This is a genomic window from Bacillus sp. FSL K6-1284 (genome assembly GCF_038002625.1).
Lineage (GTDB): Bacteria > Bacillota > Bacilli > Bacillales > Bacillaceae > Bacillus > Bacillus paralicheniformis.
On record NZ_JBBOCW010000001.1, the window covers coordinates 3,672,934 to 3,730,604 of the forward strand.

The 57,671-nt window shown below is 47.8% G+C and carries 60 protein-coding genes, 1 tRNA gene and 1 pseudogene (1 of these 62 running past the window's edge); 15 read left to right on the forward strand and 47 right to left on the reverse strand.

Annotated features, from left to right (window positions below; all coding sequences use genetic code 11):
- Positions 1-12 precede the first annotated feature (12 nt).
- Both MHB72_RS18855 and MHB72_RS18860 read right to left on the reverse strand, forming a co-directional pair.
- Positions 13-729 (reverse strand): (Fe-S)-binding protein, encoded by a 717-nt coding sequence (locus MHB72_RS18855; protein WP_020453014.1) that lies wholly within the window; start codon positions 727-729, stop codon positions 13-15.
- Positions 730-859: 130 nt separating this feature from the next.
- Positions 860-1,600, reverse strand: coding sequence for a FadR/GntR family transcriptional regulator (locus MHB72_RS18860; RefSeq protein WP_254121905.1), 741 nt, complete (start codon positions 1,598-1,600; stop codon positions 860-862).
- Positions 1,601-1,801: 201 nt separating this feature from the next.
- Here MHB72_RS18860 and MHB72_RS18865 point away from each other — a divergent pair.
- Positions 1,802-3,446 (forward strand): annotated as a pseudogene (locus MHB72_RS18865) (L-lactate permease).
- 33 nt (positions 3,447-3,479) lie between these two features.
- Here the strand turns inward: MHB72_RS18865 and rpoN are convergent.
- Positions 3,480-4,790, reverse strand: coding sequence for an RNA polymerase factor sigma-54 (rpoN, locus tag MHB72_RS18870; protein ID WP_026580131.1), 1,311 nt, complete (start codon positions 4,788-4,790; stop codon positions 3,480-3,482).
- A 73-nt stretch (positions 4,791-4,863) separates the two neighbouring features.
- Here rpoN and yvfG point away from each other — a divergent pair, with 73 nt between their 5' ends.
- Entirely contained in the window at positions 4,864-5,079 is a 216-nt protein-coding gene (gene yvfG, locus MHB72_RS18875; protein WP_003185491.1) for a protein YvfG, read from the forward strand.
- A gap of 15 nt (positions 5,080-5,094) precedes the next feature.
- Here the strand turns inward: yvfG and MHB72_RS18880 are convergent, their stop codons facing one another.
- The 15 genes from MHB72_RS18880 to MHB72_RS18950 form a co-directional block, all read right to left on the reverse strand.
- Complete coding sequence (locus MHB72_RS18880; RefSeq protein ID WP_216919474.1) at positions 5,095-6,072, reverse strand: polysaccharide pyruvyl transferase family protein; 978 nt, start codon at positions 6,070-6,072, stop codon at positions 5,095-5,097.
- A gap of 10 nt (positions 6,073-6,082) precedes the next feature.
- Positions 6,083-7,228, reverse strand: a complete 1,146-nt coding sequence (locus MHB72_RS18885) for a DegT/DnrJ/EryC1/StrS family aminotransferase (RefSeq protein WP_216919472.1) — start codon at positions 7,226-7,228, stop codon at positions 6,083-6,085.
- Positions 7,215-7,880, reverse strand: a complete 666-nt coding sequence (locus tag MHB72_RS18890; protein ID WP_039073028.1) for an acetyltransferase — start codon at positions 7,878-7,880, stop codon at positions 7,215-7,217. The genes MHB72_RS18885 and MHB72_RS18890 overlap by 14 nt, the downstream gene beginning before the upstream one ends.
- Positions 7,880-8,482 carry a sugar transferase gene (locus tag MHB72_RS18895; protein ID WP_025810736.1) on the reverse strand — a complete coding sequence of 201 codons (603 nt, stop codon included), beginning with the start codon at positions 8,480-8,482 and terminating at the stop codon, positions 7,880-7,882. Before MHB72_RS18895 ends, MHB72_RS18890 begins: the two co-directional genes overlap by 1 nt.
- Positions 8,483-8,502: 20 nt before the next feature.
- Positions 8,503-10,059, reverse strand: coding sequence for an MATE family efflux transporter (locus MHB72_RS18900; RefSeq protein WP_254121903.1), 1,557 nt, complete (start codon positions 10,057-10,059; stop codon positions 8,503-8,505).
- Positions 10,056-11,075, reverse strand: coding sequence for a glycosyltransferase (locus MHB72_RS18905; protein WP_020453023.1), 1,020 nt, complete (start codon positions 11,073-11,075; stop codon positions 10,056-10,058). Before MHB72_RS18905 ends, MHB72_RS18900 begins: the two co-directional genes overlap by 4 nt.
- Positions 11,072-12,151, reverse strand: coding sequence for a polysaccharide pyruvyl transferase family protein (locus MHB72_RS18910; protein ID WP_020453024.1), 1,080 nt, complete (start codon positions 12,149-12,151; stop codon positions 11,072-11,074). The genes MHB72_RS18905 and MHB72_RS18910 overlap by 4 nt, the downstream gene beginning before the upstream one ends.
- An 11-nt stretch (positions 12,152-12,162) precedes the next feature.
- On the reverse strand, positions 12,163-13,194 hold the full coding sequence (locus MHB72_RS18915; protein ID WP_020453025.1) for a glycosyltransferase family 2 protein: 1,032 nt from the start codon (positions 13,192-13,194) through the stop codon (positions 12,163-12,165).
- A gap of 44 nt (positions 13,195-13,238) precedes the next feature.
- On the reverse strand, positions 13,239-14,342 hold the full coding sequence (locus MHB72_RS18920) for an EpsG family protein (RefSeq protein ID WP_216919468.1): 1,104 nt from the start codon (positions 14,340-14,342) through the stop codon (positions 13,239-13,241).
- Between the two features lie 4 nt (positions 14,343-14,346).
- Positions 14,347-15,507: a glycosyltransferase family 1 protein gene (locus MHB72_RS18925; RefSeq protein ID WP_026580135.1), complete on the reverse strand. Its 1,161-nt coding sequence runs from the start codon at positions 15,505-15,507 to the stop codon at positions 14,347-14,349.
- A complete protein-coding gene (locus MHB72_RS18930) occupies positions 15,500-16,342 on the reverse strand; it encodes a glycosyltransferase family 2 protein (RefSeq protein WP_023856332.1) in 843 nt (280 codons plus the stop codon). The genes MHB72_RS18925 and MHB72_RS18930 overlap by 8 nt, the downstream gene beginning before the upstream one ends.
- Entirely contained in the window at positions 16,339-17,487 is a 1,149-nt protein-coding gene (locus tag MHB72_RS18935) for a glycosyltransferase family 4 protein (RefSeq protein WP_025810732.1), read from the reverse strand. The genes MHB72_RS18930 and MHB72_RS18935 overlap by 4 nt, the downstream gene beginning before the upstream one ends.
- A gap of 10 nt (positions 17,488-17,497) precedes the next feature.
- A complete protein-coding gene (locus tag MHB72_RS18940; protein WP_020453030.1) occupies positions 17,498-19,315 on the reverse strand; it encodes a polysaccharide biosynthesis protein in 1,818 nt (605 codons plus the stop codon).
- A gap of 259 nt (positions 19,316-19,574) precedes the next feature.
- Positions 19,575-20,267, reverse strand: coding sequence for a CpsD/CapB family tyrosine-protein kinase (locus tag MHB72_RS18945; RefSeq protein WP_020453031.1), 693 nt, complete (start codon positions 20,265-20,267; stop codon positions 19,575-19,577).
- Positions 20,257-21,009: a YveK family protein gene (locus MHB72_RS18950; protein WP_025810730.1), complete on the reverse strand. Its 753-nt coding sequence runs from the start codon at positions 21,007-21,009 to the stop codon at positions 20,257-20,259. Before MHB72_RS18950 ends, MHB72_RS18945 begins: the two co-directional genes overlap by 11 nt.
- A gap of 236 nt (positions 21,010-21,245) precedes the next feature.
- Between MHB72_RS18950 and slrR the strand changes: the two genes are divergently transcribed.
- Positions 21,246-21,704 (forward strand): HTH-type transcriptional regulator SlrR, encoded by a 459-nt coding sequence (slrR, locus tag MHB72_RS18955; RefSeq protein WP_023856335.1) that lies wholly within the window; start codon positions 21,246-21,248, stop codon positions 21,702-21,704.
- 412 nt (positions 21,705-22,116) lie between these two features.
- Positions 22,117-22,641: an NAD(P)H-dependent oxidoreductase gene (locus tag MHB72_RS18960; protein WP_026580139.1), complete on the forward strand. Its 525-nt coding sequence runs from the start codon at positions 22,117-22,119 to the stop codon at positions 22,639-22,641.
- Positions 22,642-22,677: 36 nt separating this feature from the next.
- Here the strand turns inward: MHB72_RS18960 and MHB72_RS18965 are convergent, their stop codons facing one another.
- From MHB72_RS18965 to MHB72_RS19000, 8 genes are all read right to left on the reverse strand, one after another.
- On the reverse strand, positions 22,678-23,961 hold the full coding sequence (locus tag MHB72_RS18965) for an MFS transporter (RefSeq protein ID WP_216919466.1): 1,284 nt from the start codon (positions 23,959-23,961) through the stop codon (positions 22,678-22,680).
- Positions 23,962-24,030: 69 nt separating this feature from the next.
- Positions 24,031-24,981, reverse strand: coding sequence for a phosphoglycerate dehydrogenase (locus tag MHB72_RS18970; protein ID WP_216919464.1), 951 nt, complete (start codon positions 24,979-24,981; stop codon positions 24,031-24,033).
- Between the two features lie 27 nt (positions 24,982-25,008).
- Complete coding sequence (pdxA, locus tag MHB72_RS18975) at positions 25,009-26,007, reverse strand: 4-hydroxythreonine-4-phosphate dehydrogenase PdxA (protein WP_216919462.1); 999 nt, start codon at positions 26,005-26,007, stop codon at positions 25,009-25,011.
- Positions 26,008-26,010: 3 nt separating this feature from the next.
- Positions 26,011-27,282 (reverse strand): four-carbon acid sugar kinase family protein, encoded by a 1,272-nt coding sequence (locus tag MHB72_RS18980; protein WP_023856342.1) that lies wholly within the window; start codon positions 27,280-27,282, stop codon positions 26,011-26,013.
- A gap of 13 nt (positions 27,283-27,295) precedes the next feature.
- The gene (locus MHB72_RS18985) at positions 27,296-28,462 is read right to left on the reverse strand and encodes an iron-containing alcohol dehydrogenase (protein WP_216919460.1); all 1,167 of its coding nucleotides are present in this window, start codon (positions 28,460-28,462) and stop codon (positions 27,296-27,298) included.
- 13 nt (positions 28,463-28,475) lie between these two features.
- A complete protein-coding gene (gene dapA, locus MHB72_RS18990) occupies positions 28,476-29,363 on the reverse strand; it encodes a 4-hydroxy-tetrahydrodipicolinate synthase (protein WP_214485299.1) in 888 nt (295 codons plus the stop codon).
- 144 nt (positions 29,364-29,507) lie between these two features.
- Positions 29,508-31,226 carry a PrpR N-terminal domain-containing protein gene (locus MHB72_RS18995; protein WP_216919457.1) on the reverse strand — a complete coding sequence of 573 codons (1,719 nt, stop codon included), beginning with the start codon at positions 31,224-31,226 and terminating at the stop codon, positions 29,508-29,510.
- A 99-nt stretch (positions 31,227-31,325) separates the two neighbouring features.
- A complete protein-coding gene (locus MHB72_RS19000) occupies positions 31,326-31,649 on the reverse strand; it encodes a winged helix-turn-helix transcriptional regulator (RefSeq protein ID WP_020453042.1) in 324 nt (107 codons plus the stop codon).
- A gap of 172 nt (positions 31,650-31,821) precedes the next feature.
- Here MHB72_RS19000 and MHB72_RS19005 point away from each other — a divergent pair, with 172 nt between their 5' ends.
- The 3 genes from MHB72_RS19005 (at position 31,822) to MHB72_RS19015 (ending at position 36,337) form a co-directional block, all read left to right on the forward strand.
- A complete protein-coding gene (locus tag MHB72_RS19005) occupies positions 31,822-32,916 on the forward strand; it encodes an NADH-dependent flavin oxidoreductase (protein ID WP_025810725.1) in 1,095 nt (364 codons plus the stop codon).
- Between the two features lie 348 nt (positions 32,917-33,264).
- Complete coding sequence (locus MHB72_RS19010) at positions 33,265-34,710, forward strand: glycoside hydrolase family 68 protein (protein ID WP_216919455.1); 1,446 nt, start codon at positions 33,265-33,267, stop codon at positions 34,708-34,710.
- 79 nt (positions 34,711-34,789) lie between these two features.
- The gene (locus MHB72_RS19015; protein WP_216919453.1) at positions 34,790-36,337 is read left to right on the forward strand and encodes a glycoside hydrolase family 32 protein; all 1,548 of its coding nucleotides are present in this window, start codon (positions 34,790-34,792) and stop codon (positions 36,335-36,337) included.
- 64 nt (positions 36,338-36,401) lie between these two features.
- Here the strand turns inward: MHB72_RS19015 and MHB72_RS19020 are convergent, their stop codons facing one another.
- From MHB72_RS19020 to MHB72_RS19030, 3 genes are all read right to left on the reverse strand, one after another.
- Positions 36,402-36,554 (reverse strand): hypothetical protein, encoded by a 153-nt coding sequence (locus MHB72_RS19020; protein WP_023856347.1) that lies wholly within the window; start codon positions 36,552-36,554, stop codon positions 36,402-36,404.
- 127 nt (positions 36,555-36,681) lie between these two features.
- A tRNA-Arg gene (locus MHB72_RS19025) sits at positions 36,682-36,757 on the reverse strand.
- A gap of 144 nt (positions 36,758-36,901) precedes the next feature.
- Positions 36,902-37,057, reverse strand: a complete 156-nt coding sequence (locus tag MHB72_RS19030) for an NINE protein (RefSeq protein ID WP_340904169.1) — start codon at positions 37,055-37,057, stop codon at positions 36,902-36,904.
- Between the two features lie 247 nt (positions 37,058-37,304).
- Here MHB72_RS19030 and clpP point away from each other — a divergent pair, with 247 nt between their 5' ends.
- Entirely contained in the window at positions 37,305-37,901 is a 597-nt protein-coding gene (gene clpP, locus MHB72_RS19035; protein ID WP_003185550.1) for an ATP-dependent Clp endopeptidase proteolytic subunit ClpP, read from the forward strand.
- Between the two features lie 74 nt (positions 37,902-37,975).
- Here the strand turns inward: clpP and MHB72_RS19040 are convergent, their stop codons facing one another.
- On the reverse strand, positions 37,976-38,551 hold the full coding sequence (locus MHB72_RS19040; RefSeq protein ID WP_023856348.1) for an LOG family protein: 576 nt from the start codon (positions 38,549-38,551) through the stop codon (positions 37,976-37,978).
- A 110-nt stretch (positions 38,552-38,661) separates the two neighbouring features.
- Between MHB72_RS19040 and MHB72_RS19045 the strand changes: the two genes are divergently transcribed.
- Both MHB72_RS19045 and MHB72_RS19050 read left to right on the forward strand, forming a co-directional pair.
- Entirely contained in the window at positions 38,662-38,997 is a 336-nt protein-coding gene (locus MHB72_RS19045) for a MazG nucleotide pyrophosphohydrolase domain-containing protein (protein ID WP_020453047.1), read from the forward strand.
- Positions 38,984-39,961 (forward strand): HD domain-containing protein, encoded by a 978-nt coding sequence (locus tag MHB72_RS19050; RefSeq protein ID WP_216919451.1) that lies wholly within the window; start codon positions 38,984-38,986, stop codon positions 39,959-39,961. Before MHB72_RS19045 ends, MHB72_RS19050 begins: the two co-directional genes overlap by 14 nt.
- A gap of 47 nt (positions 39,962-40,008) precedes the next feature.
- Here the strand turns inward: MHB72_RS19050 and MHB72_RS19055 are convergent, their stop codons facing one another.
- Together MHB72_RS19055 and MHB72_RS19060 are read right to left on the reverse strand one after the other, a co-directional pair.
- Complete coding sequence (locus tag MHB72_RS19055) at positions 40,009-41,628, reverse strand: SulP family inorganic anion transporter (RefSeq protein WP_020453049.1); 1,620 nt, start codon at positions 41,626-41,628, stop codon at positions 40,009-40,011.
- Positions 41,629-42,228 (reverse strand): beta-class carbonic anhydrase, encoded by a 600-nt coding sequence (locus MHB72_RS19060; RefSeq protein ID WP_020453050.1) that lies wholly within the window; start codon positions 42,226-42,228, stop codon positions 41,629-41,631.
- Between the two features lie 397 nt (positions 42,229-42,625).
- On the opposite strand from MHB72_RS19060, the gene MHB72_RS19065 reads away from it, so the two are divergent.
- Entirely contained in the window at positions 42,626-43,597 is a 972-nt protein-coding gene (locus MHB72_RS19065) for a 2-hydroxyacid dehydrogenase (RefSeq protein WP_216919449.1), read from the forward strand.
- A 15-nt stretch (positions 43,598-43,612) separates the two neighbouring features.
- On the opposite strand, the gene MHB72_RS19070 is transcribed toward MHB72_RS19065, so the two are convergent.
- The gene (locus MHB72_RS19070) at positions 43,613-44,212 is read right to left on the reverse strand and encodes a flavin reductase family protein (RefSeq protein WP_020453052.1); all 600 of its coding nucleotides are present in this window, start codon (positions 44,210-44,212) and stop codon (positions 43,613-43,615) included.
- 88 nt (positions 44,213-44,300) lie between these two features.
- Between MHB72_RS19070 and MHB72_RS19075 the strand changes: the two genes are divergently transcribed.
- From MHB72_RS19075 to MHB72_RS19085, 3 genes are all read left to right on the forward strand, one after another.
- Entirely contained in the window at positions 44,301-44,996 is a 696-nt protein-coding gene (locus MHB72_RS19075) for an ArsR/SmtB family transcription factor (RefSeq protein WP_048350579.1), read from the forward strand.
- Between the two features lie 254 nt (positions 44,997-45,250).
- Entirely contained in the window at positions 45,251-45,706 is a 456-nt protein-coding gene (locus MHB72_RS19080) for a ribonuclease (RefSeq protein WP_026580150.1), read from the forward strand.
- A 4-nt stretch (positions 45,707-45,710) separates the two neighbouring features.
- On the forward strand, positions 45,711-45,986 hold the full coding sequence (locus MHB72_RS19085; RefSeq protein WP_020453055.1) for a barstar family protein: 276 nt from the start codon (positions 45,711-45,713) through the stop codon (positions 45,984-45,986).
- Positions 45,987-46,050: 64 nt separating this feature from the next.
- On the opposite strand, the gene MHB72_RS19090 is transcribed toward MHB72_RS19085, so the two are convergent.
- From MHB72_RS19090 to MHB72_RS19125, 8 genes are all read right to left on the reverse strand, one after another.
- Positions 46,051-46,809, reverse strand: a complete 759-nt coding sequence (locus MHB72_RS19090) for an arylamine N-acetyltransferase family protein (protein ID WP_340903643.1) — start codon at positions 46,807-46,809, stop codon at positions 46,051-46,053.
- A 45-nt stretch (positions 46,810-46,854) separates the two neighbouring features.
- Positions 46,855-47,124: an HPr family phosphocarrier protein gene (locus MHB72_RS19095; RefSeq protein ID WP_020453057.1), complete on the reverse strand. Its 270-nt coding sequence runs from the start codon at positions 47,122-47,124 to the stop codon at positions 46,855-46,857.
- A 17-nt stretch (positions 47,125-47,141) separates the two neighbouring features.
- Positions 47,142-48,092, reverse strand: a complete 951-nt coding sequence (whiA, locus tag MHB72_RS19100; RefSeq protein WP_020453058.1) for a DNA-binding protein WhiA — start codon at positions 48,090-48,092, stop codon at positions 47,142-47,144.
- Positions 48,093-48,120: 28 nt separating this feature from the next.
- Positions 48,121-49,074 carry a gluconeogenesis factor YvcK family protein gene (locus tag MHB72_RS19105; RefSeq protein WP_023856351.1) on the reverse strand — a complete coding sequence of 318 codons (954 nt, stop codon included), beginning with the start codon at positions 49,072-49,074 and terminating at the stop codon, positions 48,121-48,123.
- Position 49,075: 1 nt separating this feature from the next.
- On the reverse strand, positions 49,076-49,963 hold the full coding sequence (rapZ, locus tag MHB72_RS19110) for an RNase adapter RapZ (RefSeq protein WP_020453060.1): 888 nt from the start codon (positions 49,961-49,963) through the stop codon (positions 49,076-49,078).
- A 21-nt stretch (positions 49,964-49,984) separates the two neighbouring features.
- On the reverse strand, positions 49,985-50,449 hold the full coding sequence (locus tag MHB72_RS19115; RefSeq protein ID WP_026580154.1) for an 8-oxo-dGTP diphosphatase: 465 nt from the start codon (positions 50,447-50,449) through the stop codon (positions 49,985-49,987).
- 420 nt (positions 50,450-50,869) lie between these two features.
- Complete coding sequence (gene trxB, locus MHB72_RS19120; RefSeq protein ID WP_039073038.1) at positions 50,870-51,820, reverse strand: thioredoxin-disulfide reductase; 951 nt, start codon at positions 51,818-51,820, stop codon at positions 50,870-50,872.
- Positions 51,821-51,986: 166 nt separating this feature from the next.
- Positions 51,987-53,447 (reverse strand): tetratricopeptide repeat protein, encoded by a 1,461-nt coding sequence (locus MHB72_RS19125; protein ID WP_039073039.1) that lies wholly within the window; start codon positions 53,445-53,447, stop codon positions 51,987-51,989.
- A 294-nt stretch (positions 53,448-53,741) separates the two neighbouring features.
- Here MHB72_RS19125 and MHB72_RS19130 point away from each other — a divergent pair, with 294 nt between their 5' ends.
- Positions 53,742-54,239 (forward strand): GNAT family N-acetyltransferase, encoded by a 498-nt coding sequence (locus MHB72_RS19130; RefSeq protein ID WP_144497820.1) that lies wholly within the window; start codon positions 53,742-53,744, stop codon positions 54,237-54,239.
- Between the two features lie 23 nt (positions 54,240-54,262).
- Here MHB72_RS19130 and hisIE read toward each other — a convergent pair whose 3' ends face one another.
- The 6 genes in view from hisIE to hisD are tightly spaced (each overlapping or abutting the next) and all read right to left on the reverse strand, a layout consistent with a single transcriptional unit that may run on beyond the window.
- On the reverse strand, positions 54,263-54,895 hold the full coding sequence (hisIE, locus tag MHB72_RS19135; protein WP_105979691.1) for a bifunctional phosphoribosyl-AMP cyclohydrolase/phosphoribosyl-ATP diphosphatase HisIE: 633 nt from the start codon (positions 54,893-54,895) through the stop codon (positions 54,263-54,265).
- A complete protein-coding gene (hisF, locus tag MHB72_RS19140; protein WP_216919447.1) occupies positions 54,892-55,650 on the reverse strand; it encodes an imidazole glycerol phosphate synthase subunit HisF in 759 nt (252 codons plus the stop codon). Before hisF ends, hisIE begins: the two co-directional genes overlap by 4 nt.
- Entirely contained in the window at positions 55,647-56,384 is a 738-nt protein-coding gene (hisA, locus tag MHB72_RS19145) for a 1-(5-phosphoribosyl)-5-[(5-phosphoribosylamino)methylideneamino]imidazole-4-carboxamide isomerase (protein WP_105979687.1), read from the reverse strand. Before hisA ends, hisF begins: the two co-directional genes overlap by 4 nt.
- Complete coding sequence (gene hisH / locus MHB72_RS19150; RefSeq protein WP_039073040.1) at positions 56,381-57,019, reverse strand: imidazole glycerol phosphate synthase subunit HisH; 639 nt, start codon at positions 57,017-57,019, stop codon at positions 56,381-56,383. The genes hisA and hisH overlap by 4 nt, the downstream gene beginning before the upstream one ends.
- Positions 57,020-57,604 carry an imidazoleglycerol-phosphate dehydratase HisB gene (gene hisB / locus MHB72_RS19155; protein ID WP_023856359.1) on the reverse strand — a complete coding sequence of 195 codons (585 nt, stop codon included), beginning with the start codon at positions 57,602-57,604 and terminating at the stop codon, positions 57,020-57,022.
- Positions 57,604-57,671, reverse strand: partial view of a histidinol dehydrogenase gene (gene hisD, locus MHB72_RS19160; RefSeq protein ID WP_096748340.1) — the 3' end only. It continues 1,213 nt past the right edge of the window; 68 of the gene's 1,281 nt are visible here — the last part of the coding sequence; its start codon lies off the right edge, out of view — the gene reads right to left on this strand; it ends in the stop codon at positions 57,604-57,606. The genes hisB and hisD overlap by 1 nt, the downstream gene beginning before the upstream one ends.

Sequence of the window (57,671 nt, forward strand, 5' to 3'; positions counted from 1 at the left end):
CCGGATGTCTGTTTATCTGCTGTTCAGCACTTCTGCGATGTGCATGACTTCAATCGGCTTGTTCTTTCTCCCGATCCGTCCGCCGATATTCATCAAGCAGCCGCAGTCCGCCCCGATTAACACATCTGCGGCGGTTTCTTCGACACACGCCACTTTCTCATCGACCATCTGTTCGGATATTTGCGACATCTTCACCGAAAAAGTCCCCCCGAATCCGCAGCAGTCGTGTTTGCGCGGCAGCGGCGTGAACTCCAGTCCCTTCACATGCCGAAGCAGCTTCATCGGCGCGTCTGTGACGCCCAAAAGCCTTGTCATATGGCATGACGTATGATAAGTCGCCTTTTTCTCAAGTGTCGCCCCAACGTCTTCAACCTTCAAAACGTTGACGATAAAATCGGTCAGCTCATACGTTTTGTCAGCCAGCCGCTGCGCTTTTTCCGCCCAGGCCGGCTCATCCCGGAAAAGGTGCGGATACTCTTTGAACATAAAAGCGCACGATCCTGAAGGGCTGACGACGTATTCGGCTGATTCAAATGTCTCAATCATCCGTCTCATCGCTTTTTTGGAATCTTTGACATAGCCGCTGTTGTACGCAGGCTGGCCACAGCAGATCTGCCCTTCGGGAAAATCCACTTCACATCCGAGCCGCTCAAGCAGTTCAACCGTCGCTTTTCCGACATTTGACTGAAACATGTCAACCAAACACGTGATAAACAGTGATACTTTCATCTTGATCCCCTCTCCAACCCGATAAATCAGGTCATCTGATGACTTGGTTAGAAAACCCTCTTTCTCCATCTTACACCTTGGTAAAATTTTTTGAAAGGGGTTTCTTTTTCGTTTTCACTCGGGCCGCTGCTTATATGGCCGGCTCGTCGGCCTGTTTCGTTTCTTCAAAATATGAGGCCAGCACATTTTCCACATTCGTCAGATGATTGTGCATCGCCTGCTCTGCTTGTTGGCCGTCTTTTTCCATCACAGCCTGATAGATGGCTTCGTGTTCCTCATAAAGGCGCTTAACGGTTGTGTTCTTCGAGAACAGCCAAATTTTGCGCGTCTCCCTCATCGTCTCAATTAAGAGTGATGACACATGATTCATCAAGCCTTTCAGCAGATCGTTTTGCGAGGCGCCGGCAAGCGCAAGATGAAACGCGAGGTCGGCTTTTTCGCCAAGTTCGCCGTTCCCATCCGCCTGCTTCATATCCTCAAGTGCGGCCTGCATGCGCCCGAGATCTTCTTCTGTGCGTTTTTGAGCCGCACTTGAAACAGCTCCGATTTCAAGAATCTTACGGACTTCGAGCAGTTCAGCGACGTCTTTCTTTTTCATCAAAAGCGCAGCCGAAAGGGGGATGGAAATTTGCTCAGGCTCAAACCTTTTCACATACGTTCCTTCCCCCTGCTTCATTTCGACCATCCCCATCGCTTTTAACGCAGACAGCGCTTCCCTGACGGCCGAACGGCTGACCTGAAAGCTTTCGGCGAGCGCCTGAACGGAGTCAAGCTTATCACCTGGCTCAAGCTCTCCGCTTTTAATCGATTCAAGAAGCGCTTCTGCGACTTCTTCGTATATTTTTTTCGTCTTGATTTGTTTGTATTTCAACTTTTTTCACCTCGTAACCAGACTGGGCATGATGCGCTATTTTTTATTATACCGTTCTTTCCGTCCGGAACATATAGACTTCGGCTCCATGCAAAAAAAGATTGTAATTTATGACATTGAGAAATATAATGCTAAATGATCAGTCTTATCATCATGTCATCAGATGACTGAGTGAGGCTTTGAACAAAGGGGGAATTGGAGATGGGATGGACGCAAGATTATACTCCGCTGGGGAACAGTTTGCTGCTCTCTTCGCTTGCAGCGCTTATACCGATTTTGTATTTTTTCTGGGCTCTGGCAATCAAAAGAATGAAAGGGCATACAGCGGGTGTGACGACTTTGCTGATTGCGCTCGCGCTGGCCGTTTTCGTATACGGCATGCCCGCTCATCAGGCTGTGATGTCGGCTTCACAAGGGGCGGTTTACGGGCTGCTTCCGATCGGCTGGATCATTGTGACTTCCGTTTTTTTGTACAAGCTTACAGTCAAAACCGGCCAATTTGAAATCATCAGGAGCTCGGTATTATCGATCACAGATGACCGCCGTTTGCAAGCACTTTTGATAGCGTTTTCATTCGGGGCGTTTTTAGAAGGGGCGGCAGGCTTCGGTGCCCCTGTCGCGATCTCGGCCGCATTGCTTGTCGGCCTCGGCTTCAATCCGTTGTACGCGGCGGGCATATGCCTGATCGCTAACACGGCGCCTGTCGCTTTCGGAGCGATCGGCATTCCGATTATCGCGGTTGAAGGGCCGACGGGGATTCCTGCGATGGACATTTCAAAAATGGTCGGACGCCAGCTCCCGTTTTTATCTGTATTTATTCCGTTTTATTTGATTATCATCATGAGCGGCTTGAAAAGGGCTTGGGAAGTGCTGCCGGCGATTCTCGTGTCGGGTGTCTCTTTTGCCGTTACGCAGTATGTAAGCTCAAACTTTCTGGGGCCTGAGCTCCCGGATATTTTGTCAGCCATCGTATCGCTTATCGCGCTCGCTGTATTCTTAAAATTTTGGAAACCGAAAACGATATTCAGATTTTCCCATGAAAAGGAAATGGCCGCTGCCGCGGAGGCGCAGCAGCTTGAACATCAAAAGGCCTCATACTCGGCTGGGCAGATTTTCAAGGCGTGGACACCGTTTTTGCTGCTCACGGCAATGGTCTCCATCTGGGGAATTCCAGCTGTCAAACAGGCGCTGACAGGCCATTACGAAGGGTCAAATCCATTGCTGCTGTTCATTAGTGATATCGGCGGCAGGCTGACGTTCGCGCCCGGTGTGCCTTTTTTGCACAATCAAATTCTCGATGGCTCCGGAAAACCGCTTGAAGCTCTTTATAAACTTGATCTCGCCGGATCGGCGGGAACGGCGATCCTGATTGCCGCCGTACTGACAAAGTTTGTCACAGGCATGCCTTGGAAAGAATGGGGCGCCGTGTTTACAGAATCGCTGAAAGAACTCGGCAAGCCGATATTAACGATCGCTTCCGTTGTCGGTTTTGCCTATGTCACCAACTCTTCGGGCATGAGCACAACACTTGGCATGTCCCTTGCGATGACGGGTTCAATGTTCGCATTCTTTTCTCCCGTTCTCGGCTGGCTCGGCGTCTTTATAACCGGTTCAGATACGTCGGCCAATTTGCTGTTCGGCAGTCTGCAAAAAGTGACGGCACAGTCGGTCGGAATGGAGCCGGTGCTGTCTGTGGCGGCCAACTCTTCGGGCGGCGTCACCGGAAAGATGATCTCTCCGCAGTCGATTGCTGCGCTTTACACTGAAACACAGCCTGTTTCTTCTGTTCCTGGTTTGCATGATCACGTTCCTGCAGCATCACCTGTTTGCGTGGATGATCCCGTAAAAAAGCCGCCGGCGTTCGTGCCGGACGGCTTCTTTATTGATATCTCTTTCTGACAGACGAAGGCAGTATATTAAGCTGATCGCGGTATTTGGCGACGGTCCGCCTCGATATGACGATGCCGTGCTTTTCGTTTAAAAGGTCGGCCAGCTTCTGGTCTGAAAGCGGTTTCATTTTATTTTCTTCATCGATCAGCCGACGAAGATGCGCTTTGACTGTGTGACTTGACGTATGTCCGTCAGCGGCGTCCTTTACCTTCGCCGAAAAAAACCGTTTAAGCTCGCACAGCTCAAAAGGCGTCTGCACGATTTTCCCTTTGACTGCACGGCTTACTGTTGATTCGTGAACCCCGAGGGCATCGGCGACTTCTTTTAATGTGAGCGGCTTCAGTTCGTCTTTCCCTTTTAAAAAATAATCTTTTTGACGCACCATAATTTCCGCCATCACCCTCCGCATCGTTTCCCGTCTTTGCCTGAGGGCATTGTCGAGCCATTTCCACTGCTTGAACTTATCAGAGATATAAACGGTCGCCTCGTCTTTTGACTGGCGCTGCAAAAACGGCTCGTAAAACGCGTTAAGCTGGATATCGGGAAAAGAACGGCTGCTGAGCTCAAGCACCAATTTTCCATCCTCGGCTGAAATGATGACATCAGGCTCGATATAGACTCCGCCTTCATCCGTGCCATACATCAATCCGGGACGCGGCGACAGCTCTGCAACAAGATCTTGTATGTCCTGAAGCTCTGAGAGCGAAAGGCCCGCTCTCTCAGACAGCTCTTTCCATCCTTTTTTGGCAAACAGGTCAAAGTATAGGGAAATAACTTTTTCCGCTTTTGCCGTCTCCTTTGGCAGACGCTTTAATTGGATCAGGATGCATTCCTGAAGCGACCGCGCTCCGATACCTGCCGGATCAAGAGTCTGCAGCTTGCCCAAGACTTCTTCCACTTCTTCTCTGGTGACAGCCAGCTCGGAAGCGATAAAGGCGATGTCTTCTGTCACATATCCGTTTCGATCAAGGGATTCGACCAGGTAGCTGAAAATCCGCTTTTCCCGGTTTGACAGCCGGAGATCGAGCGCCTGCTGTTTCAAGACGCTTTTGATATCTTCACGGGAATGCGCCGTCTCAGAGCGGCTCATTCCTTCATTTTGCAAATGACGATTCGTTTTATGGTAAAATGATCGGGGAATATCGGGGTCTTTTCGTTCGATCAGGGGGTTTTCCAATGAGAGTTCGTCAATCCGGCTGTTCAGCTCGGCCGACGAATACTGAAGCATATGAATGGCTTGGGCAAGCCCTTGCGTCAAGTGAAGTTTTGCCGTTTGCTGCTGCTGTACATGCAAGTTCATCATATCTCCCCTCCCACTATTAGTTTACACGATCGGTTCCGTACCGTATAGACTTAAAAAAGGAGTGTTACCATTGACAGAACTTTTCTCTGTGCCCTATTTCATAGAAAATTTTAAAACCCATATTGAAATGCATCCAAATGAGGATAAAATTCACGCAATGAACAGCTACTACCGTTCAGTCGTGTCAACGCTTGTCCAAGACCAGCTGACAAAAAACGCGGTCGTCTTAAAACGGATTCAGCATTTGGATGAAGCCTACAACAAAGTAAAGCGCGAAGAAGCATAGCAAAAAAACCGCCTGTCATACGTGAACAGGCGGTTTTTCTGCTTCTTCCGGATTGTTTTGAATCAGTTTTGTACTCGGGATATCCTTCATCCATGTGTTGTAGTAATTTGCGTTTTTTCCGTAGGAGTTGTCAATCACGACATTTTCTTTTCCGAGCAGACACGATAAGATGTGGCCGTGCAGCCTTGAAGTAACGATGGATTCATAGCGGTTGAAAAAACGGATTGATTTGTCGACGAGGCTGTCCGAATAGCGTTTCCAATAAGAAGCGATCGGCAGCGGATTGCCGGCTTTTTTGTTGAGGACATTGATCGTCTGCAAGCGTTTGATTCCGCGTTTGTCGCCTTCTGACAAGATAACGTTCCAATCGTACGTATCCGGCTCCTCTGCTTTTTGCAGGCTGCTGTTTGCTTCTTTGTCGGTTCTGATCAACCGCAGAACGGACTCAGAAGGCTTTTCGGCATGTGCCGCGATCGGCCAGAGCTGGTGAGCCATATCGGGCATCATTCTGATGTTTTTCACCCCTTCGAAATGCTTGAGAGCAAATTCGAAGGATGCCTTTTCCCGCGTGAATAAGTGCAGATCCGGGTGAGCCGCCAAAATGCCGCGCGTTTTTTTTGCATTTTCTTCATGTTCATAATAAATCGACTGCGGCAGAATGACGATCCGGTGGTCCGGGTAATGTTCGACAACCCGTTCCCTGAACTGCTGAAAGTGAGGGTACAAATCGCCGAAATTGCCGCCCCCCTGACAAACGATGATGGCGTCCTTTGGAATGCGGCGGCCCGGAATAAAATTCTCTGCATTCCATCTTTCGCGCACCTTGATGCCGTATGCTTCAAAAAAAGCTTCCGTTCCTTTCATGATCAATAAGTCCCCGACGTTTCCATAGAGCGGGTAGTCCAAGTAAACGACTGATGAATGTCTTGGGATGACATCCAAAATTTCTGCCAGCTTATGCTTTAAGCTGTCCATGGAATATGTAATCGCCATGTTTAGCACCTCATTTATATTTAATCCGGTCGGCCACGATTTGAATCACCCGGTCCTGCTCTTTTCGCGTCATACTTGATCCTGACGGCAGGCAGAGCCCGCGCTGAAATAAGTCGCAGCAGACAGAGCCTTGGTCATCGTGCGGATAAAAGGCCGCTCCTTTAAAAAGGGGCTGTCTGTGCAACGGCTTCCATAACGGCCGGGCTTCAATGTTTTCATTTGCGAGCTGTTCAATGATGTCCGCCGGTGTTGTTTGAATCTTTGCTGTATCAAACGTTAATGTCGTGAGCCAGCGGTTTGACATGCCGGCTTCAGGCATGAATTCTATACCTTCGATACCGGCGAGCGCCTCCTGATAGCGCTCGAAGATCGCCCGTCTGGCGTGTACCCTGTCATCCAGGACGGCGAGCTGAGCGATGCCGATTCCGGCCAGGACATTGCTCATCCGGTAATTGTAGCCCGCTTTTTCGTGCTGATAATGAATGGAGGGCTCGCGCGCCTGAGTGGCTAAAAAGCGCGCCTTCTTCAAAGCGTCTTCATCATCGCTGACAAGCATTCCTCCGCCTGATGTGGTGATGATTTTGTTGCCGTTGAACGAATAAATGCCGAAGCGTCCGAAGGTTCCACTTTTTCTGCCCTTATAAACAGAACCGAGCGATTCGGCCGCATCTTCAATAACAGGGACGGCAAATCGATCGCAAAGCGCGATAATCTCGTCTATTTTCGCGCTTTGGCCATACAAGTTGACGACGATGACGGCTTTCGGAAGATTTCTGGCCCGCTCCGCTTCGTCGAGCGCCCGTTCAAGCGCCTCGGGCGACATGTTCCATGTATCCCGTTCAGAATCGATGAAAACCGGCTCAGCCTGCTCATATATAATCGGATTGGCGCTCGCTACAAACGTAAAGGAAGAACAGAAGACCGTATCGCCTTTGCCGACGCCGAGCAATTTCAACGCCAGGTGGATTGCGGCTGTTCCTGAGCTGACTGCCGCGGCACCGGACGTCCCCGCATAGGCGGCAAGCTTTTCTTCGAATGTATCGACAAGGGGACCAAGCGGCGCGATCCAGTTTGTCCGAAACGCTTCAGCTACATAGCGCTCTTCGTCTCCGCTCATGTGCGGCGGGGATAAATAAATTCGCTTATTCTGACTCATGTTTTTCACCCTTTTTACTGCTGTGATATTTAATTTTTCTTGCAGGGACTCCGACAGCGGTACAATCATCAGGAATGTCGTGAATGACGGATGATCCCGCTCCCGTTACGCTCCAGCGGCCGATTGTCTTTCCGGGAATGACCGCCGTTCCCGCTCCGAGATGAGCGCCTTCCATAACTGTCACACCGCCGGTTAACACCGTTCCCGGCGAAAGATGAACGTAATCGCCGATCCGGTTGTCATGTTCGACGATCACACCTGTGTTGACAATCGTGTGGATGCCGATGTGGGCATCCGCTTGGATAACGCTCGACGCCATGACAACGGCGCCGTTTTGAATCCGGGCCGAACCGCTGATCACGGCGGACGGATGAATCAAAACCGCATACCGGTCAAGCGGAAGGCCGAGACGTTCATACAGCTCCTTTCTGATGCCGTTTTGACCGACAGCTAAGACGAACTTCACGTCCGGATGCAATCGCGCAAGTTCTTCTGCTGCGCTTGAAGGCCCGCGATACAGACCGTTCTCGACATGAAGCTCCGCATACCGGTCATCGAGAATACCGGCAAGCGCCGTATCAGGCCGTGCTTTTACAAGATCCAGAACGACTTTCCCATGGCCGCCGGCTCCGATGATCACCACATTTTGCATCAGGCATTCCTTCTCCCCGTAAATTTTTCTGCTGTCACATGGCGGTCCTGGCTGACGCCTTCCGACTTCAAGACTTTTACGACAGTCAACAAAAGGATTTTGAGATCAAGCAAAAAAGAACGATGATCCACATACCAGACATCAAGTTCAAACTTTTCCTCCCATGTCACTTTATTTCTCCCGTTGATCTGCGCCCAGCCCGTGATGCCCGGCTTGACTTCATGCCGTCTCCATTGCCGCTTCGTATAGAGGGGAATATACTCCATCAAAAGCGGCCGCGGCCCGACGAGGCTGAGATCTCCTTTGATGACGTTGATCAGCTGCGGCAATTCGTCAAGGCTCGTTTTTCTGATCAGCCGCCCCGTCTTTGTCAGCCGTTTTTCATCGCTTAGCAGATTGCCTGCTTCATCTCTTTCATCAGTCATTGTTCTGAATTTATATAATGTAAAAGGCTCGCCATTCAGCCCCGGACGGGTTTGGCGAAATAAAACAGGCGAGCCGATTTTCCATCTGATGAGGCAAGCTGTCAGGATCATGGCCGGACTGAGCGCGATCAGCAAAATAACCGACAATGCAAGATCGAAAAACCGTTTCGCAAGCACGAAAAACGCACCCCTTTCTTTTATTTAAAAAATCCCTTTTGAAACGGGAAGGATAAAGAGCATCGAAATGCTTGGAGCCTTGTTGTGACAATATGCCGTTCCGCTTTCGTCAACATGACGAAATAGGCAAACAGGCCGTATGTCCCCGTCGCAGCAAGCGCCGTGACAAACAGGGACAGCAGGCTGTCGATTGCAAATAAGTATTGAAGAGCGTAACAGACAGCCAAGGTAAATGAAGCACCGGCAACCGGCCTGTATATACCTTTATAAAAAACCCTTTTTCTTTCACCCGTAATCTTTGACGCATAAATCGGAGTGAAGACGACATTTTTCAGCATTAAAGCTGCCGCACCGGCCAGCGCAATTCCGTAAAGGCCGAGTCCCGCCGGTCCGCTCAGCACGATGGCAAGCAGCAAATTGACAACGCCGAAGGCAACCGTGGTCAGCGCCGGTGTTCTCAGCTTGTTATAGGCGGTAAAAATATAAAAAAGCGGCGCCGGGCTTAATGAAACAACCAAATAACCCGCATGTATCAGTAAAAGCCATTTCAAATGTTCGAATGAAGGGCCAAGCCACAGCGACAGAAACGGGCCGGCAAGCCCGCCCAGAAGCGCAGCCGGCAAAGCGAGCAGAATGCCGTTAATTCTGACGGCCTGGTTGGCATAGCGGACGAGCCCTTCTTTGTCGCCTTTTGAATAATAGAGTGTAATCGTAGGTGAAAATACGGCCGCAAGCGTTCCCGAAAGCGTCCGCAATAACAGCGGAAACTGAATGATCGCGGCGTACATGCCGGATTCGGAAACCCCCAGCATCACATTCGCCACCATTAAATCGATTTGCAGAAACAGCAGGACGCCGACTTGGCTGACGGAGCTCCATCCTCCCGCCTGAAGCAGTTTTTTGCACTTTGCAAACGACATATCCCTCACACGAAACGTAAACCATGGGATCAATTTCTTAAAGAAAAAGACCGACAGGATGCACGCCGAAGCGGTTGCGATAAGAGCGGCGAGCTGAATGTGCCAGATCTTCGGTGCAAACCACGCGAAAATCAACAATACGCTCAAGACGCGAATCAGCATTTGGACGGCCTGGATCGTGCTTGTAATATAGATTTTATTGGCAAAAAACGGACCGGCGGCAAATCCCGACATCACAAAGGTCAATAAAAACAGCAGGCTCCCGATCAAAAGCGCGATCTGCACATCCCCCAAAAGACCGGCGGGAACGCGAATGATCTGATCGATAAAAAACACCGTGCCGCCAAGCGGAAAAAACAAGATGACCGAAAGCACCAGTGATGAAACGATGTAGGTATTCATATAGCCCCTCGCTTCATCAAGCGCCCCCCTGTGGGCGGAAACAGAAAAAAACCGGACAACGACCGCGCTCAAGGCAACCGTAATAATCGAAAAGTAATTGATCATATTCTGCGTGAGATGGACAAACCCAAACGCCTCAACACCGAGGTTCTTGATGACATAAGGCGTCAGCCACATCGAAAACAGCACCGATAATAAAAAAGACGCCACATTGGCGCCGAGATTCAAAATAAATGTCTTATTCAAAAGGCTCATCCCTTACTGGGCAGATTTCGTTTAAAAAACAATTCGAGCAGGATCGGAATATTCAGCTTGCATAGCAATAAAACGAGCCGTTGGCCGATTAAAAGATTGCGGTTGCGGAGAGACGTTGATTTGACGCACGACTGCACCATCCGGTAAGACAAAATGTCTTTAATGTGCCGCCTCACCTGCTTTGAAGGCTTCGGTTCCGCACAGGCATTGGCTAAAAGCATCGGAATTTGATGTTTGCATGTGTACGTTTCCAGATCGTCCGCACATTCATCCAAAAGCTGAAACGTCTCATAGAATCTCCTTTTCGCCCGGTACTGCCTTTTCAGGCTTTCGTCCATGTACGGTTTAAACGGCACCTCCGTCAGGCTATCCGGATTGCACCTGTACATGTAGTAGCCGTCATCGATCGCTCTTACCCGTTTCGCTGCATAAAAGGCGTACAAATTGAACGGCGAATCCTCTGCAAAACGAATGTCTTCAAAAAAGTACAACTGGTTTTTCTTCAGCAGATCGCGCCTGTACAAATTCCGCCACACATACCAGATGAAGCGGGTTTCGTGCGCCTTTTTGAGCTCGCGTTTAATATCCCAGCTCAACAAGAGACGATCGGTCGGCAGCGGCGGCGGGAAATAGGTGTCTTCCGCATCGGAATGTTTATGATACCCGCACATGACGATATCAAGGTCGTCTTTTTTGGCAGCGGCGTACATGTTTTCAAACATGGCAGACAATACAAAATCATCACCGTCGACAAATCCCACATAATCTCCTGTCGCGGCTTGAAGACCGGCATTTCTCGCCGAGCTCAGCCCGCCGTTTTTTTTATGAATCACTTTCACTCTGGCATCCAGGCTGCAGTACTTTCTCGCTATCTCCCCGGATCTGTCGGGAGAGCCGTCATCGACAAGGATGATTTCAATATTTTTCAGCGTCTGCCTGCGCAGCGAATCGACGCATTCTTCTATATAATCTTCGACATTGTACATCGGAACAATGATACTGACGAATGGCTTCATTGGACATCACCCATAATTTTCTGTCTTAAATCTGTGAAATAATGCTCCCTTGACGGAGTCTCACGATACGAATCACCGGTCTTAATCAGCTCTTCAATTGCGCCGAGAACCTCTGCCGCATCGGGATTTTCCACAAGCTTCATCGAAGGAACGCTTTTCAGCCAGCGAAAGCCTTCAAGCACCTTATGATCAAAAGAGCGGATCACAACGCACGGCGTCCCTGTAATCGCACAAAAAATCATGCCGTGCAGCCTGTCTGTCACAACGACCTCCGCACCTCTCAGCTGATCCCAAAGCCGATTCAGCTCCTTCTCGCGGGACATGCGGCTGACCCTCCTGCCGATCGTCGTTGTAAAAGTTTGCACGCCGCCGTATTCGTCGCCGACAGCCTTCATCAGTTTTTCACGCTCTTCCGGTCTGAGAAAGCTTTCTTTATCCTCTCTTAAACAAACCAGCACACCGTCTCTTTCAGACTGCTGTTCTTTCTTTAAATAAAGCACCATATCAGGCTGCTTCACAATCGTTTGCTTTGAAAAATGCTGTTTCATAAATTGATAGGTTGTATCATCGCGCGCCATCATAAACAGCCGACGATGGGAGTTGTAGACTTTTTTCGCTCTTTTCAGCTCCTTTTTGCCGCGGGGCGTCTCGGAAAAGTGCGCGGTGGCTGGGAGCTGGACAATTTTATAATGCTTGAATGTTTTGATAATAAAGCGCCTCGTCCATTCCTCATTGCGGTACAAATCCCCCATGTTTCCTCCGCCGATGATGAACACCATATCCTCGGGGTGGCGGATGCGCATGAGGGCTTTTGCATGTTTGTAAATATCGTTGATGCCGATTTCAATTAATTCAAAATCGGGAAACTCGTTTTCTATGAATGTCCGGCTTGCCAGGGCAATCGCGTGATCTCCCAAATTATCATGGGACGGAATTAAAGTCAGAATGATTTTTTTCTTGCCTTTGTATTGATCAAAACGCTTCAAACCCGGCGTTCCCATCACATATTCAGAAGGATATTTCACCTTGAGCAAAAGCCATTCTGCAAGATTGATCTTCAGTTCCTGAAAGGTCATTTCCTCACCGCCTATTTCTTCATTCTGTGCTCGATCATTTTCTGGTAAATGGCCGCAAATCCATACACTGCCGGCATAAACCGCAAGCGAATCAGCATAAGGAGAAGCTTCTTCTTCGAATCGAATGCCGACATGTCCACCGCGGGAATTTTCCCCCTGAATTCCGGACAGGCGCATATGCTGCGGATATTTTTATATTTTTCTATTGAAGGATTTTGGTTTCGGCTCTTGCATTCATTTAAAATACTGATGCAGCCGTGGTTGACGATAAAGACGTGCAGCGCCTCCTTTAAAGCCGGAAGCTCTCCGTGCTTTGTCAGGCAGTCAAGGTTCGCTTCATAAAGAGCGAGCCCGTCTTCAAACAGCCCCGCCTGATACTTTTGGACGATGGACGACAGGTGGACCCTGTAATGATAAAGCGGCTTAGTCACGAACGCCGCCGTATTCGCATATAGAAGGCATCTGAAGCTGAAGTATTGATCTTCGATGTTTTCCAGCTCGTCGCGCAGCGGGAAAACGAGCTTATGCTGCTCAATTAGGCTCCGCCTGTAGAGCTTGTTCCAGGAAAAGCCGCTTACTTGACCCTTTAATAAAGCTTTTATGAATGCCTCTTTCGGCTTTCCTTCATAGTTTTTCCCGATGTCCGGGCAGACCGTTTTTCCGGTATCCTGAATTTCGACGGCATAATCACAGATGACAAGGTCGGCATCCTCATCCTTTGCTTTTTCATACATAGATTGGCAATAGTCCGGCTCAATCCAGTCGTCGGAGTCGATGAATGCCAAGAACTCGCCTGACGCCGCTTCGATCCCTTTATTGCGGACAGCGCCGAGGCCCTGATTCTCCTGCCGAATCGTTTTGATGCGTCCGTCCTTTCGGGCGTAATGATCAATGATCTTCTGGCTTCCGTCTGTTGAACCGTCATTAACGATAATGATTTCGATATTTTTTAAGGTCTGGCTGATCAGCGATTGCAAACAATTCGGCAAAAAAGCTTCTGTATTATAAACAGCGACCAGTAGACTAACTGCTGGATTTTCCAATGTGATGACTCCTTTGTCGAAATTTTCACAAGATATTCCGCTATTCAACGTTCAAAAATCGTTCTGTAAGGCAATACCGACGAGTCGAACGGCATGAGCATAAAGCTGTATAAGAAGTAACAGATCAAAATCAAAACATACAGAAGCGCGTTCGATTTCGGTTCGAAAATCCGTACAAAATAAGGAACGAGAATCAGCTGATAGAGCCCGAAATAAATGTTGAACCTCGCAAAAATGACATCCTTTGTCGCCAAAATTCCGAACAGGAAACCGATCAGACAAAGGTTGACGATATAATCGACTTCGGGCCAGCGTTTTCTGAGCTGCTCCCTGAAGCAGAATGCAAGTACGAGCGGGAGAAGAAGAACGATGATTTTAATGGCGTTCATGCCGTTCGTATTTTTCATCAGCCATTCTTCGTAATGTCCGTATTGACTGTTTTCAAGCACGACAAGGAATACGGACAAAAATTTTTGATACAGAAAAGTTCCCGCCAAAAATAAGAGCATGAGGCACCAGAGGACAGGCGACCACGCTTTTCTTCTGACGATGAAATAGACAGGAATCATGATCAAAGCCGAAGAATGAAAAAGCGAACAGATCAGCACGACGATCATATAGCGCACCAGCTTCCCATCGATCAGATACCGGATCGCCCAAAACAGAATGGCCGCCGCCATGTATTGGCGAATACCGTTAAACGAAGCGTAATAGTGAAACATGCCGATAAAGAGAAACATGCTCAACTCAAACGGCCTTCCATACACATATAGCGTCTTGACGATATAGATATAGGTAATCGCGGCAACGACGGCAAACATGAGCGCCGGATCGGCTGAAATCTGGTTTAATATCCATAAGAGTGCGGTAAATCCGGGATCTGTCGACGACTTATCTGTTCCGAAACCGAAGATCTCCCAAATGTTGTTGTATTTTCCGGCTAATTCGTAAAGCAGCATATAGGTGTGGTAATCCGTTCCGACCTTGTATCTTAAGCCGGCAACGATAATCAAAGACGCGAGCGGAACGACGGTGAGGATCGCATTCGGACGGTAGCCCGTCGGCAGCCTGTGATCTTCCCTGCCGTACATTTTCGCAAACCATGACCAGATGAAAACAATCCCCATATTCAACATGTAAACAGCCATACACTCACTGTCCTTCTGCCGCGGAGATTGAATAGATGTCCATCAGTCTCGCCAAATTTGCTTTTGCATCATAGCCTCTCTCTGCCAGGCTTCTCTCAATCTCCGGCCATGCAGGCTTTTTCGCCTGAGCGGCACGGCTGATATCCTCAGCCCACCGTTCAAAGCCGGCATTTAAGCTGAGACGGGTCAGCAGGCCGAGTCCCAAATCGGTTTCCTCTGTAATATGGTCTGATACAATACAAGGAAGCCCTGATGCCTGCGCTTCGACGAGTACGAGAGGGAGCCCTTCAAACAAAGACGGCATGGCAAATACATCAAACGTCTGCATGAGAGCCGGGATATCTTCGACGACGCCGAGAAACAGAATGTCGTCTTTTACACCGAGAGCGGCGGCTTTTTCTTCCATCTGTCTGCGCAGCGGACCATCACCTGCGAACACCGCTTGAAAAGGCGTGCCCGATTTCTTGAAATGAGCGGCAAGCCCGAGCAGAAACGCGTGGTTTTTCTGTTCAAAAAAACGGCCGACATGTCCGATAACCAATGCGTCTTCCTTGATGCCGAAGCTCTTTTTTGCATCCGTCTTTGAAACGCCGTTCGCTTCTTTGAAGCGGTCAAGTTCAATCCCGTTTTGCAAAAGATGGACCGCGTTTTCGCCCATCTTTTTTCCGCCGAATAAAAAACGCCCGGCATCTTTGCCGCAAGCGCACAGAGCCGTAGCACTGGAGAAAATCAAACGGCGGAATGCGAGGAGCTGCCATGTATCCCAAAACCGGGGGTTAGGCTTCCAGGCCGTGTTGTGGGAATGACAGACCCTCACCGGAACGCCGGCGAGCTTGGCCGCCAATGCGGCAAACCCCGTCTGAAAATCCGTATGGGCGTGCACGGCGGCATACGGCCCTTTCTCAACCAAAATCCTCCTGATGTTTTTGATGTAGGCGAGAGGCCCCGACCGCCCGATGCTTGGTACATAAAACACCCGGCCGCCGCGCGTGATGATCTCCGGATCATAATCGCACGTTTCTTCCCGGTGGGAAATAAAATCAAATTGAATATGCCGCCTGTCTGTATGGCGGTATATATTCATAATCATCGTCTCCGCTCCGCCGCGGTTCATTCCGCTTACGATGTGAAGCACCCGTTCTGGTCTCACGCTTCCGTCACTCATGTTTTACGACCCCTCCGCCTTCATTCATCAATCTTCTTTTATGGTATTTGTTCATGATAAAAGGAGGCATGAGCCCCCTGATGATGGGTTTCATCATATAAATGTAGTCTGAGAGCGGCAGCTTCAGCCGTCTGCAGGCGGCAAAGACGATAAACGCATTGTCAATCGAGTAGCTGAACTTTCTCCTTTTAAACGCCGATTCGTCTTCCCTTACTTTGTATAAAGCTTCCTGAAGGTTATAGCCCGTGTAGCCCGCTTCAAAAAAACGGAGCCACAAATCGATATCTTCCATCCTTCTTGTTCTCCGGCCGACCCGATAGCCGTCCAGCGCCTCGTACACTTCCGCTCTCATCATGATCGTCGCATGGCAAAACGGCGTTCCTTTCGCCATGATTCTCGGCCCGGGAGAGGGAGGAAGCATTCTGACGCCTCTGATCCCGTTTTCGTCGAAGGCCATCATTCCGCTGCCGACGACATGATAATGAGATTGTGATTCAAGAAATGCGACCTGTTTTTCAAAACGCCTTGGCAAAGAGATGTCATCTCCGTCCTGGCGCGCGATATATTTCCCGCCGGCGTACCGGAGACAGTGGTTTAGCGAAGCAGCCAGCCGCTGATTCTTCTCGTTTTTAATCAGCTTGATCCTATCTGCGTAATGATCGGCATACCGCCTTGCAACAGCATATGTCCCATCTGTTGATGCATCGTCGCATATAATCAGTTCCCAATTTTTATAGGTTTGATTTAAAATCGACTCGATGCTCTCTGCGATCGTGTCCTCACAATTGTAGACTCCCATAATGACAGAAACTTTCGGCTTTTGACCCCCTGTCATCCTTTCAGCCTCCTTTCAACTGTTTCATGATCCATAAAGGAAGAGTAAATGCCCGCCATTTCTTTGACGGTGCGCTGCTGGGAAAAAGCGGCGGCCGTTCGTCTCCCCGCGTCCCCCATCTTTTTTCGCAAAGAAGGCAGACGGTACAGCTGCAAAATTCGGTCGCTGAACGTTCCGGCGTCTCCCTGCGGAATCAAAAATCCGTTCACGCCCTCTTGAATAACTTCCCGGTGTCCGCGGTTGTCCGCTGCAACGGCGGGCTTTCCTGCCGCCATTCCTTCCAGGAGGTTCATGCCGAGCCCTTCCCTGATGCTTGAAGCGACAGACACATCGGCAAGCTGAATCCATTCGTGGATGTTTTTTTGAAAACCTGCAAACGTGACGGTCGAAGAAACGCCTTTTTGTTCAGCGAGACTTCGGTATTTTTCTTCCATCTGCCCTTTTCCTGCAAACACGAGCTTTAAGTTTGGGGCTCTATCTTTTAAAGCAGCCGCCGTTTCGATGAGCAGCGCCTGGTTTTTATTCGCGTTCAGTTCCGCGGGATATATGAGAATAAAGTCGTCTTCTTTGAAACCGTATGTTTTCCTGAGCAGCATTTTCTCTGTTTCGCTGACAGGATGAAAGCGCTCGGTATCGACGCCGATGCCATGAATTTTTTCTGTTCGCAACGCCTTGCGCAAGCCTTTTGCAAGGACGAAATCTTCTTCATTGATCGTGATTAGGCAATCGGTCAAAGCGGACAGCCCTTTTTCAATCGGATAGTATAGCAGCCAATTCTTTAAAGGTGCACCTTGGCAAAAGTGAAAACCGTGAGCGGTATAGATCACTTTCGTTCCCTCTTTTCTCTGTTTCCGGGCCGCAAGCCTTGCCAGCACGCCTCCCATCGGCGTATGGCAATGAATGATGCTGTACCGGTTTTCGTCAATGATGCGCGCCAGCTCCCGATAGGCTGCGATATTGCTTGCATTCAGAGGAGAACGCCTGATGTCGATATCAAATTTTTTGTCTGTATAAGGCAGTGCCATATCTCCTTTTGCGGCGATATGAACGTTCCACCCCTGCTCTTTAAACCATTTTAAATATGGGAGGTGGAAGGCCTTGAAATGGTAATCCACAGTAGCGCAAAACAAAACCGTTCTTGTCATGTTCTTCCCCCTAGTGCGCTGTCACCAGCTTTTTCTCATGCTGGCCGATCGCTTGGAACAAGCGTTCTCTCAGCTCGCGGTCTGACAAATACATAAATTCCTCCATGAATGTCTTCAGCACCGTTAGCTCGACGTCGACCGCCTTGCCGATATGAATCTTCGGAAAAACCTGCTCTGCCAGCACTTCATTTTGATTCAGCAGCTCTTCGTACATTTTTTCTCCCGGGCGGATGCCTGTAAATTCAATTTTGATCTGGTCTGTCGTATAGCCGGAAAGCTGGATGAGATTTTTGGCGAGATCGACGATTTTGACCGGTTCGCCCATATCGAGCACGAAAATCTGTCTTCCTTTGGCAAGCGCCCCCGCTTGAATAACCAGCCTTGAAGCTTCCGGAATCGTCATGAAGTACCTCGTCATGTCCTGGTGTGTGACAGTGACCGGACCGCCTTTAGCGATTTGTTTTTTAAAAATCGGAATGACGCTTCCCCTGCTGCCGAGAACATTTCCGAAGCGGACGGCGACAAATTTGGTTTTGCTCGTTTTGCCGAGATTCATGATCAGCATTTCTGCGAACCGCTTCGTCGCCCCCATGATATTGGCAGGGTTGACCGCTTTGTCTGACGAGATCAGGACAAAAGTTTCCACTCCGGTTTCGTCGGCGGCTTCAGCGACGTTTTTCGTACCGAGGATATTGTTTTTGACAGCTTCTTTCGGGCATTTTTCCATCAGCGGCACATGCTTGTGTGCAGCTGCATGATAAATGACATTCGGTTTGTAGCGTTCCATCAGCAAAAACATTTTCTCTCTGTCCTGTATGTCGGCGATTTCCGGATAATAAGCGACATGCTTTCCAAACTTCTCCTCCAGTTCCAGCAGAATCGAATGAATGCTGTTTTCTCCGTGCCCGACTAAAACAATCGATTTCGGTTTAAATTTGCTGATTTGCCGGCAGATTTCCGAGCCGATTGAACCTCCGGCTCCCGTCACGAGAACGACGCGGTCCTTGACCGTATTGGAGATTTCGCTTGTATCAAGCTGGACAGGCTCCCTTCCGAGCAAATCTTCCGCTTTGACATCGCGAAGCTGGCCGACAGGATGTCTGCCGAGCAAAATTTCGTCTATTTTCGGCATGATTTGCGTTTTGATCCCCGTTTGCGCACACGCCTTGTACATGTCCTGCATCTGAGTGACGCTTAAAGATGGAATGGCGATGATGATCCGGTCAATATTCCACTGCCGGACCGCCTGCATGATCTGCTCTTTTCCGCCTAAAACGGGCAAACCCATGATTTCAAGCCGGTATTTCGTTTTGTCATCATCGATAAATGCGACAGGCTTAATGTTCAATTCCGGCTTTTGCACAAGCTGTTTTGCGATCAAACTGCCGGCAGAGCCGGCTCCGATAATCAGCGCTTTTAAAGATCCTTTGCTTTCTTTGTTCACCTGTTCCCTGATGATGCGCCACATCATCCGCGACCCGCCGATCAAGATCAGCTGGAACAGCCAGCTTAAACATAAAAGGCGAACCGGAACGTTTTGAAAGAAAAACAGTTCGAGGACCGCCGTCACAAGATGGGACAAGGTAATCGATTTAAGCAGCACATATAATTCACCGATGCTTGCGTACTCCCACACTTTTTTGTAAAGGTGGAAGCAATGGGCGAATAAATGCTGAGCGCCAAGCAGTATCAGTGAAGTCATCAGCAGCATTTCCGAAGGGTATAAATCATATGATGGCGAAATCAGCTGATATCCGATAAAGATGGACAGCAAAACCAAGTACGAATCGAGTGCGGTAATAATGGAAAGCCTTCTCCGATATGTCAATTTCCTACCTCCTAATGTATCTTTCTAGCTGATAGGATCTTTTAGGGCAAAATCCCATGAGCTAAAAAGATACGGGCGATTTTCAAATTTAAACCGAGCACGTCAATTAAATAAAAATGGGCATTTAACCCGTCCTCACGCTCCGCCATCGACGACTTGCGTCTAAGGCAGACGGGTAGTCTGCCCACGGTAGAGCCGAGTGCCTCCATCGGTAAAGGCAAGGAGACATCACCTAAAGCGGCGCAGCCGCTTCAAAAGATTACATGGTTGCGTAATTATACTGACGCGCCTTCTTCACTTTCCGCCCGTTCAACACGGCGCCGAGCAGTTCGCTTTTTGAAGAATTCAGCGCGTCCCGCGACTTGATCGCGTTATCAAGCTTTGTTTTTCCGCTGAGGATGACAAGGATGCTTCCATCCACTTGGTTCGCCAATATTTGCGCGTCTGCGACCGGCAATAGCGGCGGTGAATCAAGGATGACTAAATCGTACTGGTTGTACGCTTCAGCAAGCAGATCCTCCATCGCCTGCGACGACAACAACTCGGACGGATTCGGAGGAATCGGACCGCTTGTCAGCACATGGAGATTTTCCGCCGGGCTTTGCTGCACGACATTTTCCAGCGTCGTTTTTTTCATCAATACATTTGTGACGCCAGAATGATTATCGAGCTCAAAAATTTTGTGAATCGTCGGCTTTCTTAAATCCGCGTCGATCAGAAGGACCTTTTTTTCCTGTTGCGAAAATACGACCGCCAAGTTTGAAGCCGAGAATGATTTGCCCTCTCCCGGGAGGCCCGATGTGATGAGCAATGATTTAAACGGCTTCTCAAAGGATGAGAACTCAATGTTGGTCCTGATCGTCCGATATTGTTCGACGATCGGCGCATTAGGCTGATGCAATGCGACAAGCGCCGATTGATATTTGCGAGAGCGTTTTTTTCTAATAGCCAAGCGGCTCACTCCTTCCTGCTTTCACACGGATATTCATATCGGGGTCTCCGCGAAACAGACTTTTTGTATGCTTCATTTGCTCAATACTTCCCAAATAAATAAATCCCGCTTCCTTTTCGACTTGAGACGGCCTTGCAACCGTATCATCGATAAAATCCAAAAAGAACGCCAAAGCGATTCCGGTCATTATTGCGGCGCCGAATGCCAGCAAAATATTCATTTTGTAATTCGGTCTGACAGGAGTCGGCGAATCGACGATGTCGGCTTTTGAAAGGACGGTTATCCGATCGGTGTTCATGATTTGCTTAATCTCTTTTTTAAGCACCGCTGTTAGCGTGTTCGCTATATCGGCTGCCCGTTTCTGATTTTCGTCTTGAACTGTAATGTTAATAATCTCTGATTCGCTTTCACTGCTCGTTGCGATTTTTTCACCCAACCGGCCGGCAGAGTAAGGTAAATCAAGCTCTCTCTTGACTTGCTCCAAAATCACCGGGTTCTTCAGAAGCGCTTGGAATGTCCGCGTGTATTGCAGGTTGATTTGAATATCGCTGTACGTGGCGCTCCCTTTTTTCTCTCCTACTTGATGCACCAAAATCTGCGTCGATGCCTGATAGACAGGTGTCAGCACATAGAACTGAATGATTCCGGTCGTCAATGTTACACCTATTGTCAAAACGAGAATAAGAACCGTTCTTTTTCGCAAGATTGCAATCAGTTCTCTAAAATCAATATTTTCTTTCATGCTTGACTGCCTCCTCAGGAATGCCGTTTGTTAATGATTGGATTATAAAAGAAAAAATTTGAATTGAAAAATGCTGAATTTAGCTATATAGTTCTTTTTAGAGAACAAATCCGTTCGTTTTCTTTTATTTTCTGTCGATATCTTAAATTTTTGAATTTTATAAAGAACAAATTATTTCTTATAATGAACAGGAAAGCGTTTTTATATGAATGGCAAGGGGAAGAGGAGGAATCAGTATGATCGGAAGAGTCATCCGAATGTACAGAAAAAGAAAAGGCTACTCCATTAACCAGCTTGCTGATATAGCAGGCGTATCAAAATCATATTTAAGTAAAATCGAACGCGGCGTTCACAGAAATCCGTCAGTCGAATTCCTAAAAAAAATCTCCCGTGCGCTGAAAGTGGAATTAAAGGAATTGTTTGATACCGAAGTGATCCTTTATCGCCGGACCGAGCATGAAGACGAGTGGAGAACCCACCTTGTACAGGCCGTGCAGGCGGGGATGAACCAGGAAGAACTGTTTCAATTCACACACCGTCTCAAACAAAAAAAGAAAGAACGGACGCTTTATCGAAACAGGGAGCTGACCCAAGCCAATATCGACGAATGGAGAGCCCTTATGTTGGAGGCCAAAGAAATGGGATTAACCGTCAAAGAAGTAGAAGCGTTTTTGATGAGAACAAAAAACCATTAATTCATCCTGCATTCATATTTAATTTTTTAGAAGATAACGGGAGCTTTTGACTTGAACCATTCATCCGGATATAAATCCACATTTCCATTTCAACTTGCCTAAAATTCGGAATAATCGCATTAATAGATATCGCCCGATCATGAAGATCCATGTCTATAGCTCCGTTTTCACCTGTTTGCCTTATTTTTTCATGGCAGTCTTTAAGAGACTTTTTACTTATGTTTATATATAAATGAAGAAACTCGGATTTTGACCTTTCGCATCTTCCTCCAAGGCATGCAAATTCTGTGTCTTGCGGCTTATATCAAGACCTTTGTCACGGCCCGATTCCTTGAATAGGGATGAAGCGTTTTTGTTGAATCCAAGCTGGCTGTTCGTTAAGATGAATAAAATGGAAGAAGGAGATGGAATCATGAAAGTATTGGTACTCGCATTTCATCCGAATATGGAGCAGTCAGTTGTGAACAGAGCATTTGCAGACACATTGAAAGATGTACCCGGCATTACATTCCGCGACCTTTATCAGGAATATCCTGACGAGGCCATTGATGTGGAAAAAGAACAAAAACTTTGTGAAGAACACGATCGGATCGTCTTCCAGTTTCCGCTTTATTGGTACAGCTCGCCGCCACTTTTAAAAAAATGGCTGGACCACGTTTTTCTCTACGGCTGGGCATACGGAACAAACGGCACAGCGCTTCACGGCAAAGAATTCATGGTCGCTGTATCGGCGGGCGCTCCCGAAGAAGCCTATCAGGCCGGCGGGTCAAATCACTATACGATCAGCGAACTGTTACGCCCTTTTCAGGCGACAAGCAACTTCATCGGTACTACATACCTTCCGCCGTACGTCTTCTATCAAGCAGGCACGGCCGGAAAAAGCGAGCTTGCTGAAGGTGCGACACAATACAGGGAGCATGTGCTGAAGTCATTTTAAATGAGAAAAGCCCGGCTTATGAGCCGGGCTTGTTCCTTATACTTGAATCTGTTTCACTTTTCCCAATAGGAATAAATAATTTAAAATGGCAATGACGATCAAGGCAGCTGAAAAAAGGAGCGCTGGCACGAAAGAACCCGTTGCGCCAACGATGAAGCCGGTAATGATGGGCCCGACCACTCCGCCCATATTAGAGACTGTATTTTGAATACCGGCAACCATCGACGTCATATTTTTCGGAGCCACATCCCCCGGAAGCGCCCAGACTTGGGACGCGGCGACAGTCGTTCCCGATTTCGCTACACAAAGAAGGATGACAGCCAGGATAGCAGAATCTGCAAAAGCGGCAAAACCGATGCACGAAGCCATGGCAAGCCCGATAATTAAAAACAGTTTCCGGACGGCTGTCAGCGACAGTTTTCCCTTTGCATATATCCGGTCGGACATCCACCCGGCTCCGACTTCAACGACCATTGCAGTCAAAAGCGGCAGAGACGCCATAATCCCCATCTCGATTAAATCCATGCCCCTTTCTTTGACAAGGTATGTCGGCAGCCATGTGATAAAGAAGTAAGAATTATAATTGATCATGAAAAATCCGATGCACATCGCCCATATGTTTCGATATTTGAATAGCTGATACCACTTCAGCGGCTGGCCGCCGCCCGTTTCTTCCATGTGAGCCTGCCCTTCCCAAATATGAGCCAGTTCCGCCTCATTGACGCGCTTATGATCTGCGGGATTCTCCTTAAAGAAAATCATCCAGACAATTCCCCACACGACACCGACAAGTCCGATCAAAAGAAACGTCAGTTTCCAGTCAAAGACCGCTATCATCCAGGCGATCAAAGGCATGGCAACAGCTCCGCCAAACTTTGACCCGCTGTCAAAAATTCCGGCTACTGTCGCCCTTTCTTTTTTCGGAAACCATTTGGCGGCGATCCCCGCATTGCTCGGATATGCAGCAGCCTCTCCGACTCCCAGTGCGACCCGCAGCCCGAGCAGGGATTTGAAGCCTGTCGCAAGACCCGTCAGCGCCGTAGCAACAGACCACCAGACGACCGCAAAACCGAGCGTTTTTTTCTGGCCATACTTGTCGGCCGCCCAGCCTGAAGGCAGCTGCAGCAAAGCGTACGACCAGAAGAAACCGGACATGATGATTCCCATTTGGCCGGCTGTCAAGTTGAATTCCTCGGTAATATAAGGAGCGGCAGCCGAGAGCACTGTCCGGTCAATATAATTGATGGCAATCGCAGCCCACATCATAAACGCGACAACCCAGCGTACATTTGACTTTTTTTGAATCGGGTGATTCAACATGTTATCCACCTCATCCCATTTGTAGAAAACGCTTTCAAATCATGATGCAGGGCATGAATGAAAACACATTCACAACCCGTTGACGACAAACTCCGGTTTTTGTTTGTCGATCAGTACACTAGCGATGTTTTTGACGCATATCATCCCAAGGTTCTGTACGGCATCTCGGGTGTACCCCGCGATATGCGGCATGGCGATAAAACGGTCCAGCTCAAAGAGAGGGTGCTGCTTCAGCGGTTCGGTTTGATACACGTCAAGCGCAGCCCCTGCGATGCTCCCGTTCGCCAAGGCATCATATAACGCACACTCAGACACGATGCCTCCCCTTGAAGCATTGATCAGATAAGATGTTTCTTTCATAGCGGCTAATTCTTTTTCACCGATCATGTTTTCCGTTTCGGCTGTGAGCGGCATATGAAGGGTGATAAAGTCGCTTTCTTTCAAGAGGTGATCAAGCTCCGTAAATTGGATGTGATGATCGGCTGCGAATGCACGATCGGGAAACACATCATAGGCTAAAACAGTCATATTGAAGCCTTGCGCCCGTTTGGCGACTTCTTTTCCGATCATGCCAAGTCCGACGATGCCGAGTGTTTTGCCGTAAACGTCAGATCCAAAAATCCTCGGCCATTTTCCCAGCTTAGTCTCCCTGTCGGCTGCAGGAATCTGTCTTGCAGCCGATAGCATGAGGCCGAATACAAAATCGGCGACTGCATGCTTGTTGGCGTTGGGAGCATTCGTCACCCAGACATTGCGCTCTTTCGCAGCGTGCAGATCAATATTGTCGACACCGACGCCATGTTTGCAGACAATTTTTAAAGAAGGGAGACGATCCAGGACATACGGCGTAATCTGGTTAAACGCCACGATCGCGGCATCCGCTCCGCCTGCTGCTTCTATGAACTGCTCCTCGGTTATATCTGCAGGAAGGCGTTCCAGCGATATGCCTTTTTTCTTCAAAAACAAGACGGGATTGTCTGAGTATTTCGCAAATGACGGTGATGTACATACGACTTTCATAAGATGCACCAACCTTCTTTCATTTTTCTACGATTTGGGCGCCAGCTCAGCGGCTGACCGCAAAGCAGCGAGCATGCTTCTTTCATCGGCTTTGTTCTGCCCCGCAATGTCAAATGCGGTTCCGTGGTCGACAGAGGTGCGTATGATCCCGCCGTTTAATCCGACCGTAATGTTGACGCCCTCTTCCAACCCGAGGACTTTGACCGGTATATGCCCCTGGTCGTGGTAGCAGGCTACGACCAGGTCAACATCTCCTCTGACAGCTTTGTAAAACAGCGTGTCTGCGGGGTATGGGCCGCTGGCATCAATTCCCTCAGCTGCCGCCTGCTCAATCCCCGGAAGCAATTGCCGTTCTTCCTCGCCGCTTCCAAACAGGCCGTTTTCCCCTGCATGGGGGTTGATTCCGCAAACAGCAATTTTCGGCTGTTCGAATCCGGCTCTTGTCAATGTATCATGTGCGAGACGGATGACTTTATAGGTCCGCTCCGGCGTAATCGACTGAATCGCCTCGATCAGCCCTTGATGCGTTGTCAGGTGAATCACCTTCAGCTTTGGCGAAGCCAGCATCATGCTGTAGTCTGTCGTATTCGTTAAATGAGCGAGAATTTCCGTATGCCCCGGGTATCGGTGTCCGCCTTTATGCAGCGCCTCCTTATTTAAAGGCGCTGTGCAAATCGCTTGAATACAGCCTTTTTTAGCGAGCTCAACCGCTTTTTTCACGAAATGAAAAGCGGCGTTTCCAGCTTCAGCCGATACCTTTCCGACAGGCAGGTTTTCAGGCAGCAGATCGATATCGAGACAATCGATCTTTCCATGTACAAAACCGCCCTCGTCCGGATGCCCGACCTTGTTAATGACAACCTCTGATCCGATTTGGAAGGCGGCTTTTTTCAGCATTTTCATATCGCCGATGACGAGCGGCCTGCACATGTCATACACTTCGCGGGACTTGAGGGCTTTTACGATAATTTCCGGACCGACGCCTGCCGCGTCGCCCATTGTAATGCCGATAACCGGTTTCTTCATTGTTTATCCTCCTTGTAGCTTGATTGCCGCACTTGCCATCACCGAACGCGAGCCAAAATTTCCGGCCTTTGTCACAATGTACAATTCTTCACCGGCTGCTCCCAGCGGAATGCCGGGCTCTACTTCGTCCAGCAATCGTATCTCATGAATCCGAAGCTGATGCAGCACTTGGTATGCCGTGTCACCTCCGGTTAAAAACAGACGTCTCACATGAAAGGCTTGAATCAGCTCGCCCGCCAATTCGCCTAGTGCACCGGACACCGCATTGCTCGTTTGAACCGGGGTGAGTCCGCGGCTTTCACCAATCTTCTGTGTCTCTGCCGCATTGTCCGAGGTGCAGAGGACGATGTGTTTCGAACGGCGGCGGACGTCCGCCGCCCTCTCCTTCAGCCGTTCGAACTCGTTTCTTTTCTCAGCTCCGCCGCACAGCACGCGCTCTGATCTCATTTCAATTTTTTCAGCCGCACGTCCGGCGAATAGTTCGTGAAGCTGTTCCCTCCCCTTCCGACTCATGCTTCCGACGACAAACATGATCGGCTGGTCGGAAAACGGAACGGTTTGACCGAGCTCCCTTTCTTTCAGATTGAACGCTTTGGGCAGGCAGCTCATCAAGCCTGCCGAACCGGCTAAAATGATAGAATACGGCAAACTCTCCAAAATAAGCGCCAGATCCTGCAGATCGGATTCGTGAACCGAATCGGCCGTCACATATGAAATCCCTTCCGCCCGAAAGCGTTCCAGCTTGTTGCGAACATGCCCGTGTCCGCGGCGGATGTCTTCATATGATAAATGTCCGCTCTTATTTCGAGTCTGCTTTTCTATTAATCTTTGAATATTCGACTCGGCTACAGGCGTTTTCGGATCGTTTGCCGCTTCGGTTTCTTCAAGCTTTACGCCGTTCACATAATGGACGCCGCCGATAACCTGACGTCCGTTTTGAGGGTAGCCGGGAGCGATCAGCACAAAATCCGGCTGAAACACTTCGTGCATCGCTTGAAGCTCGGCTCCGATATTTCCCCTCATCGTGCTGTCGATTTTTTTGTAGACGATATCAAACGATTGCCGGGAGATGTGTTCACTGATGTTTTTCACAGTCGCCTTCGCCTCTGCGGCTGACAGCGATCTGCTGTCCGTATTGAAAATAACGACGCCTTCCGTTTCCCGTCTGGTGAATTCGGCGTCGAGTTTGACGGAAACATCCATCCCGTAATGAACAAGCTGACCGCCGCAGTCGTTCGCTCCCGTCAAATCATCCGCGATGATTGCAATTTTCAAATGTCTTCATCCTTTAGTTGATTAGTTTTCGATAGATGTCTTTTATATTTTCCAGACTGAGCGGTTTCGGATTGTTATGAAGCAGGCGCGTCACTTTTGAAGCTGAGTCGGCTAAATCGTCCACGTCGCTCGCGGTTACGCCGAACGCTTTCAAATCCTGAGGAATATTCAGCCGCTTCGTCCACTCTCTTATTTTCTGCACAACAGCCTCAGCCGCTTGTTCGGCGGTCAAATCAGATGCAGCGATTCCCATCGTTTCTGCCGCAAGAGACAGCCGTTTTGTAATGGCATCCATATTAAACTCCATCACATGCGGAAGGAGCATCGAATTGGCGACACCGTGGGGAATTCGGTATTTCCCCCCAAGCGGATAGGCGAGGGCATGAACGGCAGCAGTACCGGCAGCCGTCAGCGCCATTCCGCCATACGTCGAACCGAGCAGCATGTTTTCTCTCGCTTGTATCGATGAACCGTTTTCATACGCTTCCACAATACTTGCCGAAATCAATCTGATGGATTCTAAAGCGAACATATCGCTGATCGGGTTTGCTTTCGTCGAAATGAACGATTCAAGCGAATGGGTGAATGCATCCATTCCGGTAGCCGCCGTAATTGATTTTGGCAATCCAAGGGTGATGATCGGGTCAAGAATGACAAGTTTCGGCAAAAGAAGCGGACTGACGATGCCGACTTTCACTTCCTCTTCGGGAAGCGTAACGATCGCGTTCGGCGTCACCTCTGCGCCTGTCCCCGAGGTACTCGGAATCAGCACGGTCGGGATTCCCGGCTTTTCGACCAAATCTGTCCCGAGCAGCTCCTCGACCTTTTTTGAATTCGTTTGCAGCACGGACAATATTTTCGTTCCGTCCAGCACGCTGCCTCCGCCGATTCCGATGAGAATGTCGTATCGTTTATCACGGATTCCCCTAAATACGTCTTCAATATTTTGTGCGGTCGGTTCCGGCAATATGGCTGTGCAAACATCTGACTGAATGCCAATCTCTGTAAGCTGAGCCTGTACTTCTCCGATCGCGCCAAGTTTGACAATCGACGGCTGGGTAATAATCAGCGCCCTGTCCGCCTTCGGTACAATCGTTCGTACATGATCTTTGAGCCTGCGGATGGAATGTTCGCCCGCAACGATATGATCGGCTGTCCGAAATTGATAATTCGCTGGCATTCTTGAAACCTCCCTATTTTGATTGATAGTAAGCGACCATTTTTTCGACCTCCAAGAGCGCCGAACCGGCCAGCTCTTGGACGGGCGCTTTCGGCGGGCCTACAGGGATTGAATAAAGCCCAACCGCTTTTTTCAGTGCCGCCGGGATCGTACCTAAACGAAATGTATCGCGAAGCGGCTGAAGCTCCAGCTGGGCAGCCTCCGCCTTTTCAGTCTCACCCTCTGACCAATGGTGGTAAATCGACGTTACGATATCAGGGAGCATATTTGCTGTTGCTGCGACTGCTCCCGCTCCTCCCGCTTGAAGCGTTTTCAATATGAGCGAATCGGTGCCTGCAAAAACGGAAAAGTCCTCATTTTTCGTCTGCTCGATATACTGCTGTATGTTTTCAAAGTTTCCGCTGCTGTCCTTAATTCCAACGATATTATCCACTTTCGCAAGCTCTGCCACTGTTTCTGGATCTAAATGGAAACCTGTTTTTGAAGGGATATTGTACAAAAGGACCGGAAGTGAAACGGATGCCGCAATTGTTTTATAATGCACCGCCGCTTCTTCCTGTGTCGGTGGAATAAAGAATGGCGTGATGACCGACAGTGCATCTGCGCCAAGTCTCTCCATTTCCTTAGAAAGCCAGATCGCTTCTTCTGTGCTGTTTCCTCCGCTCCCTACCATGACGGGAACGCGTCCTGCCGTCTCTTGAATGATGATTTCTGCAACTTTCAGCTTGTCTTCGGTGTTGAACATATGAAATTCCCCGTTGGTACCCAACGCAAAAAGCCCGTGTACATGAGCATCGATCAAATGGTTTGTCAGCTGTTTCAACGCCGATTCATCAATGCTTTGATCTTCTGTGAGCGGTGTCAGCATAGCAGGATAAATCCCCTTTGGTACGAATCCCATGATTGCCTCCCCTTCCTGTAAAGCGTTTTCAAAAATGATTATATACATAAATGTTTCAATAATCAACGTTATTTATCTAATTATTTTTTATTTACTGTTGCATATTAAAACAAAAAATAAAACACCGGTTTAGCCGGTGTCTTATCAATGTGACGATTTCAATTTTCTCCAAAGCGTCGTTCTGTTGATGCCGAGCCTTTCCGCTGTTCTTGTTTGATTGTTCCCTTCTTCGGCATAGATTTTTTGAATGATCCTTTTTTCGATCTCTTCGAGCGTTCCGGATAAATCGATGTCTTCTCTTTCTTCCTCGTTCAAGCGGCTCAGGACCCGTTCGGCGTCAGCCTTCTCGATATAAACGCCCTGCGCTTCAAGGACACAGTTTTGGACTGTTTTTCTCAATTGGCTGAGGTTGCCTGGCCATTTCGCTTCTTCAAGCAGAACACCAGCTTCGCTTCGAAAGCCGACGATTTGTTTGCCGAATGCCTCATTGCTTTCCGCAATAAACAGATAAGCCAGATGCAAAATATCCTCTTTTCTTTCGGAAAGAGGGGGAACGTCCAGTTCCAAATGACAAAGCGCATCATATAAATCGCTTAAAAATTCCCCGGCGCGCCTGCGGGAAGAAGAAACGATCAGCCTCGGCCCGTCATACGGTTCGCTGATCCGCCTGAGTAAAAGCCGTTGCGAGGACGGCGGCATGCGATCGACTTGTTTGATGTATAGCGTTCCTCTCCCTGAAAAGAATTCTTCGCTTTCACACGCCTGTTCCCATTCTGCTTCAGACAGCAAACCGGCATCGATTTTTCGAAACGGCTCATGCTTGTCCTCCCCCTTCATATGGATCAGCCCGGCCAAGCTCTCTTTCCCTGAGCCGGGCGCTCCGTTGATCCATATGGGTTCCCGCCTTGCCGCGAACAACTCCGCTTTTTTCAGCACCTGCTGCATCGTTTCGTTCCTCGATGTTTCCATATAACTCATCCGTAAAGGAGAAAGAATCGCTGCTCCAGGCAAAGAAGAAACGTGAACATCTTTTGCATTTTCCGCGGTAAATACGGTCAATGCCTCGTCTGATGCGAAAAACCTGCGCCCCGTGATATTCCATGTCCGCCCATGCTTTCGGAATCTAAAATGGATGACTCCCTTCTTTTCCGCTTCCCCGATCAGCTCTTCCAGATGATCCAACAAGCCGATTTGTTCGGCAAATACGCCGTTTTGAAAAACCGGCCGCAATGTCTTGTTGTATACTGCATAACCGGTCTCGGCCTTTTGTAAAATGTGATACGGCACAGCGTACTTCTGCTTGATGCTCTCTAAAAAGGAATACAGTTTTTTAGCGTTTGCAAAAGCTTTGGCAATGCTTTCTTTTCCGGATGTCAAAAGCAGTCCGTTTAAACCGAGCTGCTCTGCTTTCTCAATTGTGATCACATCGCCGATAATGATCTGATAGCCCTGTTCTTTGAGCTGAAGAAGCACCGGTTCAACATCGCGTTCGTCTGATACGGTGCAGGCGTCGATCCGGATATCCAAAATTTCGCACACTGCTGACGCGCCGTCGGCAATCATCGGAAATCCGACAATTGCCGCTTTTCCGGGATAGCCCTTGGCAAGCGTAAGCACACGCAGCATATCGTATCCCGACACTTCGATATCCACAACCGGAATGGAAACTTCTTGCTGGATCAGCTCAGCGGTTCCACCTCTGCTGATAATCAAATCAGTCCCGTTTGCTTCCGCTTGTTTCGCCAGCTCCACGCCCTTCTCTAAATCTCCGGAAGCCGCCTCGAATTCAAAATCCTCGCCGCCTGCCACTTGAATCATCAGCTCTTTTAATCCTTCATATGGAGCAATTGCCATCACTTTCATATTCGATCACCTTTTGTTGCAAATTTAAACACATTATCACTATACCAAAAGGCAGAAATATTTGGAACCGCAAAACGAAGGCAAAATAAAAAGGCTCCATTACGGAAGCCATTTTTCCCCCCACGCGGCCATCTCTTTAAAAATGCCGTGGAATTCTTTACCTTTTTCTGTTAATTCATATTCTACAGTAACAGGAACCGTCGGGAACACCTTCCGGGAAATCATACCGCTTTCTTCAAGATGTCTTAATGTGTCAGTTAATCCTTTAGTGTTGACGTTTCCCAAGTTCCTTCTGAGCTCGTTGAATCGCCGCTTGCCCTGAATGAGCTCGGCGAGAACCAAAAATGACCATTTACCAGAGAAAATTTTCAATACACCCTGTATTAAAGAAGAGCATTCTTTATGATCGACAGCTGAATTCATAGCAATTCCTCCATTGCCTCATTCGCCAATTTTGACTTGATCCTACCATATGGACACCAGAGCATTCAAGAGAACGATCTTACGGTTTATTTTTATAAAGCATATATAAAAAAATTGCGTTCTTGTGGAGCCTCACGGTGGTTGCTATGGTTATATCAAAAGGAGGAAAAACATGAAAAAACAATACGATTCTTTATTCACACCCTTTACTTTTAAAAACGGCATCCAATTGAAAAATAGAATCATCATGCCGCCAATGGGGCATTCATCCTCTATGCCGGGAGGATTCATTTCTGACGACGAACTCGTCTATTATGCCGCGCGGGCGACAGATGTCGGGATGGTCATCACATCTGCGACAACCGTACAGCCCGGAACCGGATTTCCCGGCATTCCCGGAGCTGAGAACGATGATCAAATCCCGGGACTAACCCGGCTTGCAGCCACTTTAAAGAAACATGGAGCAAAAGCAATCCTGCAGCTCTTCCATCCTGGAGCCAAAGGTATAGAGCAGACGGTCAGTGCCAGCGCCGTCGCTCCGAATCAACCGAATGCACCGGTGCCAAGGGCACTGTCTGAGCAAGACATTCAAGACCTTATCCATTCTTTCGGCCAGGCGGCGCGAAGAGCGATAGAGGCCGGGTTTGACGGAGTCGAAATTCACGGCGCAAACGGGTTTCTCATCCATCAGTTCTTCTCTCCTTATTACAACCGGCGCAATGACAGCTGGGGCGGCACTTTAGAGAAACGGATGAGATTTCCGCTTCAGATTATAGAAGAAATCAGACGCGTAGCGGATAGCCGCCATAAACCATCTTTTATCATCGGCTACAAATTTTCGCCCGAAGAGCCGGAAACGCCCGGAATCACAATGGCTGAAACGTTGCCTTTCGTTAATGTACTGCGGGAACAAGCATTGGATTACCTGCACGTTTCTCTCATTGATTTCCGGTCCTTGCCGCGCCGTGGTGCAGACAAATCCCGCACGCGAATGGAACTGATTAAAGAAGCGGTCGGCGATCGTCTTCCTCTGATCGGAGCCGGGAAAGTACACACACCGGAAGATGCCGTTCAAGCGCTGAAAACAGGAGCCGATCTCGTCGGAATCGGTCGGGGACTTCTGATGGATCCGGAATGGCTTCAAAAAGTTCAAGCCGGAAAAGAGGACGATATTCAAACAACCCTGTCAAGACATGATCAACGAAAGCTCGCAATTCCAGATGCCTTTTGGGAAAGTATACCGATGTATATTGATTTCAACGATTGACGATTCCTCTCTATACAGACTATAGATTCATTAAAAAAGGTGCCTTTTAGCTTAAAATTGATGTCATTTGCAAAAAAATGTATGAGAAAAGAGGAACTTAGACCAGTTGAGTCCCAGAGATGAGTATATTAGAATGATGGTAATTCAATATTGTCGGGATTGTTACTGTCTAAGCAGGCAAGACCTAAAATGTGTGAAGGGCGAAGTCTATCTTTTGCCTATATGACCTTGCACATTTTAGGTCTTTTTTCTGTTCTTCAGGACAATGCCGCAGTTAGGAGGGATGATTGGAAACGTTCATGTTGTCAGGAGCAATCTGTTACATATTGAAAAAGGGAGGAAATATTGATGAACATCAAAAACATCGCTAAAAAAGCGTCTGCCTTAACCGTCGCAGCAGCTCTGCTTGCGGGAGGTGCGCCGCAAACCTTTGCAAAAGAAACGCAAGATTACAAGAAGAGTTACGGATTTTCTCATATCACAAGACATGACATGCTGAAAATTCCCGAACAGCAAAAGAGCGAACAATTTAAAGTTCCTCAATTCGATCCGAAAACCATCAAAAACATCCCTTCAGCAAAAGGTTATAACAAAAATGGAGAACTGATCGATTTAGACGTATGGGACAGCTGGCCGCTGCAAAATGCCGACGGAACAGTCGCTACATACCACGGCTACAATCTTGTTTTCGCGTTGGCGGGCGACCCGAAAGACGTCGATGACACATCCATCTACTTGTTCTATCAAAAGAAAGGCGAAACTTCCATCGACAGCTGGAAAAACGCCGGCAGAGTGTTTAAAGACAGCGACAAATTCACTCCTGACGATCCGTACCTTAAGTATCAAACACAAGAGTGGTCAGGTTCCGCCACGCTGACAAAAGACGGAAAAGTCCGACTGTTTTACACAGCTTTCTCCGGCACGCAATACGGCAAACAGACGCTGACAACGGCTCAGGTCAACTTCACTCAGCCGGATTCGGACACACTGAAAATTGACGGTGTAGAAGATCATAAATCGGTCTTTGACGGCGCCGACGGCTCAGTGTACCAAAACGTTCAGCAATTTATTGACGAAGGAAACTACAGCTCTGGCGACAACCATACGCTGAGAGACCCGCATTATGTGGAAGATCACGGCCGCAAATATCTCGTATTTGAAGCCAATACGGGAACAAAAACCGGCTATCAGGGAGAAGACTCTCTATTCAACAGAGCTTACTACGGAGGCAGCAAGCAGTTCTTTAGAGGAGAAAGCAGCAAGCTGCTTCAAGGAGCGAACAAAAAGAACGCTTCATTGGCTAACGGCGCACTCGGAATCATCGAATTAAATAAAGATTATACGCTGAAAAAAGTCATGAAGCCTTTGATCGCCTCCAATACGGTGACTGATGAAATCGAACGGGCCAACCTCTTCAAAATGAACGGAAAATGGTATCTGTTCACAGATTCAAGAGGATCAAAAATGACAATTGACGGCATTGGTGCAAAAGACATTTATATGCTCGGCTATGTATCAGATTCACTAACCGGGCCATTCAAGCCTTTAAACAAATCCGGACTTGTTTTGCACATGGACCTTGATTACAATGACATCACATTTACTTATTCACACTTTGCCGTACCGCAGAAAAAAGGCGACAAAGTCGTCATCACGAGCTACATCACAAACAGAGGAATTTCAAACGAGCATCACGCCACATTTGCACCAAGCTTTTTGCTGAAAGTCAAAGGATCAAAAACATCCGTTGTCAAAAAAAGCATTCTTGAACAGGGACAATTAACGGTAAACTAATAAAACGAACGAAAGAAAATGCCGGTGAACATCGGCATTTTCTTTCGTGTGTCATCTTAGAATAAAGCGGGGAATTTTCTTGAAGAAGACAGTATATAAGCGGATTAGCATTTTAACTGTTTGTCTTGGAATCTTCATCATGATATTGGCTTCAGACCGGGAAACAGAAAAAAAGGGAGAATCCCCGGAAACACCGGAATATCGCGCGGCTTTCCATTTGACAACCCCTGACAAGTGGAAAAACGACCCTCAAAAGCCCGTCTATTTCAATGGAAAATATCATTACTACTATCTCTATAACCGGGACTATCCGGACGGCAATGGGACAGAGTGGCGCCACGCGGTGTCAGATGATCTCGTCCACTGGCAGGATCAAGGGGTTGCCATTCCGAAATATACGAATAAAAACGGCGATCCTTGGTCCGGTTCTGTCGTTGTCGACTCACAAAACACAGCCGGCTTCGGCAAAGGGGCGATCGTGGCGATTATGACGCAGCCTTCGGCCAATGACGGGAAGGAAGAACAATTTTTATGGTACAGCCAAAATGGTGGAAAAACATTTAAACCTTACGGTGAAGAGCCGGTATTGCCTAATCCGGACACCGTCGATTTCAGAGATCCGAAAGTGATCTGGGATGAAGAGGATGATAAATGGGTGATGGCGCTGGCTGAAGGAACGAAAATCGGCTTTTACGAATCACAAAATCTGAAGGAATGGCGTTATACAAGTAGTTTTCAAACAGAAAATATCGGCATCATCGAATGTCCGGATCTATTCAAGATGCGGGCGGATGACGGAACATATAAATGGGTTCTCGGAGCAAGCGCAAATGGAAAAGGTGCCGGCAAGCCGAATACTTATGCATACTGGACAGGCAGCTTCAACGGCAACGAATTTACCGCGGACGAAGCGGAACCTCAGTGGCTTGATTACGGCTTTGACTGGTATGCGGGCGTGACATTTGAGGACGGCGAAACAGACGATCCGTACGAGAAACACTATGCTTTGGCGTGGATGAATAACTGGGATTATGCAAACCGGACGCCGACATGGAAAGACGGCTTTAACGGAACCGATTCGATCGTCCGGCAAATTCAGCTTAAACATAAAGTCGGAAATCAATACAGCCTTGCCTCTCATCCAATCGATCAATTGGATGAATTAACCGAATCGACAGATGAATTTGAGCGCATTGAAGTAAACGGATCAAAAACGCTTCAGATTAAGGCAAATACCTATCAGCTTGAGGCGGATATCTCGTGGGCCGATCTTAAAAACGCGGGATTCAGGCTAAGAGAATCCGCGGATCGAAAACGCCATATCGATGTAGGAATTTCGGCTGAAGGCGGTTATTCTTTTGTGAACAGAGGATTTACGGGACAGCCTGACAGCACCCGCACCTATTTGGAAAGCAAAGCACCGTTTGATCCGGAAAAAAAGCGGGTGCATTTCACAATCATCGTAGATCAAAACACTGTCGAAGCGTTTATTGATGACGGCGAAACGACGCACTCAAACCTTGCATTTCCCGACCTGAATGATACGGGTATCACGCTCTTTACCGAAAATGGAACGGCCGTCTTTGAAAATCTAAAGATCAAACATATGCGTTCAATCCACGATTAAACAACAACGGGCGGCCAAGCGGCCGCCCTTTTTTGTAAAAGCGCAAAAAAGCGAGCCTTCCAGCTCACTTTCCGTTTCGTTTCGGCACAACAGCAGACAACAAAATCCCCGCCCCGAGGCCGATCAAAAGCCCCGGTGCCGGATGGTCGAATAATATCCCGATGCCTAATCCAATCAACAGTCCTGACGGTATAAAATAATTGTGTTTTTTGTCCATTTAACCCCGCCCCTTCGTCTAGTCATCACGAGTAACCCCAATTGATATATGCTTCCGGGGAGTCAAATACGACTAAAAGTGCACAAAAAAAACAAGGGCGGCTAATGCCAAACCCTTGTCTTGAAAACGCGCTCGGAGGGATTCGAACCCCCGGCAGACGTGGTACCGGAAACCACCGCTCTATCCAGCTGAGCTACGAGCGCACAATATAATTTTTTAACGTCAGCAATTTATATTATAAGGGCTGTTCTTTAAAAAGTCAATCACAATCTCTTGCTCGAAACAATGCAGGTTTAGATTATACTCGATTTCTTTATTTAATTCGTCCGTTGTTTTCACAAGGCAGATCATACCTTCAATAAAAGACCAAATCTAATCCAGTTGAGAAGCAGCATGGCTAAAGCGTAGCCTGTTCTCTCGTCGAGATAAAATCTGTGAGCGGCAACAACGCCGAGAAACCCGATCAGCTTTGGTTTCTTCTTATTTGGAGCTCTGAGCGCTATTGTCTGCGTTCACATATATAACCGGCTTCCTTTTTTCCTATAAATTAAATTGAAGATCAATGGACTTAGACCCCATTTTTCTATACTTTCCTCTGTAAAGTTGATCTTTTGTTTGAATGTCCTTTAAAATGGGAAAAATAAACCCCAGTATGTCTTTTTAATGAAGGCGGCTTTTTGTTTGACCTTTATTGACCAAAAATGTATGATTAAACTACATACTTACCTTTTAAGGTGAAGGAGGAGCATTATGAATTTAATACCTACAGTCATTGAACAGACGAACCGCGGGGAAAGAGCGTATGACATTTACTCACGCTTGTTGAAAGACCGTATCATTATGCTGGGATCAGCAATCGATGACAATGTTGCGAACTCCATCGTATCTCAGCTTCTATTCCTTGAAGCCGAAGATCCAGAAAAAGATATCAGCATCTATATTAACAGCCCTGGCGGCTCTATCACAGCCGGCATGGCGATTTATGACACCATGCAGTTCATTAAACCGCAAGTCTCTACGATTTGTACGGGAATGGCGGCATCTATGGGTGCGTTCCTTCTCGCAGCCGGCGAGAAAGGGAAGCGCTACGCTCTTCCAAACAGTGAAGTCATGATCCACCAGCCGCTTGGCGGAGCGCAAGGTCAGGCAACAGAAATCGAAATTGCCGCGAAGCGCATTCTTTCATTGCGTGACAAACTGAACAAAATTCTTGCAGAGCGCACTGGACAACCGCTTGAAGTGATCGAGCGCGATACAGACCGTGACAACTTCAAAACGGCTGAAGAAGCAAAAGAATACGGCCTGATTGATAAAGTGCTCACACGCAATATCGACGCACAGAAGTAAACAGCAAAAAAAGCTGCCGAAGTCATCGGCAGCTTTTTTATGTTACCGTACCTCCGCTCATTATGTAAGAGTTTCTATAAATCCTTCCACTTTTTCTCGAGGACAGGGTAGCGATAATCATTCATGTTCCCGATCAATTCCGCGGGGCTCGCCGAAGCATGAATCAGCTGAAGGTGCGATTCATTCGAAAAGCCCTCTTGAACGCTGTATTCGAGCATTTTAAGAAGTGGGTCAAAATAGCCGTTCACATTGTAAAGTCCGATCGGCTTTTGATGAATGCCGATCTGGGCCCAGCAAAGCACTTCAAACAGCTCTTCAAACGTACCGAAGCCTCCGGGCATCGCGATAAAGCCGTCAGCTAATTCACTCATTTTCGCTTTGCGCTCATGCATGCCGCTCACTTCGATCAGCTCTGTCAGCTGCTGATGAACGATTTCCCCTGTAAAAAGTCCTTTCGGCATAACGCCGACAACTTCCCCGCCGTTTTTCAATACGGTATCCGCAATCACGCCCATCAATCCCATTCTCGATCCTCCATAAACAAGGCGAAGCCCCTTCTCGGCAATATAAACACCAAGCTCTGCAGCTTTCTTCTTGTACGCCGGGTCCGTCCCCATATTTGATCCTGAATATACGCATACCGTTTTCACTTTCGCTCACTCCAACTCCATATATTGATAAAAGCAATTAACATTGTACTATATATTGTTTGTTCCGTGTGCGATAATATAATTGAACTTCTAAATGGGAGTGTAGACTTATGACAATCACAGACGCGGAGCAATGGACAAAGACATTTTATCGGAAAAGAGGATGGAGCGAATACGGACCTTTCATCCGGATGGGATTTTTAATGGAAGAGGCCGGTGAACTGGCGAGAGCGGTCAGGGCATACGAAATCGGAAGAGACCGTCCTGATGAAGCCAAACGGCCGGCTGCTGAACTGAAAAAGGAACTGATCGAAGAAATGGGCGATGTGATGGGGAATTTGATTATGCTTGCTGGCATATACGATGTTTCATTGGAAGACATGATGGATGCCCACCGCCGCAAACTGACGAAAAGATTTGCAGGAGAGCATCATGAAGATCAATGACCGCCTTTACGGCGAGGCAGATTTGGAGCCTGTGCTGACAGACCTCATTCATTCAAAAGCCGTTCAGCGTCTAAATGGGATTCACCAAGGCGGAGCATGCTTTCTCGTCAATCCCGCATGGAACATCAGCCGCTGCGAACACAGCATCGGGGTTATGCTTTTGATCCGCAGGCTTGGCGGAAGCCTTGAAGAACAAATTGCAGGTTTGCTTCACGATGTTTCCCATACGGCATTTTCCCATGTGGCTGATGATGTATTTAACATGGAAAACGAAGATTACCATGAACAGATGTTTCGGCAATGGGTCAAGCAATCTGATATCCCCTGGATTCTGGATACATACGGATTCAAAGATGAAGATATCTTATACGATGAAAAAAAATGGACGCTGCTGGAGCAGCCGGCTCCTTCATTATGTGCGGATCGCATCGATTACACGCTTCGCGACTCTTTAGCCTACGGGTTTGGCGACCAAGAAGAGATTGGACGATTTTTAGAAACCGGACTGACCGTTGTCGAAGGCGAAATCTGCTGCACTTCGACAGAGCACGCCGAATGGTTCACCAACCTTTACTATCAAGAGGTGATTGACTTCTTTATGAATCCCCTCAATGTATATGCGCTCTGTACACTCAGCCAAATGCTGAAAAAGGCGCTTGACATGCGTATCATCACGGGACGCGATTTTTTCAAAACCGACACGGAACTGCTTGCGATGCTAAAGCAAAAAGCGTGCTTCCGGGAAACGCTTGAAAGGCTCAGTACAGCGAGCCAGAGCGTTAAGCAAGGAGACGAAGACGATTTTACTTTTCATCAAACTTTAAAGGTAAGATGGATCGATCCAAAAGTCGCCGTTAACGGAAGAAAAGTCCCCGCCTCCACACTTTCAAAAGACGTCCTTTTGATGAAAGAAACGGCAATAGCCGCAATGAAAAAAGGCACATATGTAAAAGCCGCCGAATAAAAGCAACCGCCTGCTTCGGTCAGCCCGGAACAGGCGGTTTTCTTCAGTTATGTCACGTCAAATATTTGTTCAGGCCTGTCGACAAAATGCTTTTTGCCGATTTTATGAAACAGCCCTGTTTTATGAAGAAGCTCACGCGGCTGCTGCTGCAGCCCGACAATCATCACTTTGCCGTTTTGCTGGTGGACACGGTTGACGATCGTCATCAAGCTGCCTTCTGCGGAAGAATCCATATAGTCTACTTTGTTCATAAGCAGGATGAGGAGTTTTGGCGGGTGGCCTTTGTCCAAAATTGAATCCTCCAATGAATTCGATGAGCCGAAAAACAGCGGGCCTTCAACAGAATAGATGCTGACAGAGCGGTGGAATTTCTTTTCTTCCGCTGCAGCAGCCGACTGGACGATCGATTCAGACACATCCTTTTTAATGCGGAACGATTTGCTCATTCTGACGATAAAGGTGATGATCGCCAGCAGGATCCCGGCCGCCACCCCAAATACAAGGTCCTGCCAAACCGTTAAAAGAAATGTGACGACAAGCACGGCAGAGTCGGAATTCTTAATTTTCAAAATGTTTACAAACTCTTTCCGCTCACTCATATTCCAAGCGACCACCATTAAAATCGGCGACATGCTTGCAAGCGGGATAAGGGAAGCGTATGGCGCAAACAAAAGCAGGACCAATAAAACAAACACGCCGTGCACGATCCCTGAAATCGGAGAAGCAGCACCCGTTTTAATATTGGTTGCCGTACGGGCAATCGCGCCTGTCGCCGGAATTCCGCCGAACAGCGGTGCGGCAATGTTCGCAATCCCCTGGCCGACAAGCTCTTTATTGCTGTCATGCCTTGTTCCCTTCATATTGTCTGCCACCATCGCGGAAAGCAGCGATTCGATTCCGCCGAGCATCGCAATCGCAAGAGCGGGAGGCAGCAGGTAAATGATTTTTTCCAATGACAATTCAGGAAATTGAAAGCTCGGCAAGCTGCGCGGAATTTCGCCGTAAGCTGAGCCGATCGTTACCACCTGTTCAGGAAACAGCATCGTGGCCATGACCGTCGATACAAGCAAGCCTGCAAGCGCTCCCGGCACTTTCGGCAGAATCTTTGGCGTAAACAGCACAAAGAAGAGCGATACGACAGCCGTCAAAATGCTGTAGAAGCTGAGCGTGTTCAGGTTGATGACAACCTCTCGCATATTCATATAAAAACTCTCATGCTTCTCAACATTCCTCAAACCTAAAAACTTGGCGATTTCTCCGGTGAAAATAATCACTGCGATGCCGGCCGTAAATCCGATGATCACCGGCCGCGGAATAAACTTGATAATCTTGCCGAGTTTTAGCAGCCCTAATATGACGAGAATCACTCCGGCCATAAAACCGGCAATCAGCAGATTCTCAAATCCGTATTGGAGCACAATAGCGAACAGGATCGGAACAAAGGCGCCTGTCGGTCCGCCAATCTGGTATTTCGACCCGCCGAGAAGCGAAATCAAAATACCGGCGACAATCACTGTGTAAAGACCGTGTTCCGGTTTCACCCCCGAGGCTATGGCAAAAGCCATGCCAAGCGGAATTGCGACGACTCCAACGACCATTCCTGCTACAATATCTTTTTGAAACCGTTTAAGGCTGTATCCTTCAAATCTGCCTGAAAAACGTAACATTCAATCTATCCTCCCCATTTCCGAAAGCAAAACGTCTTCACGTGAATAACCATCTTCCACAACATCCAAACGGCCGGTCTTTGGATCAATCACCAATCCGTGCACCGGAACGTCTGAAGGCATCAGCGGATGATTCCGAACCATGTTCACGCTGTGGCTGACGCTGTCTTCAACGCTGTCAAAGCCCGTCATCCATGTGTCCAAGTCGATGCCTGAATGCTGCAGGAGTTCGAGACAGCCATCATCAATCCCCCGCTGTTTGGCCTTTTGAAGGATAGATGAAGCGTTCAGGCTTGCCATACCACACTCATGGTGGCCGATCACGCAGACTTCTTCAGCCTGCAGCTCATAGACAGCCACAAGAATGCTGCGCATGACGCTTCCAAAAGGGTGAGAAACAACGGCACCCGCATTCTTAATGATTTTTGCGTCTCCATTTCTTAACCCCATTGCATGATGGAGCAGTTCTAATAAACGCGTGTCCATACATGTCAAAATCACAAGTTTCTTCTCCGGAAATTTTGTCGTTTCATAAAACTCGTACCCCTTTTCCTCTACAAAAGACTGATTTCGCTTCAAAATGGAAGTTAAAATCGCCATTTCTCTCTCACTCCTTTTCATAGTCATATGACCTTGATATTGTTACAGCCGAATTATAGCACATGGTTTTTCGATTTGGATTCGAATCAAAAAATTCACTATAAATGTACTGAATATTTTAAAAAATCTAATTTTATATCTTTCTAAAATAATAAAATCTACACTGTTCTTCACCTATAAAAATAGAACTGGAAGCAAAATAGAACATCTAATATTTGGATTTATAGTTATAAAAATGCATTAAAATAAATTAAAAAACTGAAATAAGTATCTATGATTTTCTAAACAACAATAATTGAGCTGATAGTCCTGCGTTTATTCGGAACAGACTTTGATTTTTATAGAAGCCGTTTTTCCTCTATAATAGAAGCAGATGATACGCGGAAGGAGAATGCAGATGAAACCGTTTGTATATGTCACAAAACCGGTCCCAAAAGAAATCGAAGAGATGCTCGCCGAACACTGCACATATGAAATTTGGACTTCGCGCAAGCGCATTCCCAGATCGACCCTGCTCGAAAAAATCAAGGAAGCAGACGGTCTTTTAACCTCAGGGACAAAAATCAACCGTGAATTATTATGCAATGCGCCGAAGTTAAAAATCGTCAGCAACAACTCCGTCGGCTATGACAACTTTGACATTGAAGCAATGAAAGAAAAATCGGTTATCGGCACTCACACACCATACATTCTTGACGGCACAGTCGCAGACCTCGCTTTCGGTCTGATCCTTTCCTCAGCGCGGCGAATCGCCGAGCTCGACCGCTACATCCGCGATGGAAAATGGACCAAATCAGAGGATGATGAAAGCTTGTTCGGATGCGATGTCCATCACCGGACGCTCGGCATCATCGGAATGGGACGAATCGGAGAACAAGTCGCCAAACGGGCGGCCTTGGGTTTTGATATGGAAGTGCTCTATTACAGCCGCAGCCGCAAACCCGACACAGAGAAAAAAACCGGCGCGGTTTATACGGGCTTTCATGAATTGTTAGAACGCTCGGATTTCATTGTTCTGATCACACCGCTCACAGATGAGACATACCGCCTTATCGGCGAAGCTGAATTCAAAAAAATGAAACCGTCATCCATTTTCATCAACATCTCCCGCGGCAAAATCGTTGACGAACAAGCGTTGATTCAAGCGCTGAAAGAAGGATGGATTAAAGGAGCCGGACTTGATGTATTTGAAAAGGAGCCGATTGAAAAAGACAATCCGCTCCTAAGCCTTTCCAATGTGACCCTCGTTCCCCACATTGGATCATCCACTCTTGTCACACACGTCAACATGCTGAAAAGCGCCGTCCAAAACCTGATTGACGGTCTTCAGGGCAGACAGCCAAAAGATATAGTCAAAGAACTGAGATGACGCACATTCTTACATTCAGGCCCGGAATGTTTTGCCGAGCTCGCGTCCTAAACCAAAATAGTGTCTAAAAAGATAAATTAAAGGCCCCCATTTTTGAGGATCGATGTGGTGTTCCCCTTTTATAATCGCTTCATGTGCGTGCACATGAAGCACTTTTGTTTCAATGACGGCAAAATACGGTGAATGTTCCGGAATGCGGATATTGACGGCTTCCGCTTCAATTTGAAGCGGACAATCGGCGACTCTGTCAGGTTTCACCGCCAGGGAATCTGCTGCCGTAAATCCACCGGCTGCAAACTTTTCTTTAAGGTATGTAAAGCCGAGCCGCTTTTTTTCTTCCGGAACGCATCGTTTGCCGGTATAGGAAGCGAGCCGTTCTACATTGCTCCATAAAGATGAATCCGGCACATTGATGACACATCCGGCTTGTCTCTCTAAATTCTCCAATGCTTTGCCGCCGGTGCCGACGCCGAGTACGATCGAATCCCCAAGCGCCCAAGAAGAGGAAAGCGGGCTGAGATTCGTGGAACCGTCTTCGTTCAGCGTGCTGAGCAAAATGACGGGTGTTCCGTAGTATAAAATGCTTGGCTGAATAATTTTGCTGTTTTGATGCATATCGGTCTCCTCCTTTTATGCTTTTATTGTAATTCTCCAATATTTCAATTAACATCGAAGTATCGATTACATTTTAGGAGGAAGTGTCATGACCGTGAATCCGAATATCGCCGAGGTCGCCAAGCTTGTCACCGATCCGTCACGAGCAGCGATTTTAACCGCATTGCTTGATGACCGGTTTTATACAGCTACCGAGCTGGCCGGGTATGCGGGAATCAAACAGCAGACAGCAAGCTTTCACCTTTCCAAACTGCTTGACGCCGAAATGCTGACATGCCGGAAGCAAGGACGGCACCGCTATTACCGGCTCAAAGATGGCAAGGTTGCACAATCGCTGGAAACTCTGCTCAACATAGCCCCCCCTGCTGAAATTCGCTCTTTCCGGCAGTCAGCCGAAGATCGGGCGGTCAGAAAAGCGCGGACATGCTATGATCACTTGGCTGGATCGCTCGGCGTCACACTTGCGGAGCGGCTCGTGGAGATGGGCGTGTTGAAAGAAGAAGAGACGGCTTTTACCGTGACTGAAGCAGGAGAATTATTTTTGAAGGAACTTGGCATCGATGTTGGGGAAGTCAAAAAGAAACGGCGCTCTTTTTGCCATAAATGCCTGGATTGGAGTGAAAGGCGGCATCACATTGCCGGTGCCCTGGGCTCCGCACTGCTCGACGCTTTTATCCGCATGGGCTGGATCGAGCGGCGCCCGCGCACACGGGCCGTTGCAGTCACGCCCGCGGGCGCAAAGGAACTTTACCGCCTATTTCACATTTCCATTGAAAAGAACTGATGAAAAGCAGTTGGTTTTTTCTTCAAATCTTGACTAACATTCCGGGAGTCAAATAGGAAACCGCGGCGATCCGTTCCCGTCCTCGGGTTTCATGGAAAATTTACAATACTATAATGATTTCTGAGCATGTTTTGAGGTACAATTCAATATGATTACAGACGGAATGGAAATGAGGAAATGCGGCTGTTCAATCCCATGAAGGCACATTCTTCATGTTTATGCTATAAAGTCTAAAGATGGGGAGGACTTTATCCGTGAAAAAAATATTATCCACACTTGCGCTTGGGATTGTTCTCGCGCTCGGCTTTCTGGCGGGGAACCTTTTTACAAGCTCAGCTGAAGGGCCGCATGCAGAAAAAGGCAGCACCGTTCAGTCAAATGAGGTCATTAATACGTTTGAAGGTGTTGCCGACTATATCGTGAAATACGGCAGGCTGCCTGACAACTTCATCACAAAAGCCGAAGCGGCAAAATTAGGGTGGGACCCGCAAAAAGGCAATCTCGCAGAAGTAGCGCCTGGAAAAAGCATCGGCGGCGATATCTTTCAAAACAGAGAAAAATTGCTTCCAGATGCGGCCGGACGCGTATGGAGAGAAGCCGACATCAACTATACATCGGGATTCCGGGGGTCAGACCGGATCGTCTATTCCAACGACAGACTGGTTTATAAAACAACTGACCACTATAAAACGTTTACGAGAATGAGATGATCATATGAAACAAGTCACTTTAAACGGAGACAAGATCACGAGCGTATCAGACCTTCACCAAACATTAAAAGAACAGCTGGAGCTTCCGGACTACTATGGCGAAAACCTTGACGCGCTGTGGGATTGTCTGACCGGCTGGGTCGGCATGCCTTTGCTGATCGAGTGGAAGAATATCGAAAAAAGCCGGATTTACTTGGGCGATCAAGCCGAAGCATATTTGCAGCTTTTTCGCGAAGCCGAAGAAACACTGGACGGCTTTCAGCTGAAAACAGAAGGATAAAACAGAAAACGAGCGGGCGCTGCAGACAGGCGTCCGCTTATTTTAATTGATGCACAGTGGTGCTTCAGTCAAAAAATGCTTGAACGAAAATGGTCTGGAAATCTCCGGCGTTCACATCTTCTTTCGTCAAACCGCTTCCGGTTTGCTTTGTGAAGTGATCCTTCGACAAAATTAACTTTCCGTCCTTTGTCAGCTTGGAAGCGAGCGGGTTTTTATTAAAGGGAGACGCTTCCTCATCGAAAATCGCATCCCGCACGCACGCAAGCGCCGCTTCATCGATTGGCGTCAGCGAAAATGCGTAGCCGGTCTGCCACCCCTCTCCCTTATCCATTTCAAGAAGGTAATCTCCTTTATCTGTCTTTGTTTTCCTGATACGGTAAGCTCCTGTTTTTGAGGTGATGGGTTCACCTGAGAACGGAACGGGGGCAAGCGGCAGGTTGATGCCGAATCCAGTATCAAGCAAATAGGTTTCATCGCTTTCCCGCAGAATAACGGCGACATGCGTTCCCGTCAGCGCCCACGCCTGTTCTTTTGGATTAAAAACCGTCCCGCGAACCATGTGTACGGAAAAGCCGAGCTCTGTCAGCACATAGTAAAGAAAAGCGTTCAAATCATAGCATAAACCGCCTCTTTTATTGTTCAGCAAGGCTTCCGTCAGCCCTGTTTTCGTCATCGAAATCCGTTCGTTTCTTAAAACCGCGCTATTTTCAAAAGGAAACTGTAAAGCCAGCAGCGATAAAAATTCGGGCAAGTCAGCAAATGTCACCTGCTGACCGGGCTTGTATCCAATCCTTTTAAACAGCGAATCAAGCATCGTCGTCATCGGTTATTCTCCTTCCGCTTTGAATCGATGAGAAAAAGCCAAACCTCATAAAGGTTTAGCTTTTTTCTCTTGAACATATGCAGTCAATGCAGCAAGAGCATCTTGTTCATCGGATCCGTCGGCGATCAGCGTGACTTCCGATCCGGAGCTGACAGCTAGGCTCATCAGCCCCATGATGCTTTTGGCATTCACTTTTTTATCTCCCTTTTCCAGAAAAATATCTGATTGAAAACGGTTGGCTTCTTGAACAAACAATGCCGCCGGGCGCGCTTGAAGCCCCGTTTTCAAAAGAATTTCCACTTTTTGTTGAACCATACGATCTCCCCCATTCCCTATTTTAAAGAGACAGATTGTCCTGAACGCAGCTGCTCAGCTATTTCATCCAGTTTCCTAAGCCTGTGATTGATGCCCGATTTGCTGATTTTTCCGCTCGACACCATTTCCCCGAGTTCCTTTAAGGTTACTTCCTGATAATCGATGCGGAGCTGGGCGATTTCCCTCAGCTTTTCCGGTAGCGCATCAAGCCCGATTCTTTCGTCGATCAGCTTAATGTTTTCCACCTGCCGCAGAGAAGCGCCGATCGTTTTGTTTAGATTGGCTGTCTCGCAATTGACGAGCCGGTTAACCGAGTTTCTCATATCGCGCACGATCCGGACGTCTTCAAAGCGGAGCAGCGAATTATGCGCGCCGATCACATTCAAAAACTCGGTAATTTTTTCAGCTTCCTTCAGATACGTGATGTATCCTTTTTTCCGCTCAAGCGTTTTGCTGTTTAAATGAAACTGATTCATGAGCCTGCACAATGAATCATTATGCTCTTTATACAGCGAAAAAATTTCGAGGTGGTAAGAAGATGTCTCGGGATTATTGACAGAACCCCCGGCTAAAAAAGCCCCTCTCATATAAGAACGTTTGCAGCAACGTTTTTTGACCAAGTCTTCCGAGATGTTTCTGGCAATGACAAAGTTGTCTCCGAGTATTTTCAGGTCCTCAAGAATCAGCTTGGCATTTTCGATCAGGCGTACGATGTAGACATTGTTTTTTTTCAGTCTCATTTTCTTTCGAACGAGCAGTTCAACGGAAACATCGTATTGTTTCTTCAGCAATGTGTAAATTCTTCTGGCGATGGCCGCGTTCTCGGTCTGGACGTCGAGAACCACTTTTCGGTTTGAGAAAGACAATGAACCGTTCATCCGAATGAGGGCAGAGAGCTCTGCTTTCGCGCAGCAATCTTTTACTTCAAGGTTTGTAAGTTCTTTTTTCGTTTCCGATGCAAATGACATATTATGGACACCCCCATTCCCAGGCCTGCTATTCTTTTAACAAATCAACAAGTAGCGAAGCGACTTTATGTGTATCATGACGGATCACGCCATTCTCGTATGTCACAATCTGATCTTTGATGACCTCAAGCCCCATCGCAGACAGATCATCAATGTTAAACTGGACGGGCTGTGCCTGCTCCTTCGCATAGCGTTCCCGGATATCGTCCGGGATTTCCTCATTGTTGACGAGGATCGTATCGATAAACGGACCGCCCATATGCTGGTTAAGCGCTTTTACATGATCAGCTGCACTGTAGTACAGTGTTTCTCCCGGCTGGGTCATCACATTGCAAATATAAACTTTTTTTGCCGGGGCGTTTAATATTTCTTCCCTTATCTTCGGAACGAGAAGATTCGGCAAGATGCTCGTATACAGGCTTCCCGGGCCGAGAAGAATCAGGTCGGCGCCGCGGATTACATCAATCGTTTCCGGAACGGGTTCGATTTTTTCAGGTGTTAAAAACACCCGTTTAATCCGCTTACCGTAAGACGGTATCGTCGATTCCCCTGATATGATCTGTCCGTCATCCATTTCCGCATGAAGGACAACACTGGTATTGGCCGCGGGCAGAACCCTTCCCCTCACATTTAAAACTTTGCTCATTTCAGTAACGGCGTGAAAGAAATCACCGGTTATATTCGTCATCGCCGCCAAAATCAAATTTCCCAATGAATGGCCGATTAAATCGCCGCCTTTAGAGAAGCGGTGCTGGAACAGATCTTCAACAAGCGGTTCAACATCAGACAGTGCAGCGAGCACATTTCTGATGTCCCCCGGAGGGGGAATTTTAAGCTCATCGCGCAGCCTCCCCGAGCTTCCGCCGTCATCTGCGACCGTCACAATCGCCGTAATGTCAACCGGATGTTGCTTCAATCCTCTGAGCAATACCGAAAGGCCTGTTCCTCCGCCAAAAATTGCGATTTTTTTCTGATCTGCCATGCTATTTTCTGCTTTTCTTCTCGATGTCCCGGTGAGTAACATGAGTATAGTAGTCCTTTTTATAATAATCAGCAAGGTATTCAGCAAGCGTCACCGAGCGATGCTGTCCGCCTGTGCAGCCAATCGCGATGACTAGCTGGCTTTTACCTTCGCGCTTATATGACGGAAGCATAAAGCTCAGCAGCTCGGTCAGTTTTTCAAGAAACTTTTGTGTTTCGTTCCATTTCATCACATACGAAGATACTTCCTGATCTTTTCCCGTCAACGGCCTCATGCTGTCGATATAGTACGGATTCGGAAGAAACCTTACGTCGAACACTAGATCCGCATCGATCGGTAATCCGTATTTAAACCCGAATGACATTACATTCACTGTAAAGGTATGTCCATGATCTGCCGCAAAATGCTGGACAATTTTTTCGCGCAAGTCCCTCGGTTTCATATCGGATGTATCATAAATGATTTGAGAGCGGCCTTTCAACTCTTCGAGAAGCTCCCGTTCCGTTCGGATACCCTCAAGCGGCAGGCCAGTTGTCGCAAGGGGGTGGGACCTTCTTGTCTCTTTATATCTTGAAACGAGAACCAAATCCTTGGCATCTAAAAATAAAATTCGCGGGGTAATCCAGGATGTTTCCCCAATCTCGTCAAGCGCTTCAATCAGGCTGTCAAAAAACTCGCGGCCGCGCAAATCCATAACAAGGGCAACTTTGCTCATTTTTGAACTTGATTCCTTCATCAGCTCCAAAAATTTCGGCAGCAAAGATGGCGGCAGATTATCGACACAGAAAAAACCGAGATCCTCAAAGCTTTGAATCGCCACTGTTTTTCCTGCCCCTGACATTCCGGTTATGATCACAAGCTGTATATCATGGCCTCCATTCGCATTCATGCTTCTCTCCCCCTCTTATGTTTATTCGCCTTGCGGGTCGAGGCGATAGGACAGCAATTCAAAGTCAGGCGTATACGTAAAGGTGCCGTGAAGCAGTCCTTTGCCTTTCAGCATAAAATCCAGAATATGGACGTCTCCCGGCGCCATCGGCAGGCTCCCGACGTCTGCCGCCTGATGCCACTCGATGATGCCTTCTTCCGATTCTTCTACATGTTTGCCTGTATAATGATCGGCGACGAATGTGAACATCATCCATTCAGATACGACCTGATCATTTTCTTTTATGATAAAGGTGAATATCCCTTTCAGCTGCGGGTTCAGCACATACAAGCCCGTCTCTTCGCGGTATTCCCTGATGACGGCGTCCCTGACGGTTTCCCCGCTTTCCATTTTGCCGCCGGGGGCTACCCACCAGCCTCGTCTGGGCTTTTGCAGCAACAGGACTTTATCACCTGAAGTCAGCACACAATTCGTCACTCTTTGCAAAGTCTGTCACCCATCCTTTTAGTCCTTCAATTCTTTTTTCTATTATACCGCTTCCTGTCCCGGCTCACAATGAACATGCAGTTCCGCCGCGAAAATCGCTTTTTTCCGGACTGCTTTAAAGCTTTTCCAGGGTAAACCTTAAAGAAACGGCTTTTTCAGCGAATGGAAGCGCTTGCGAAAACCGTTCTTTCATTCTATTTTACAGCAAAAATAGACGTTTCAATATTGAAATTTGAACAACTTGTGAAATTTGTAAAAATTTCTCTTTGTGGAAAAATAAAACAAAAAAAGGACACGGATAAGATCATCCGTGCCAATAAAATTCATTATAAAAGGGGGTCAATTACTATACCCATCATAACGAATAATTGTTTCACTGGTGTTACAGGGCGGTTAAATCATGATGACGATAAAAATACGTTATTTTACAGCCTTTTCTTTCTCTTTCAGCTCTTCGATATAGTGCTGAACGCTCTGTGCGGCAATGCTTCCGTCGCCTGTTGCCGTTACGATTTGGCGAAGGGTTTTCTCGCGGATATCGCCCGCTGCAAAAATACCTTCAACTTTTGTTTCCATCTGTTCATTTGTCACGATGTAGCCCTCTTCATTTGTAATGCCGAGGTTTTTGAACGGCTCTGAAAGCGGCAGCATGCCGATGTAGATAAAGACGCCGTCAGTCAGGAACTCTTCTTCTTCGCCTGTGACCGTATCGACCAGCGTTACTTTACCGACCTTTCCGTCTTTTTCATGAATTTCCTTGACCGTCTTGTTCCAGAGAAAGTCGACTTTTTCGTTGTCAAACGCGCGCGCCTGTAGGATGCTTTGCGCTCTCAGCTTATCGCGGCGGTGGACGATCGTGACTTTCGAAGCGAAACGGGTTAAGTACACGCCTTCTTCAACAGCGGAGTCCCCTCCTCCGACAACGACGAGCTCTTTGTTTTTAAAGAATGCGCCGTCACAAACCGCACAATAAGATACACCGCGGCCGCCAAGCTCTTTTTCGCCAGGTACGCCGAGCTTCTTATATTCGGCGCCTGCTGTGATGATGACCGCACGCGCTTTAAATTCTTTTGATCCCGCTTTGACGATCTTGTAGTCTCCTTCATCGACGACTTCTTTTATATCGCCATACGCATACTCAGCGCCGAACTTTTTCGCATGTTCAAACATTTTATTTGAAAGCTCTGGTCCCAGAATGCTTTCAAATCCCGGATAGTTTTCGACATCCTCCGTATTGGCCATCTGTCCGCCCGGAACGCCTCTTTCAACCATCAAAGTCGACAGGTTCGCCCTTGACGTATAAACGGCTGCCGTCATTCCCGCAGGACCTGCTCCGATAATAATGACGTCATACATCTTTTCTTCTGACACAATGTTCACTCCTTCATGAATCTTATGCTGTCAAGCAGTCCATTTCTGTTAAATAAGATTCCCTTCTTATATCTTCCTTACCCATATCCTATAAAATATCATGAATAATCGCTATTTTTTTGCTCACATAATAAAACAGGCTGAACAGTGAAGTTCACACCTGTTTCTATAGATGTTCTTTTAATGTACGTTCATACTTTGAAAGCGTTCCGGGCGAGATATGGAAGATTTTTGCGGTTTCAGCTTTTGTCAGCCGCTCCTGATGCTCGGTCTTCCAAATGTAATAGATCGCCGCGGCAAGCCCGCCGGCATTTTTCAGCTGAAGGCCGTAAGCCCTGATCTGCTGAATGACATGAAAAATCCAAAAGCACATGGCCTCCTGTTCCATCGCTGACTGATCCGCTTGTTCAATCGCTTTCGCAGTTCTGTAAGCAAGAAGTGCGTCTTTTGAATCAACGGCTGCACTGCTTTCCCCGTAAAGCACAAGCCTGACAAACTGATCTTCAAACGGCGTTTTTGCCATCTGTGAATCAAGCACCGCTTTCAGCTGGGCTTTTTCCCCTTTTCTTCCGCTGATATAGTACGCGGCAAGGCGCTCCTCAAGCGGCCGCTGGACAGGTTTCTTTTCCTTCCGTTCTTTCCACGGCTCCATGCGGGCGTCATCCGGATACTCTTCCTGCATCTTTTTCCATACAGACCGGGCAAATTGAGCGCGGCCGGTGTAGTAAGCTGAGCAGGCGAGCCAGTAATAAAAGGTCTCATCCCCTTCAAATCCCATGCGGTAGAGTGATTTCAGCCATTTATAGCCGAGATCGTATCTGCCGACGAGGGACAGCGTGGCGCCGAGCTTATACCTTTGCTCAAACAGCATCGGATAAACATTGGAAAGCTGTTCGGAAAGCGCCTCGACCTTATCGTCCCGTCGTTCATAGTGATAAAAAATAAGAAGATTGCAAAGCGCATGCAGGTTTCCATGGCTTTTTTCCAAGACCGAAAAAATCGTCGTTTTGGCTTTCTGAATGTCTCCGGCATAAAAATATGCCAGTGCAAGGTTGTTGTAAGCTGACCAAAACTCGGGGTAATCGGAAGTGATTTCTTCAAGCATCACGATCGATTCCTGAAGCTGTCCATTTTCCAGCAGTGATTTCGCCCGATCCTGTTTCAGAATCAAGTCGTCCTGATCAAACTGCGAATAGCCCTCATCTTCCTCTCCCATATCCAATAAATCAAGGAGCTCCGCATTTTCCTCGCTGAACTCGCCGTCCGGGTCTTCTTTTAAATAAGTCTCCGCTGCTTTATAGGCTTCGTGAAAAAGGCCGAGGTGCGCATAGTTGTTGGCTTTAAAATAATAACATTCAGTCATTTTTTCGTTGATGTTCGTCAGGATAAAGTCCAAAAGTTCATTTGATTGCTGGTAAAATCCCATTTCAGTGTAAATAACAGCAAGTTGGGACAGCATTCCCGTGTTTTCCGGTTCAAGAAAAATCGCTCTCTGAATGAGCTTGCTTGCGCGGGATAAATTGCGTTCTCTATATGCTTTGAGCCCTTTATGATAAAAATATTGCCCATCTTGGAACAGTTGGACAATTCTCGAATCTTTATGGTGTTCAGAAGTGTACTTTCCCACAGATACCCTCCATTTCAAACTATATACCGTGAGTAGTATAACATAGTTTCCAGCAGGCTTAATAGGCCAAAAACAAGTTTCGAGAAAATTCTCTTCATTTTCCACATATGGTTTTTTCACCATTTTATTCCTGACGTTTGGAGCACTGGAGCGCATAGGGCTTTCAGAAGGTTCAAGGTAGGTTTTATATCGGAAGTACGCTTCTTATTTTAACCAGGGCAAAATCTTTTTTTAGCACTAGATAGTGACGAATATACGTTCCCATTGTATGATCATAGAAAGGGGGTTCATCATGTGAAAAAAAGCGGATCAATACAATTGAAGCATTTCTCGGAAGAACATTCAGCTGCGCTTCTCGAATTCGAGCTTCCTGAAGAACAGCATCGATTTACCGCGTTGCCGAAAGAGGTTTTAAAACAGACGGACGGTCAGTTTCCAATCGTAATTTTAAACGAAGGCGAACCCGTCGGATTTTTTATCCTGCATGCGACCGAGAGGGTAAAAGACTATTCGGACAACCCGGACGCCATGCTGTTAACGGCGCTATCCATCGACAGAAAGCACCAGGGAAAAGGTTTTGCAAAAGAAGGAATGCTCAAGCTTCCTGCATTTGTCGCCAAGGAGTTCACCCATTGTCATGAAATCGTGCTGGTTGTGAACGTGAAAAACACCGCGGCCCAGCACCTGTATGTGAAAGCCGGATTTGCAGACACAGGGGAAAGAAAAATGGGGCCGATCGGAGAGCAAATCGTAATGAAATTAAACACGGGAAAACACCCAAAAGGCAGTTAGCTTTTTGGGTGTAAGCAATGCGCTTATGATTCAGAGCCTTCATAGCGCTCTTTCAGGACGCCAAGCACATCATCAAGCGGCAGGGACTGCTCCCTCAACAAAACGAGCAGATGGTAAAGAAGGTCAGCCGCTTCCCATCTCAGCTCTTCAGAATCCCGGTTTTTTGCAGCGATAATGACTTCCGCCGCTTCTTCGCCAACCTTCTTCAAAATCTTGTCAACGCCTTCACGGAACAAATATGTCGTATATGCGCCTTCAGGCATTTCAGCCTGCCGTTTAGCAATCACCGTTTCAAGTTCATTGATGATGTCAAAGCGGCCGCCATCAGTCTGTCTGATATGTTCGCCGGGCGAAAAACAGCTGTAGCTTCCTGTATGACAGGCCGGTCCCGCCGGTTCGACCAGCACGATGAGCGCATCCTGATCACAGTCAAGCCTGATGTCTATCACACGCTGAATGTTTCCTGACGTCGCTCCCTTATGCCAGAGCTCTCCTCGCGATCTGCTGAAAAACCATGTCTCCTTCGTTTCCAGCGTTTTTTCAAACGATTCTTTGTTCATATAAGCAAGTGTCAGCACTTCCTTGCTCGCTGCATCCTGGACAATCGCCGGGATCAAGCCGGCTTCATTAAATGTCAACTCGTCTGCCTTGATCATCTTACATTCACCCCGCGCTCTTTTAAATAAGCTTTTACTTCTTTTACAGATGTTTCTTTGTAATGAAAGATAGATGCGGCAAGAGCCGCGTCCGCCCGTCCTTCTGCAAGTGTATCATACATGTGGCCCGCATGACCTGCGCCTCCGGATGCAATGACGGGGACTGAAACAGCTTCTGACACAAGCTTTGTGAGCCTGCAGTCAAATCCGTTCTTTTCTCCGTCTGCATCCATGCTTGTCAGCAGGATTTCACCGGCTCCCCGCTGAACGGCTTCCTTCGCCCATGAGACGGCCTCAAGGTCCGTCTTTTTACGTCCGCCGTGTGTATAAACATAATACTGATCAGCTTCCGGATCGAATTTTGCATCAATCGCGACGACAATGCATTGAGAACCGAAAAAGTCAGCGCCTTCCGTTATCAGCTCCGGACGGAGAACGGCAGCCGTATTAACGGAAACTTTGTCGGCGCCGGCCCGCAGGATCGTTTTCATATCATCCAAACGATTGATGCCGCCGCCGACGGTAAATGGGATCGCCAGCTTGGCCGCCACTCTTTCAACGACGTCAACCATCGTTTTTCTCCCCTCGTGGGATGCCGAGATATCGAGAAAAACAAGCTCATCGGCGCCTTCACGATCATATACTTCAGCCAGCTCAACGGGATCGCCGGCATCTTTCAAGTCAACAAACTGCACACCTTTGACAACGCGGCCGTCTTTTACGTCCAAACACGGGATAATTCGTTTTGTGATCACTTTGCCGCCACCCTTTCAAGCGCTTCAGCCACGGTAAATTGATTGGTATACAGCGCTTTTCCGACAATGGCGCCAGAGACGCCTTCCACAGTCCGGGAAGCGAGCGCCTCAAGATCGGCGAGAGAGCTGACACCGCCGGAGGCAATGACTTGTTTGCCGGTTGCCCTGGCAAGCTCCACTGTACTGCTGATATTCGGTCCTGACAGCATTCCGTCAGTCGCAATGTCGGTAAAGATAAAAACTTCCGCACCTTCATTCGCAAGCTCGAGGCCAAGCTCTTCCGCTCTAACGGAGGAGGTCTCAAGCCATCCTTCAGTCGAAACAAATCCGTCTCTTGCGTCAAGACCGATTGCGATATGCCGGCCGTAAGCTTTCAGCATGTTTTTGACAAACTCGGGATTTGATACGGCCGAGCTGCCTAAGATCACCCTTTCAACACCTTGCGACAAGTAGTCATATACGTCTTTTTCGGTTCTGATGCCGCCGCCGACCTGCACTTTAACGTTGAGTTCATCAGCAATGCTTATGACGTGTCTGTCGTTCACTTTTTTGCCTTCTCTTGCCCCGTCCAAATCGACAAGATGAATCCAGTCTGCCCCCGCTTCAGCAAACCGGGAGGCCATATCCAGAGGGGAATGACCGTAAATCGTTTCTTTTTCATAATCTCCCTGGATGAGCCTGACGCATTTGCCTTTTCTCATGTCAATGGCAGGGTATACAGTAAACTCGCTCATTTTTTCACCTTCTGTTCTTGTGTAAGCTGCTTGAAACGCTTTAAGATCGACATGCCGACCGCACTGCTTTTTTCCGGATGAAACTGGGCGCCGTATACATTGCCAAAACCGACGACAGCAGGCACACGCACACCGTATTCGGCGCTGGCAAGCAAAGCTTCCTCTTCGATTCCGCAGACATAATACGAATGAACGAAATACGCATACCCTTCTTTCGTCTTTGGTAAAAGCGGAGAGTCGCGGTGGACCGTGAGAAGATTCCAGCCCATGTGAGGCACTTTTAAGCGATCTCCCGCTTGGTCACGGTCTTTCAGTTTAACGATTTTTCCTTTCAAAAGGCCGAGTCCTTTTGACGCCCCGCGTTCTTCGCTTTCTTCAAATAACAGCTGCATACCGAGGCATATGCCGAGAAGAGGTTTTCCTTCACTTACGGCATCTTGAATAAATGTTTTCAGGCCGGTCTGGCTTAAAGTCTCCATCGCATCCCGAAAAGCGCCGACTCCCGGAAGGATATAGCTGTCCGCTTTCTTAAGTTCATCCGGATGCTCGGAGACGAAATAAGGGGCATCGATCCGTTCAAGCGCTTTAGAGACGCTGTACAGGTTTCCCATTCCGTAATCTATGACACCGATCATTTACAGCATTCCTTTCGTTGACGGAATTCCTTTAACCCGCGGATCGATCAATGTCGCTTCATCAAGCGCACGTCCCAGCGCTTTAAAAATCGCCTCGATCATGTGGTGAGTATTCGTACCGTAATGAACGATGACATGAAGATTCATTCGCGCTTCCAGCGCAAACTTCCACAAAAATTCATGGACAAGCTCTGTATCAAAGGTTCCGACTTTCCGGCTCGGGAATTCGGCTCTGAACTCGAGGTGCGGCCTGTTGCTCAGATCAATCGCAACCTGGGCGAGAGCTTCATCCATCGGCACTATGCTCGAACCGTAGCGTTTGATTCCTTGTTTATCTCCGAGCGCTTCCAAAAGCGCCTGTCCGAGACAAATTCCGATATCTTCCGTCGTATGGTGGTCGTCGATTTCAACATCGCCTTTCGCTTCAACTGAAAGGTCAAACTGCCCGTGTTTTGTAAATAAATCGAGCATATGCGTCATAAACGGGACATCCGTTTGAATATCCGCTTTCCCTTCTCCGTCAATATGAAAGGATAATTTAATATCAGTTTCATTGGTTTTTCTTGCCCGTTCGGCTTTTCTCATCAGTCTTCCTCCCGGTTTCTGGATTCAATTGCTCTTGCATGGGCTTCAAGCCCTTCCAATCTAGCAA

Coding starts and splice junctions, on each gene's coding strand:
- MHB72_RS18855 (WP_020453014.1), bottom strand. CDS start 729: ATGAAAGTATCACTGTTTATCACGTGTTTGGTTGACATGTTTCAGTCA.
- rpoN (WP_026580131.1), bottom strand. CDS start 4,790: ATGAACTTGCATGTACAGCAGCAGCAAACGGCAAAACTTCACTTGACG.
- MHB72_RS18880 (WP_216919474.1), bottom strand. CDS start 6,072: ATGGCGATTACATATTCCATGGACAGCTTAAAGCATAAGCTGGCAGAA.
- MHB72_RS18885 (WP_216919472.1), bottom strand. CDS start 7,228: ATGAGTCAGAATAAGCGAATTTATTTATCCCCGCCGCACATGAGCGGA.
- MHB72_RS18890 (WP_039073028.1), bottom strand. CDS start 7,880: ATGCAAAATGTGGTGATCATCGGAGCCGGCGGCCATGGGAAAGTCGTT.
- MHB72_RS18900 (WP_254121903.1), bottom strand. CDS start 10,059: ATGAGCCTTTTGAATAAGACATTTATTTTGAATCTCGGCGCCAATGTG.
- MHB72_RS18905 (WP_020453023.1), bottom strand. CDS start 11,075: ATGAAGCCATTCGTCAGTATCATTGTTCCGATGTACAATGTCGAAGAT.
- MHB72_RS18910 (WP_020453024.1), bottom strand. CDS start 12,151: ATGACCTTTCAGGAACTGAAGATCAATCTTGCAGAATGGCTTTTGCTC.
- MHB72_RS18920 (WP_216919468.1), bottom strand. CDS start 14,342: ATGGCTGTTTACATGTTGAATATGGGGATTGTTTTCATCTGGTCATGG.
- MHB72_RS18925 (WP_026580135.1), bottom strand. CDS start 15,507: ATGAGTGACGGAAGCGTGAGACCAGAACGGGTGCTTCACATCGTAAGC.
- MHB72_RS18930 (WP_023856332.1), bottom strand. CDS start 16,342: ATGACAGGGGGTCAAAAGCCGAAAGTTTCTGTCATTATGGGAGTCTAC.
- MHB72_RS18935 (WP_025810732.1), bottom strand. CDS start 17,487: ATGACAAGAACGGTTTTGTTTTGCGCTACTGTGGATTACCATTTCAAG.
- MHB72_RS18950 (WP_025810730.1), bottom strand. CDS start 21,009: ATGAAAGAAAATATTGATTTTAGAGAACTGATTGCAATCTTGCGAAAA.
- slrR (WP_023856335.1), top strand. CDS start 21,246: ATGATCGGAAGAGTCATCCGAATGTACAGAAAAAGAAAAGGCTACTCC.
- MHB72_RS18960 (WP_026580139.1), top strand. CDS start 22,117: ATGAAAGTATTGGTACTCGCATTTCATCCGAATATGGAGCAGTCAGTT.
- MHB72_RS18965 (WP_216919466.1), bottom strand. CDS start 23,961: ATGTTGAATCACCCGATTCAAAAAAAGTCAAATGTACGCTGGGTTGTC.
- MHB72_RS18970 (WP_216919464.1), bottom strand. CDS start 24,981: ATGAAAGTCGTATGTACATCACCGTCATTTGCGAAATACTCAGACAAT.
- pdxA (WP_216919462.1), bottom strand. CDS start 26,007: ATGAAGAAACCGGTTATCGGCATTACAATGGGCGACGCGGCAGGCGTC.
- MHB72_RS18985 (WP_216919460.1), bottom strand. CDS start 28,462: ATGCCAGCGAATTATCAATTTCGGACAGCCGATCATATCGTTGCGGGC.
- dapA (WP_214485299.1), bottom strand. CDS start 29,363: ATGGGATTCGTACCAAAGGGGATTTATCCTGCTATGCTGACACCGCTC.
- MHB72_RS18995 (WP_216919457.1), bottom strand. CDS start 31,226: ATGAAAGTGATGGCAATTGCTCCATATGAAGGATTAAAAGAGCTGATG.
- MHB72_RS19000 (WP_020453042.1), bottom strand. CDS start 31,649: ATGAATTCAGCTGTCGATCATAAAGAATGCTCTTCTTTAATACAGGGT.
- MHB72_RS19005 (WP_025810725.1), top strand. CDS start 31,822: ATGAAAAAACAATACGATTCTTTATTCACACCCTTTACTTTTAAAAAC.
- MHB72_RS19010 (WP_216919455.1), top strand. CDS start 33,265: ATGAACATCAAAAACATCGCTAAAAAAGCGTCTGCCTTAACCGTCGCA.
- MHB72_RS19020 (WP_023856347.1), bottom strand. CDS start 36,554: ATGGACAAAAAACACAATTATTTTATACCGTCAGGACTGTTGATTGGA.
- clpP (WP_003185550.1), top strand. CDS start 37,305: ATGAATTTAATACCTACAGTCATTGAACAGACGAACCGCGGGGAAAGA.
- MHB72_RS19045 (WP_020453047.1), top strand. CDS start 38,662: ATGACAATCACAGACGCGGAGCAATGGACAAAGACATTTTATCGGAAA.
- MHB72_RS19050 (WP_216919451.1), top strand. CDS start 38,984: ATGAAGATCAATGACCGCCTTTACGGCGAGGCAGATTTGGAGCCTGTG.
- MHB72_RS19055 (WP_020453049.1), bottom strand. CDS start 41,628: ATGTTACGTTTTTCAGGCAGATTTGAAGGATACAGCCTTAAACGGTTT.
- MHB72_RS19060 (WP_020453050.1), bottom strand. CDS start 42,228: ATGGCGATTTTAACTTCCATTTTGAAGCGAAATCAGTCTTTTGTAGAG.
- MHB72_RS19065 (WP_216919449.1), top strand. CDS start 42,626: ATGAAACCGTTTGTATATGTCACAAAACCGGTCCCAAAAGAAATCGAA.
- MHB72_RS19070 (WP_020453052.1), bottom strand. CDS start 44,212: ATGCATCAAAACAGCAAAATTATTCAGCCAAGCATTTTATACTACGGA.
- MHB72_RS19075 (WP_048350579.1), top strand. CDS start 44,301: ATGACCGTGAATCCGAATATCGCCGAGGTCGCCAAGCTTGTCACCGAT.
- MHB72_RS19085 (WP_020453055.1), top strand. CDS start 45,711: ATGAAACAAGTCACTTTAAACGGAGACAAGATCACGAGCGTATCAGAC.
- MHB72_RS19090 (WP_340903643.1), bottom strand. CDS start 46,809: ATGACGACGATGCTTGATTCGCTGTTTAAAAGGATTGGATACAAGCCC.
- MHB72_RS19095 (WP_020453057.1), bottom strand. CDS start 47,124: ATGGTTCAACAAAAAGTGGAAATTCTTTTGAAAACGGGGCTTCAAGCG.
- whiA (WP_020453058.1), bottom strand. CDS start 48,092: ATGTCATTTGCATCGGAAACGAAAAAAGAACTTACAAACCTTGAAGTA.
- MHB72_RS19105 (WP_023856351.1), bottom strand. CDS start 49,074: ATGGCAGATCAGAAAAAAATCGCAATTTTTGGCGGAGGAACAGGCCTT.
- rapZ (WP_020453060.1), bottom strand. CDS start 49,963: ATGAATGCGAATGGAGGCCATGATATACAGCTTGTGATCATAACCGGA.
- hisIE (WP_105979691.1), bottom strand. CDS start 54,895: ATGATCAAGGCAGACGAGTTGACATTTAATGAAGCCGGCTTGATCCCG.
- hisA (WP_105979687.1), bottom strand. CDS start 56,384: ATGAGCGAGTTTACTGTATACCCTGCCATTGACATGAGAAAAGGCAAA.
- hisH (WP_039073040.1), bottom strand. CDS start 57,019: ATGATCGGTGTCATAGATTACGGAATGGGAAACCTGTACAGCGTCTCT.
- hisB (WP_023856359.1), bottom strand. CDS start 57,604: ATGAGAAAAGCCGAACGGGCAAGAAAAACCAATGAAACTGATATTAAA.